This window comes from Mixta intestinalis (assembly GCF_009914055.1).
GTDB classification, from domain to species: domain Bacteria; phylum Pseudomonadota; class Gammaproteobacteria; order Enterobacterales; family Enterobacteriaceae; genus Mixta; species Mixta intestinalis.
This window is the reverse complement of sequence record NZ_CP028271.1, coordinates 4,302,499-4,360,169: the sequence shown is the minus strand read 5'-3', so window position 1 is coordinate 4,360,169 and position 57,671 is coordinate 4,302,499. Positions and strand designations below refer to the sequence as shown.

The 57,671-nt window shown below is 51.6% G+C and carries 53 protein-coding genes and 1 tRNA gene (2 of these 54 only partly in view); 25 read left to right on the top strand and 29 right to left on the bottom strand.

Going from position 1 to position 57,671, the window contains the following annotated elements; all coding sequences use genetic code 11:
- On the bottom strand, positions 1-1,186 hold the 5' portion of the coding sequence (locus C7M51_RS20285; protein WP_160623294.1) for a TonB-dependent receptor plug domain-containing protein. 755 nt of this gene lie to the left of the window's left edge; only the first 1,186 of its 1,941 coding nucleotides appear in the window; it begins with the start codon at positions 1,184-1,186; its stop codon lies beyond the left edge, outside the window.
- Positions 1,187-1,720: 534 nt separating this feature from the next.
- On the opposite strand from C7M51_RS20285, the gene C7M51_RS20280 reads away from it, so the two are divergent.
- Positions 1,721-3,073, top strand: a complete 1,353-nt coding sequence (locus C7M51_RS20280; protein WP_160623293.1) for an ABC transporter substrate-binding protein — start codon at positions 1,721-1,723, stop codon at positions 3,071-3,073.
- Positions 3,070-4,434 (top strand): di-heme oxidoreductase family protein, encoded by a 1,365-nt coding sequence (locus C7M51_RS20275; RefSeq protein WP_160623292.1) that lies wholly within the window; start codon positions 3,070-3,072, stop codon positions 4,432-4,434. Before C7M51_RS20280 ends, C7M51_RS20275 begins: the two co-directional genes overlap by 4 nt.
- A gap of 153 nt (positions 4,435-4,587) precedes the next feature.
- Here the strand turns inward: C7M51_RS20275 and C7M51_RS20270 are convergent, their stop codons facing one another.
- The 8 genes from C7M51_RS20270 to rlmE all read right to left on the bottom strand — a co-directional run bounded on the left by C7M51_RS20270 (position 4,588) and on the right by rlmE (position 12,227).
- Positions 4,588-4,842: a putative Se/S carrier-like protein gene (locus C7M51_RS20270; RefSeq protein WP_160623291.1), complete on the bottom strand. Its 255-nt coding sequence runs from the start codon at positions 4,840-4,842 to the stop codon at positions 4,588-4,590.
- Positions 4,839-5,921 carry a YedE family putative selenium transporter gene (yedE, locus tag C7M51_RS20265; protein WP_160623290.1) on the bottom strand — a complete coding sequence of 361 codons (1,083 nt, stop codon included), beginning with the start codon at positions 5,919-5,921 and terminating at the stop codon, positions 4,839-4,841. Before yedE ends, C7M51_RS20270 begins: the two co-directional genes overlap by 4 nt.
- A gap of 681 nt (positions 5,922-6,602) precedes the next feature.
- Positions 6,603-6,689: transfer RNA gene (locus C7M51_RS20260), tRNA-Leu, on the bottom strand.
- Between the two features lie 35 nt (positions 6,690-6,724).
- On the bottom strand, positions 6,725-7,057 hold the full coding sequence (gene secG / locus C7M51_RS20255) for a preprotein translocase subunit SecG (protein WP_160623289.1): 333 nt from the start codon (positions 7,055-7,057) through the stop codon (positions 6,725-6,727).
- A gap of 296 nt (positions 7,058-7,353) precedes the next feature.
- A complete protein-coding gene (glmM, locus tag C7M51_RS20250; RefSeq protein ID WP_160623288.1) occupies positions 7,354-8,688 on the bottom strand; it encodes a phosphoglucosamine mutase in 1,335 nt (444 codons plus the stop codon).
- Positions 8,685-9,527, bottom strand: a complete 843-nt coding sequence (gene folP / locus C7M51_RS20245; protein WP_160623287.1) for a dihydropteroate synthase — start codon at positions 9,525-9,527, stop codon at positions 8,685-8,687. The genes glmM and folP overlap by 4 nt, the downstream gene beginning before the upstream one ends.
- A gap of 83 nt (positions 9,528-9,610) precedes the next feature.
- Positions 9,611-11,542: an ATP-dependent zinc metalloprotease FtsH gene (gene ftsH / locus C7M51_RS20240; RefSeq protein WP_160623286.1), complete on the bottom strand. Its 1,932-nt coding sequence runs from the start codon at positions 11,540-11,542 to the stop codon at positions 9,611-9,613.
- 55 nt (positions 11,543-11,597) lie between these two features.
- Positions 11,598-12,227 (bottom strand): 23S rRNA (uridine(2552)-2'-O)-methyltransferase RlmE, encoded by a 630-nt coding sequence (gene rlmE, locus C7M51_RS20235; RefSeq protein WP_160623285.1) that lies wholly within the window; start codon positions 12,225-12,227, stop codon positions 11,598-11,600.
- 125 nt (positions 12,228-12,352) lie between these two features.
- Between rlmE and yhbY the strand changes: the two genes are divergently transcribed.
- On the top strand, positions 12,353-12,646 hold the full coding sequence (gene yhbY, locus C7M51_RS20230) for a ribosome assembly RNA-binding protein YhbY (protein WP_141174792.1): 294 nt from the start codon (positions 12,353-12,355) through the stop codon (positions 12,644-12,646).
- A 116-nt stretch (positions 12,647-12,762) separates the two neighbouring features.
- Here the strand turns inward: yhbY and greA are convergent, their stop codons facing one another.
- Entirely contained in the window at positions 12,763-13,239 is a 477-nt protein-coding gene (gene greA, locus C7M51_RS20225) for a transcription elongation factor GreA (RefSeq protein ID WP_160623284.1), read from the bottom strand.
- A 249-nt stretch (positions 13,240-13,488) separates the two neighbouring features.
- Here greA and dacB point away from each other — a divergent pair, with 249 nt between their 5' ends.
- From dacB to pmrB, 3 genes are read left to right on the top strand one after another with little or no spacing between them, the layout of a single operon-like run.
- Complete coding sequence (gene dacB, locus C7M51_RS20220) at positions 13,489-14,922, top strand: serine-type D-Ala-D-Ala carboxypeptidase (protein WP_160623717.1); 1,434 nt, start codon at positions 13,489-13,491, stop codon at positions 14,920-14,922.
- Between the two features lie 5 nt (positions 14,923-14,927).
- Entirely contained in the window at positions 14,928-15,590 is a 663-nt protein-coding gene (gene pmrA / locus C7M51_RS20215; RefSeq protein WP_160623283.1) for a two-component system response regulator PmrA, read from the top strand.
- A complete protein-coding gene (pmrB, locus tag C7M51_RS20210; protein WP_160623282.1) occupies positions 15,587-16,642 on the top strand; it encodes a two-component system sensor histidine kinase PmrB in 1,056 nt (351 codons plus the stop codon). Before pmrA ends, pmrB begins: the two co-directional genes overlap by 4 nt.
- 17 nt (positions 16,643-16,659) lie before the next feature.
- On the opposite strand, the gene C7M51_RS20205 is transcribed toward pmrB, so the two are convergent.
- Positions 16,660-18,846 carry a TonB-dependent siderophore receptor gene (locus C7M51_RS20205; RefSeq protein ID WP_244323855.1) on the bottom strand — a complete coding sequence of 729 codons (2,187 nt, stop codon included), beginning with the start codon at positions 18,844-18,846 and terminating at the stop codon, positions 16,660-16,662.
- Between the two features lie 187 nt (positions 18,847-19,033).
- Between C7M51_RS20205 and fes the strand changes: the two genes are divergently transcribed.
- Positions 19,034-20,254, top strand: coding sequence for an enterochelin esterase (fes, locus tag C7M51_RS20200; protein ID WP_160623280.1), 1,221 nt, complete (start codon positions 19,034-19,036; stop codon positions 20,252-20,254).
- Positions 20,255-20,306: 52 nt separating this feature from the next.
- On the opposite strand, the gene cgtA is transcribed toward fes, so the two are convergent.
- From cgtA to rplU, 3 genes are all read right to left on the bottom strand, one after another.
- Positions 20,307-21,479 (bottom strand): Obg family GTPase CgtA, encoded by a 1,173-nt coding sequence (gene cgtA, locus C7M51_RS20195; RefSeq protein ID WP_160623279.1) that lies wholly within the window; start codon positions 21,477-21,479, stop codon positions 20,307-20,309.
- A gap of 215 nt (positions 21,480-21,694) precedes the next feature.
- On the bottom strand, positions 21,695-21,952 hold the full coding sequence (gene rpmA / locus C7M51_RS20190) for a 50S ribosomal protein L27 (RefSeq protein WP_160623278.1): 258 nt from the start codon (positions 21,950-21,952) through the stop codon (positions 21,695-21,697).
- A gap of 15 nt (positions 21,953-21,967) precedes the next feature.
- A complete protein-coding gene (gene rplU / locus C7M51_RS20185) occupies positions 21,968-22,279 on the bottom strand; it encodes a 50S ribosomal protein L21 (protein WP_141174786.1) in 312 nt (103 codons plus the stop codon).
- Between the two features lie 258 nt (positions 22,280-22,537).
- On the opposite strand from rplU, the gene ispB reads away from it, so the two are divergent.
- Together ispB and C7M51_RS20175 are read left to right on the top strand one after the other, a co-directional pair.
- On the top strand, positions 22,538-23,509 hold the full coding sequence (gene ispB, locus C7M51_RS20180; protein ID WP_160623277.1) for an octaprenyl diphosphate synthase: 972 nt from the start codon (positions 22,538-22,540) through the stop codon (positions 23,507-23,509).
- Between the two features lie 343 nt (positions 23,510-23,852).
- Positions 23,853-24,128 carry a helix-turn-helix domain-containing protein gene (locus C7M51_RS20175; RefSeq protein WP_160623276.1) on the top strand — a complete coding sequence of 92 codons (276 nt, stop codon included), beginning with the start codon at positions 23,853-23,855 and terminating at the stop codon, positions 24,126-24,128.
- A gap of 83 nt (positions 24,129-24,211) precedes the next feature.
- On the opposite strand, the gene murA is transcribed toward C7M51_RS20175, so the two are convergent.
- The 7 genes from murA to mlaF all read right to left on the bottom strand — a co-directional run bounded on the left by murA (position 24,212) and on the right by mlaF (position 29,007).
- Positions 24,212-25,468, bottom strand: a complete 1,257-nt coding sequence (gene murA, locus C7M51_RS20170) for a UDP-N-acetylglucosamine 1-carboxyvinyltransferase (protein ID WP_160623275.1) — start codon at positions 25,466-25,468, stop codon at positions 24,212-24,214.
- A 68-nt stretch (positions 25,469-25,536) separates the two neighbouring features.
- Complete coding sequence (gene ibaG, locus C7M51_RS20165) at positions 25,537-25,791, bottom strand: BolA family iron metabolism protein IbaG (protein WP_160623274.1); 255 nt, start codon at positions 25,789-25,791, stop codon at positions 25,537-25,539.
- A 117-nt stretch (positions 25,792-25,908) separates the two neighbouring features.
- On the bottom strand, positions 25,909-26,214 hold the full coding sequence (mlaB, locus tag C7M51_RS20160; protein ID WP_160623273.1) for a lipid asymmetry maintenance protein MlaB: 306 nt from the start codon (positions 26,212-26,214) through the stop codon (positions 25,909-25,911).
- Positions 26,207-26,845, bottom strand: a complete 639-nt coding sequence (gene mlaC / locus C7M51_RS20155; RefSeq protein WP_160623272.1) for a phospholipid-binding protein MlaC — start codon at positions 26,843-26,845, stop codon at positions 26,207-26,209. The genes mlaB and mlaC overlap by 8 nt, the downstream gene beginning before the upstream one ends.
- A gap of 12 nt (positions 26,846-26,857) precedes the next feature.
- Positions 26,858-27,400 carry an outer membrane lipid asymmetry maintenance protein MlaD gene (gene mlaD, locus C7M51_RS20150; RefSeq protein WP_160623271.1) on the bottom strand — a complete coding sequence of 181 codons (543 nt, stop codon included), beginning with the start codon at positions 27,398-27,400 and terminating at the stop codon, positions 26,858-26,860.
- 4 nt (positions 27,401-27,404) lie between these two features.
- A complete protein-coding gene (gene mlaE, locus C7M51_RS20145) occupies positions 27,405-28,187 on the bottom strand; it encodes a lipid asymmetry maintenance ABC transporter permease subunit MlaE (protein ID WP_160623270.1) in 783 nt (260 codons plus the stop codon).
- Positions 28,188-28,194: 7 nt separating this feature from the next.
- Positions 28,195-29,007: a phospholipid ABC transporter ATP-binding protein MlaF gene (gene mlaF, locus C7M51_RS20140; protein ID WP_160623269.1), complete on the bottom strand. Its 813-nt coding sequence runs from the start codon at positions 29,005-29,007 to the stop codon at positions 28,195-28,197.
- 227 nt (positions 29,008-29,234) lie between these two features.
- Here mlaF and C7M51_RS20135 point away from each other — a divergent pair, with 227 nt between their 5' ends.
- The 11 genes from C7M51_RS20135 (at position 29,235) to npr (ending at position 37,275) form a co-directional block, all read left to right on the top strand.
- Positions 29,235-30,215, top strand: coding sequence for a calcium/sodium antiporter (locus C7M51_RS20135; RefSeq protein WP_160623268.1), 981 nt, complete (start codon positions 29,235-29,237; stop codon positions 30,213-30,215).
- A gap of 14 nt (positions 30,216-30,229) precedes the next feature.
- Entirely contained in the window at positions 30,230-31,216 is a 987-nt protein-coding gene (kdsD, locus tag C7M51_RS20130; protein WP_160623267.1) for an arabinose-5-phosphate isomerase KdsD, read from the top strand.
- A gap of 16 nt (positions 31,217-31,232) precedes the next feature.
- Positions 31,233-31,799, top strand: coding sequence for a 3-deoxy-manno-octulosonate-8-phosphatase KdsC (kdsC, locus tag C7M51_RS20125; protein ID WP_160623266.1), 567 nt, complete (start codon positions 31,233-31,235; stop codon positions 31,797-31,799).
- Positions 31,796-32,371, top strand: a complete 576-nt coding sequence (gene lptC, locus C7M51_RS20120; RefSeq protein ID WP_160623265.1) for an LPS export ABC transporter periplasmic protein LptC — start codon at positions 31,796-31,798, stop codon at positions 32,369-32,371. The genes kdsC and lptC overlap by 4 nt, the downstream gene beginning before the upstream one ends.
- Positions 32,352-32,891, top strand: coding sequence for a lipopolysaccharide ABC transporter substrate-binding protein LptA (lptA, locus tag C7M51_RS20115; protein WP_425281024.1), 540 nt, complete (start codon positions 32,352-32,354; stop codon positions 32,889-32,891). Before lptC ends, lptA begins: the two co-directional genes overlap by 20 nt.
- Positions 32,892-32,896: 5 nt before the next feature.
- The gene (lptB, locus tag C7M51_RS20110) at positions 32,897-33,622 is read left to right on the top strand and encodes an LPS export ABC transporter ATP-binding protein (RefSeq protein WP_160623263.1); all 726 of its coding nucleotides are present in this window, start codon (positions 32,897-32,899) and stop codon (positions 33,620-33,622) included.
- A 47-nt stretch (positions 33,623-33,669) separates the two neighbouring features.
- Positions 33,670-35,106 (top strand): RNA polymerase factor sigma-54, encoded by a 1,437-nt coding sequence (gene rpoN, locus C7M51_RS20105; protein WP_160623262.1) that lies wholly within the window; start codon positions 33,670-33,672, stop codon positions 35,104-35,106.
- Positions 35,107-35,129: 23 nt separating this feature from the next.
- Positions 35,130-35,417, top strand: coding sequence for a ribosome hibernation promoting factor (gene hpf, locus C7M51_RS20100; RefSeq protein WP_160623261.1), 288 nt, complete (start codon positions 35,130-35,132; stop codon positions 35,415-35,417).
- A gap of 178 nt (positions 35,418-35,595) precedes the next feature.
- Complete coding sequence (gene ptsN, locus C7M51_RS20095) at positions 35,596-36,078, top strand: PTS IIA-like nitrogen regulatory protein PtsN (RefSeq protein WP_208852154.1); 483 nt, start codon at positions 35,596-35,598, stop codon at positions 36,076-36,078.
- Between the two features lie 73 nt (positions 36,079-36,151).
- Positions 36,152-37,006: an RNase adapter RapZ gene (gene rapZ / locus C7M51_RS20090; RefSeq protein ID WP_141175195.1), complete on the top strand. Its 855-nt coding sequence runs from the start codon at positions 36,152-36,154 to the stop codon at positions 37,004-37,006.
- Positions 37,003-37,275, top strand: coding sequence for a PTS phosphocarrier protein NPr (npr, locus tag C7M51_RS20085; RefSeq protein ID WP_160623259.1), 273 nt, complete (start codon positions 37,003-37,005; stop codon positions 37,273-37,275). Before rapZ ends, npr begins: the two co-directional genes overlap by 4 nt.
- Positions 37,276-37,279: 4 nt before the next feature.
- Here the strand turns inward: npr and mtgA are convergent, their stop codons facing one another.
- Together mtgA and arcB are read right to left on the bottom strand one after the other, a co-directional pair.
- Complete coding sequence (mtgA, locus tag C7M51_RS20080) at positions 37,280-37,933, bottom strand: monofunctional biosynthetic peptidoglycan transglycosylase (protein WP_425280985.1); 654 nt, start codon at positions 37,931-37,933, stop codon at positions 37,280-37,282.
- A gap of 942 nt (positions 37,934-38,875) precedes the next feature.
- Positions 38,876-41,221, bottom strand: coding sequence for an aerobic respiration two-component sensor histidine kinase ArcB (gene arcB / locus C7M51_RS20075; protein WP_160623257.1), 2,346 nt, complete (start codon positions 41,219-41,221; stop codon positions 38,876-38,878).
- Positions 41,222-41,302: 81 nt separating this feature from the next.
- On the opposite strand from arcB, the gene C7M51_RS20070 reads away from it, so the two are divergent.
- The 3 genes from C7M51_RS20070 to C7M51_RS20060 all read left to right on the top strand — a co-directional run bounded on the left by C7M51_RS20070 (position 41,303) and on the right by C7M51_RS20060 (position 48,204).
- On the top strand, positions 41,303-41,515 hold the full coding sequence (locus tag C7M51_RS20070; RefSeq protein WP_160623256.1) for a hypothetical protein: 213 nt from the start codon (positions 41,303-41,305) through the stop codon (positions 41,513-41,515).
- A 794-nt stretch (positions 41,516-42,309) separates the two neighbouring features.
- Positions 42,310-46,776 (top strand): glutamate synthase large subunit, encoded by a 4,467-nt coding sequence (gene gltB, locus C7M51_RS20065; RefSeq protein ID WP_160623255.1) that lies wholly within the window; start codon positions 42,310-42,312, stop codon positions 46,774-46,776.
- A 9-nt stretch (positions 46,777-46,785) separates the two neighbouring features.
- A complete protein-coding gene (locus tag C7M51_RS20060; protein ID WP_160623254.1) occupies positions 46,786-48,204 on the top strand; it encodes a glutamate synthase small subunit in 1,419 nt (472 codons plus the stop codon).
- A gap of 103 nt (positions 48,205-48,307) precedes the next feature.
- Here the strand turns inward: C7M51_RS20060 and C7M51_RS20055 are convergent, their stop codons facing one another.
- The 6 genes from C7M51_RS20055 to zapE form a co-directional block, all read right to left on the bottom strand.
- Positions 48,308-51,601 carry an autotransporter outer membrane beta-barrel domain-containing protein gene (locus tag C7M51_RS20055; RefSeq protein WP_160623253.1) on the bottom strand — a complete coding sequence of 1,098 codons (3,294 nt, stop codon included), beginning with the start codon at positions 51,599-51,601 and terminating at the stop codon, positions 48,308-48,310.
- A 616-nt stretch (positions 51,602-52,217) separates the two neighbouring features.
- Positions 52,218-52,706 (bottom strand): ClpXP protease specificity-enhancing factor, encoded by a 489-nt coding sequence (gene sspB, locus C7M51_RS20050; RefSeq protein ID WP_160623252.1) that lies wholly within the window; start codon positions 52,704-52,706, stop codon positions 52,218-52,220.
- Between the two features lie 5 nt (positions 52,707-52,711).
- Positions 52,712-53,353, bottom strand: coding sequence for a stringent starvation protein SspA (gene sspA, locus C7M51_RS20045; protein ID WP_160623251.1), 642 nt, complete (start codon positions 53,351-53,353; stop codon positions 52,712-52,714).
- Positions 53,354-53,655: 302 nt separating this feature from the next.
- Positions 53,656-54,048, bottom strand: coding sequence for a 30S ribosomal protein S9 (rpsI, locus tag C7M51_RS20040; RefSeq protein ID WP_160623250.1), 393 nt, complete (start codon positions 54,046-54,048; stop codon positions 53,656-53,658).
- A 15-nt stretch (positions 54,049-54,063) separates the two neighbouring features.
- Entirely contained in the window at positions 54,064-54,492 is a 429-nt protein-coding gene (rplM, locus tag C7M51_RS20035; RefSeq protein WP_006121722.1) for a 50S ribosomal protein L13, read from the bottom strand.
- Between the two features lie 226 nt (positions 54,493-54,718).
- Entirely contained in the window at positions 54,719-55,834 is a 1,116-nt protein-coding gene (zapE, locus tag C7M51_RS20030) for a cell division protein ZapE (RefSeq protein WP_160623249.1), read from the bottom strand.
- A gap of 174 nt (positions 55,835-56,008) precedes the next feature.
- On the opposite strand from zapE, the gene zapG reads away from it, so the two are divergent.
- Both zapG and degQ read left to right on the top strand, forming a co-directional pair.
- A complete protein-coding gene (gene zapG / locus C7M51_RS20025) occupies positions 56,009-56,410 on the top strand; it encodes a Z-ring associated protein ZapG (RefSeq protein WP_141174759.1) in 402 nt (133 codons plus the stop codon).
- 98 nt (positions 56,411-56,508) lie between these two features.
- Positions 56,509-57,671, top strand: the 5' portion of a protein-coding gene (gene degQ / locus C7M51_RS20020; protein ID WP_160623248.1) for a serine endoprotease DegQ. The gene runs 214 nt beyond the window's last position; the window shows 1,163 of its 1,377 coding nt (coding positions 1-1,163); the start codon lies at positions 56,509-56,511; the stop codon falls past the right edge of the window.

Here is a 57,671-nt window from a genome sequence, read left to right as displayed (position 1 = left end):
TGGTAATCAGCGCTTCTTTTACCGTTTCCGCTTTTCTGGTTTCCCGACGATCGTAAGAGAGGCCAAACTGTAAATCCCATTGCGGCGTAATATGCCAGGTATCTTCCAGACCAAAAGAGAGATTTCTGTCTTCGTAGGTGTAATCGTTGTAGTGATGACTATCCGCCTTGCTTTTCATCATTTCACGATGATTATCCAGCTTGTAATGCACCACCCCTTTCAGACTGTTATCGGTAATCCGCTCCGTACCCAACTCAAGGCTGCCGCCCCAGGAGTAATCATCATAGCTGCTGGTATCACCGTTATAACGCGGCATCAAAAGGCTGTTATCAAATTTATCGTAGTAAACGCGGGGTTTGATATAAGAAGCGTCACCGATACGGGTGTTGGATACGGCGTAGATTGTTTTACGATTCCATTTTGGCCAGCGCCAGGCGGTACCCACATAGCCATCAGCATGAGGATCATAGCCTTTCTCCGCCTCCTGATGCTGATAGCCGATAGTGTATTCATCGGTTTCATTGGGGATGTAACCTATTTTTGCGCTGACCTTCCAGTCTTCCACCTGGTAATTACGACGTCGCGTTCCCTGATAGCGTTTAGCCATTTTATAGTAGTCCCGCTCCAGGCGTGAGGCACCAAGCTGGGTATACCAGTATTCCTGACGCGAGCCGAGGTTAAAGCTGGCCTCCTTACCTTTACCGGTAAAAGCGCCGAGCGTAACGTCTCCTTCAAAAGGGGCCACGGGCTTACGCGACAGAATATTAATGGCACCGCCAATGGCGTTAGGACCATACAGTACCGAGCTATAGCCTTTAGCGACATGAATACTGGCGATATCTGCCGTTGTAAAGCGTGACAGATCCAGATTCCCATCGTAGGGCACGTAAGCGGGTATACCGTCAATATAAACAGGCACTGAGACGCTGCCAAAGCCGCGCACCATAGCGAAAGACTCATTACGCCCGCCAGCTCCTTCTAAAAATGTTACACCGGGCGTCATCGAGAGCGCTTCAGCAACATTCTTTTTCTCCAACAGGTTGATGGTCGCTGAGTCTATCTGGCTTTCCAGCGCATCTGATGGCGAAAGCTGCTGCCCGTAAACAGTAATAGTACCGAGTTGGAAAACGGCATTCTCATCTTCCGCTTTTGCTTCAGAGGGTAACCATACAAGGCCTGAAGTCATAAAGAGGCCAGCCAGAAGAGAGTCTCTGGTGTGACGGAGATATAGTGTTTTGCATCCCTGATTAAATCTCATTATTACTCCATGTATTATGACTTAGTCATTTTATTTTTATTGGTACAAAGGATTTGCGTTGAATATCGGTACAATGAAATAACTGCCGTCCGTCAACCTCAGACAAACTCCCGCCAACCCGATATATATTAAAGTTTATAACGATTGCAGAATAATAATGTTACGGAATCATGTCAATGGATGGCAAAACAAAGCGGACAAGGAATCAAATAATAAATAACATCAATGAAGCGATTAAGCTCACATTTTCCTGATGACTTCACTCACAAATAAAAACCTGGTGAAAAATATTGATTGATAAAAAGGCACTGCGTTATATAAAAATTTATATTACGATAAAGGTAATTAATCCTCCCATTGGCAAAGCCAGGGTTTATTTTTCCTGGCGCTTTTTTTGTATTAAAGAACGGTTTCGTATCGCTAAAAAAACACAAACAGTAAGTTAATAACCAGGTGACCCTCATGAAATATAATAGAAAGCCAGGTACGGAAAATAGCGGTAATCACTGGCATACTATTGTTTATCTTTTCTTGTTGTCACTGAGCTTTTATTGTCAACCTGCGCAGGCCAGTGATAACCGCGTAATTGTGCTTACCAGCTATGCGGAAGAAGTCTCTACCCGTTTTCAGGCCGCCTTTGAACGCGCTTATCCCGGAAAACGGGTAGAGATTTTGTGGCGACACGGCGAAGATGCTTATTACCATCTGATGCAAACGGGCGGTAAAGGTATCGATGTTTACTGGTCACCCGCACCCGGCAACTTTGCCATGTTGCGACGAGATAATCGTTTGGCCCGGCTCAGTCTCGATCGAAAAGCGCTACCTGGCGATCTGGGTGGCGTGGAAATTTCCGATCCCGCAGGCTACTACGCCGCCTTTGAGCTGGCGGGTTATGGTATCGCTTATAACGCCAGAGCGGTCAAAGCGTTAGGCCTGCCGCCGCCAAAAGAGTGGAGCGATCTGGCTGCAATCCCTTACGCAGGCAAAGTTCAGATGCCGATTCCCGGCAGCGTGGGCTTCGCATCGGTATTATATGAAGCAATTTTACAGGGCTATGGATGGGAAAAAGGCTGGGCGTTGTTATCAGAGATTGCCGGAAACGTAACCTTTAATCGCGCGGCTTTTCCTGATGAAAAAGATGCCGTCGCCACGGGTGAAATGGCAGCCAGAATGACGATGGATTTTTTTATATCCATCGCCACCGGAACCGACGGCAGCAATAAGATTAGCTTCTCCTATCCTTCCCGAACGGTTTATAACCCGGCCCATATTGCTATTTTCGCACAGGCTCCGCATCCTGAAACCGCACGCGAGTTTGTTGATTTTGCCCTCTCCACCGAAGGACAAAAGCTGCTACTGCATCCCGATATTCACCGGCTTCCGGTGCGTCCTGCTCTTTATCAGGAAATCTCAGGAATCGCGGTAAACCCTTTCCAGCAGCAGAGTTTTGGCTATAACGCCAGCTTTGGACGGGAGCGTCATGGGCTGATGGTAGCGATATTCGACATTATGTTGGTGCGTTTTCACGATCGGCAGGTGACGCTATGGAAAACATTGCATGCAGCCGAAAGCGCCGGGCTGAGCGCCAGACCTGAAGTACAGCGCGCACGCCAGCTACTCACGACGCCTTTGGTGAGTGATGCAGAACAAAAAGATGCCGCTTTACGTCGGACTTTTGCATTTACTGAGAAAGCGGAGAAATCCTCTTCGCCACAGCGTACAAAGATTGAGAATCAATGGATTAACGCTTTAAAGCAGCGCATGGACGAAGCCAGTCAGCTATTAGCGCCTCATCAGAGGGCCGTGCAGCCATGAATAAATTAATCTCTTTGTTGCTTGCTACGCTGGGCGGCACTCAGCTCTGCCACGCCGCCGAGAAAGCCGGTGGCGACTTTACCACTTCCCGTACGGATCGGGCGGCCTATGAAGAAATCGTCTGGGATAAGCTGGATAAAATCCAGCAGCGTGCAGCCAGCGCCGGACGAGGCTTTGTTCGTCAAACCTGGGTGATTTCTCCTTCGCTAACGCCTGATGTCGCGGGTCTTGGCCCGACTTATAACCGCCCTTCCTGCATATCCTGTCATCCTCACAACGGACGTGGACGGCCACCTGAAATATATGGAGAGCCGATGCGGAGTATGCTGGTTCGCCTCTCCATACCGGGGCAGGATAGCGTCGGCGGCCCGCGTCATGAGCCGCACTATGGCGATCAGCTTAATGAGTTTGGCGCGCCAGGCGTTCCGGGAGAAGGCGAAGCGCGTATTGAATGGGTAAACCTGAGCAAGACATTGCCAGATGGTGAAAAGGTTAATCTGCGTCAGCCCAAAGTAACCTTCCACAATCTTGCATACGGCCCGCTGGACGGCACCGCCTTGTATTCCCTGCGCGTTGCCAGCGTAATGTATGGTCTGGGTTTACTGGAGGCGGTACCTGAAGCGGATATACTCGCTATCGCAGATGAGCAGCGCCGGGAAGGTCGTGGCGTAGCCGGTACCGCAAACCGCGTATGGGATGTGACGAAACAGCGAACTGCACCAGGGCGATTTGGCTGGAAAGCCAATCAGCCAACGGTTCGTCAGCAGATCGCCTCCGCGTTATTAGGGGATATGGGTATTACGACACCTCTGTTTCCGCACCCCAACTGCCCGGCAGTCCAAACCGCCTGCCTTGCGCAAAAAGAGGATAGCCATCCTGAACTCACCAGTGAAACGCTGGATAAAATGACGCTGTATCATTACGTGCTTGCCGTCCCCGCACGCCGCAACGTTGAGGCATCAGACGTGAAGAACGGCGAGAGATTATTTAGCGAGATCGGCTGCGCAAGCTGCCATCGAACTTCACTGAAGACCGGTGATTTCCCGGCATTTCCTGCGCTGGCGGGCCAGTTAATTCATCCTTATACCGATCTGCTGGTACACGATATGGGCGAAGGGCTGGCTGATGGGCGTCCCGATGGTGTTGCCAACGGACGCCAGTGGCGTACGCCTCCGCTGTGGGGAATGGGGCTGCTGGAAAAAATCAATGAACACACCACGCTATTGCATGACGGACGTGCCAGAAATCCTCTGGAAGCGATTTTATGGCATGACGGTGAAGCACAGGACGCTCGCATTCGTTTTGAAAATCTCAGCAAATCAGAGCGTGAGTCTGTGATTCACTTTCTGAACTCCCTGTAGCCAGAATGTAAGAACGTCTGCCTGTAAGCAAAACAATAAAATCGTTAAGCAACAGCACCTGCTTTTCTGCGGGCAGACAGACATTGACGATCCGCGCTACTGCGATGATAAATTGCTATATTGCCAATAACATTAATTTACTATCAGGCACCATTACTGTTCATCTCGCCACATTAAGACCGGGAAACTCTCATTGTCCAGACGATATACTGCGCTGACATCCTGATTCAAAAATGGCTGAAAACAGTCATCATGAGGCAGATTAAAAGATACGGCTACCCCGCACTCGGCGGTAAGCTGGCGCGGCGCATCGAATACGCGAAACATAATTTGCCGCTGGGCCAGCGCTTTCTTTAATAAAACAGCCCCCAGCGGCGTGTGAAACAAAAAAAGGTAGCGGATATTCATTGGCCCTCATTGCCTGCGCTTTGCAGTATCTTGCGCGCCTTAAGGGTATATATTCCTCCAATACACAGCGCAAGTAAGATACCAACGATAACAATGGTTTTACCACCTGCGGTTGGACCCGCAGGGCTTGAGGCTAACGAAAAGTTATGTGCCGCCGCCGCGCCCAATAACATGCCCAGTACGCTTATCGCTGCATCAGAACTTCCCTGACCGGCACTCACCAGCTGACGTAGAGGACAACCGGTAATAAACACGCCACACAGCCCGACTAATGCCATGGATAAAAAGTTCCAGACACCATCTGAATGGGCGATCGGTTGATGTTCAAAGCCCAGTGTAAATTTTCCCAGATAAAGATTGCCGATGGCTACCAGCAGGGTCAGGGCCAGCACACCCAGCGCCATGGAGAAATTACGCGTCAGGAAGACGCTTTTAGCCATACCGATAAAACAGAAGCGGGTACGCTGGACAATAATGCCGATCAGCAATCCGCCAGCTAAAGAGATCCAGACCGGCGCGTGACTGGCTCCCGGACCTTTTACGCTGGATTTAAACAGTTCGCTGTTCAGTAAAAAGAGCAATAGCAGCACAAAACAAGCTGCCGGGAAGATAATACCTTCCAGCGAACTCTGGCGGAAATTACGCGGCAGCGTAAACCCTTTTTTGATAAACAGGCACCCAATGCCGATCCCCGTTACCAAACCAGCTAAACCGATAAGTGCATTCAGATCGCCAGCGCCCAGACGCAGCATCATACGCAGCGGGCAACCTAAAAATACCAGGCATCCCAGCATCATAAAAAAGCCCAGAGTGAAGCGAATAACGGGTGCCGAACCACCTTTCGCGCTAAATTCCCGAAATAATAAGGCTGATGCAAAAGCCCCAATAACGAATCCCACAACTTCTGGTCTGAAGTATTGTACGGTAGCGGCACCGTGTAAATTAAGGCTGCCTGCGCTGTCACGTAAAAAACAGGCAACGCAAACCCCCATATTTGGCGGATTCCCGGCTTCGCCCAGCATTAAAGCAATTGCGCCAATAATACAGCCGCAAATAATCAACACCCATGTTTTAGACATAATCTCTTCCTGAAAATGGGTTAATAATTTTATTGATAAACAAGCTTTGTAATTATGTACTTTAGAACTTTTCGTTTGGCAAAAATGGGGGGTAGTTCAACTTTTTACCGCCAGCAGAGGCTGGATTACGAGGCTTGCTTAGACGTGGCTACCGTTGCTGAACCAAAGAAAAAATGACTGCCGCAGCTAAAAGGTCTTTTCTTGTTAACTACAGACACCATAAATTAATTAAATTTGTGAATTTTATATTAATTTAAATATTATTGCTGCGACAGATAAACTGTTACCTGAATGCTATGGTGCCCGCTTATGCGCCATTTTTCTGATAAAGTGAAAATGCGTTATAAAAGAAAAATACACGGCAGAAAACAGTAGTTACAGGAGCCTCAGACACAACAAAAAAGTTATTAACACCAGTAATTAATTTTATTACAGAGACGAAGGCCAATTTGATTATTATCAGGCCAACAAACTGTAATGAAACAAACGCGTAGTACTGTTATACCAACAAATGTAGCCATAACCGACAAGCGCCCGTTTTCAGGTTATATTTCGCCAGCAGAGGGAATTAATATCAATTGCGTCAGGTTGACGTTGAGAAGGTTTAAACGGGGAGAAAGCCAGTATTTACGCGAACTACAGATACAAAAACAGACGCCGTTAGCGTCTGTAATCGAATATTGGTACCGAGGACGGGACTTGAACCCGTAAGCCCAATCGGGCACTACCACCTCAAGGTAGCGTGTCTACCAATTCCACCACCTCGGCACTTAAGACAACAGCGTTCGCTGCGTCAGAACAACTTACTGCGGGATATCACTGCCCGGCGCTGCCGGTTGAGCTGGAGCAGTCTGCTGAGACTGGGCCGGCTGAGACAGATTTTCCCACTCGCTACCTTTGGTCGTCTTGTTGCTGTTCAGGTTACCCAGAATCAGGCTGATAACGAAGAACAGGGTTGCCAGCACTGCGGTCATACGGGTCATGAAGTTACCAGAACCTGCAGAACCAAACAGCGTCGCGGAAGCGCCTGCACCAAAAGAGGCTCCCATATCAGCGCCTTTACCCTGCTGCAGCATGATCAGACCCACAAGGCCAATTGCCACTAACAGAAAAACGACTAACAGAGCTTCGTACATAATTAACCTGTTTCCTTGCGCGGTTACCGCACATCAAAAGCTTCAAACCAATAACGGGGATAATGCTCATCACCCATCAGAAGCGGGTGTGAATACTAACCAAAGGTTTCGACATCTGCAAGCGCAATTTGTTGCACGCGCGCTGTTTGCAGAAAAAAACGTCATGTCGCTGTTTTTTACGTCGAAATCCAGCGGCCATCCAGCGATAAAAATACCCGTTAACCAGCCGGGCGCACCTGCACAGCTGCGCCCGGAACTACTCAGAATAACGCCGACTAACCCAACGTCGACGCCTTTTAAGCCGTTTTTACCGCATCGGCAATGCGATGCGCCAGCGCGGTGACCTGCGCCTCGTCTTCGCCTTCTACCATGACGCGAATTAGCGGCTCAGTGCCCGATTTGCGCAGCAGCACGCGTCCACGTCCGGCCAGCGCTTTTTCCACCTCGGCGGTCACCGTTTTAACTTCGGCGCTTTCCAGCGGATCGCTGGTGCCGCTAAAGCGAACGTTAACCAGAATCTGTGGCAGCAGCTTCATGCCGCTGCAAAGATCGTGCAATGTCATATGATTACGTGCCATAGCAGTAAGCACTTGCAAACCTGCAACGATGCCGTCGCCGGTAGTGGTTTTATCCAACAGGATAACGTGACCGGAGTTTTCCGCCCCAAGACGCCAGTTTTTCTCCTGCAGTTTTTCCAGCACGTAGCGGTCGCCGACTTTAGCGCGAGCAAAAGGAATGCCCAGCTGTTTTAACGCCAGTTCCAGCCCCATATTGCTCATCAGCGTACCCACCACACCGCCGCGCAGCTGACCCTGACGCAGGCCTTCACGTGCGATGATGTAGAGGATCTGGTCGCCATCAACTTTATTTCCCAGGTGATCGACCATGATGACGCGATCGCCATCGCCATCAAAGGCCAGCCCAACATCTGCCTTCTCTTCCACCACGCGTTTTTGTAGCGCACGCACGTCAGTAGCACCACATTCTTTATTGATGTTCACGCCATCGGGCTGTACGCCAAAAGAGATAACCGTTGCGCCCAGTTCGCGCAGCACGTTAGGCGCAATATGGTAGGTAGCGCCGTTGGCGCAATCGACCACGATTTTCAGGCCGTTCAGGCTCAGCTCGCTGGGGAAAGTTCCTTTGCAAAACTCAATATAGCGTCCGGCGGCATCAACGATGCGGCTGGCACGTCCCAGCGCTGCGGAATCAACGCAGGTAAGCGGCTTTTCCATCTCCAGCTCGATCGCTTCTTCCACTTCATCCGGCAGCTTGGTGCCTTCGGAAGAGAAAAATTTAATGCCGTTATCTTCAAACGGATTATGCGAGGCGGAAATAACGATACCGGCTTCCGCACGGAAAGTGCGCGTCAGGTAGGCCACGGCCGGCGTCGGCATCGGGCCGGTAAACGAAGCGGAAAGCCCTGCCGCTGCCAGGCCCGCTTCCAGCGCCGACTCCAGCATATAGCCGGAGATACGAGTATCTTTGCCGATAATAATTTTTTTCGAACCGTGGCGCGCCAGCACTTTCCCCGCAGCCCAGCCCAGCTTAAGCACAAAATCAGGCGTGATAGGCATTTCGCCTACTTTTCCGCGAATACCGTCGGTGCCAAAATATTTACGATTACTCATGCATTTTCTTCCTTCGCTGAACGTGTCGCTTCGACGACGCGCATGGCTTCTACCGTCTCTTTAACGTCGTGGGCGCGTATAATTTGCGCGCCCTGCATCGCCGCGATAACCGCGCAGGCCAGGCTACCGGTCAGACGCTGAGACGGGCCTACATTCAGCAGTTGTCCAATCATCGATTTACGTGACATTCCAACCAACAGCGGCAGGCCAAAGTGGTGGAAATCTGCCAGGTGCGCCAACAGTTGATAGTTGTGGCTGAGATTCTTACCGAATCCAAAGCCGGGGTCGAGTAGCAGCTGCGATTTTTTAATCCCTGCATTCTCACAGCGAGCAATATGGTAAGCGAAAAAATCATCAATTTCTTGCAGCAGATTCGTATAGTGCGGCGCGGTCTGCATGTTGTTCGGCTCTCCCTGCATATGCATCAGGCAAACCGGCAGACCCGTTTCCGCCGCCGCTTCCAGCGCACCCGGCAGCTGTAGCGAACGAATGTCGTTAATAATGTGAGCGCCCACTCTCGCTGATTCTCTTATCACTTCAGGTTTTGAGGTATCAACCGAGATCCAGACTTCAAAGCGTTGCGCGATCGCTTCCACTACCGGAATAACACGTTCCAGCTCTTCGTCAGTGCTAACCTCAGCAGCGCCGGGACGGGTCGATTCTCCGCCGACATCAATAATTGTCGCACCAGCATTAATCATTTCGTTGGCATGGGTCAGCGCTGCGATCAGAGTGGCGTGCTGCCCGCCATCGGAAAAAGAGTCAGGTGTAACGTTAAGAATGCCCATGACATGGGGATGAGACAGATCCAGCAGGGAATCCCGTGCGTACAGCTTCATCTTAAACTGCTCCTTTCTGCTTTCGTCAATTTTTGAATGTAAAAAACCCCGGACCAGCCGGGGTTTTTAGAGGCCTTGCACGATTATTTATTAAACTGCTCGGACATCGTGTTGCCTGGGTTCGGCGTACGCGGTTCATCAACCGGACGCGGTGCCTTTGGCGAGCCGTTGTTATCTGAACCGGAACCTGCACTCGGATCTTCCCAGCCTGCTGGCGGACGTACTTCACGACGTGCCATCAGATCATCGATTTGCGGCGCGTCGATGGTTTCATACTTCATCAACGCGTCTTTCATCGCATGCAGGATATCCATATTTTCGTTCAGGATACGGCGAGCGCGCTGATAGTTAGTATCAATCAACTGCTTCACTTCCTGGTCGATAATACGCGCCGTTTCATCAGACATATGCTTGGCTTTCGCTACGGAGCGACCGAGGAAAACTTCTCCTTCTTCTTCCGCATACAGCAACGGCCCCAGCTTCTCAGAGAAGCCCCACTGCGTCACCATGTTACGCGCCAGGTTAGTCGCTACCTTAATGTCGTTAGAAGCACCGGTAGAAACGTGTTCCGCACCGTAAATGATCTCTTCGGCCAGACGACCGCCGTACAGCGTTGAAATCTGGCTTTCCAGCTTCTGCCGACTGGCGCTAATCGCATCGCCTTCAGGCAGGAAGAACGTAACGCCCAATGCACGACCGCGCGGAATAATGGTGACCTTGTGTACCGGATCGTGTTCCGGCACCAGGCGACCGATAATCGCATGGCCCGCTTCGTGATAAGCAGTTGACTCTTTCTGCGCTTCCGTCATCACCATGGAGCGACGTTCCGCACCCATCATGATTTTGTCTTTCGCTTTCTCAAACTCAACCATTGAAACTACACGCTTATTGCCACGGGCAGCAAACAGTGCCGCTTCATTCACCAGGTTAGCCAGATCGGCACCGGAGAAGCCCGGCGTACCACGCGCAATGATCGCGGCATCAATATCGGTAGCCAGCGGTACGCGACGCATATGCACTTTCAGAATTTGCTCACGACCACGCACGTCCGGCAGACCAACCACAACCTGACGGTCAAAACGGCCTGGACGCAGCAGCGCCGGGTCAAGTACGTCAGGACGGTTAGTCGCAGCGATGACGATAATACCTTCGTTGCCTTCAAAGCCATCCATCTCAACCAGCATCTGGTTCAGCGTTTGCTCACGCTCATCGTGACCACCGCCTAAGCCTGCGCCACGCTGACGCCCTACCGCATCGATTTCATCGATAAAGATGATGCAGGGTGCCGCTTTCTTCGCCTGCTCAAACATATCACGCACGCGTGAAGCACCGACGCCGACGAACATTTCAACAAAGTCAGAACCGGAAATAGTAAAGAACGGCACTTTCGCTTCGCCAGCAATGGCTTTCGCCAGCAGCGTTTTACCGGTACCCGGCGGGCCCACCATTAGCACGCCTTTCGGAATTTTACCGCCCAGCTTCTGGAAGCGGCTTGGCTCACGCAGGTATTCCACCAGCTCGCCCACTTCCTCTTTCGCTTCGTCACAGCCTGCAACATCAGCAAAAGTGGTTTTAATCTGGTCTTCCGTCAGCATGCGGGCTTTGCTCTTACCAAAGGACATCGCGCCCTTGCCACCGCCACCCTGCATTTGACGCATAAAGAAAATCCAGACACCGATCAGCAACAGCATTGGGAACCAGGAGATGAAGATAGAAGCCAGCAGGCTCGGTTCTTCCGGCGGTTCACCGACAACTTTCACATTTTTAGTCAACAGGTTATCGAGCAACTTGGGATCGTTGACGGGAATGTAGGTCGTGTATTTATTACTGTCTTTCTTAATAACGTTGATTTCACGCCCGTTAATACGTGCCTCGCGGACCTGATCCTGATTCACTTCCGACAGGAAGGTTGAATAATCAACCCTACGGCCACTCGACTCGCTGGGCCCAAAGCTCTGGAAGACAGACATCAGCACGACCGCGATGACTAACCAGAGAATCAGGTTTTTCGCCATGTCACTCAAGGGATTAACCTCATATTACAACTGTGTTAACAGACAGCGTAGGGTACTATAGTTTGCGCCCTGTCGCTACAATGTACACTTCGCGTGAACGTGATCGCGAAGCGTCCGGCTTACGAATTTTCACTTTCGTAAACAGGGAGCGAATTTCCCGCAGGTATTCATCGAAGCCATCTCCCTGAAATACTTTCACTACAAAACTGCCGCCGGGTGCCAGTACATCGCGACACATATCCAACGCCAGTTCAACCAAATACATCGACCGGGGAATATCCACGGCGGGCGTACCGCTCATGTTAGGTGCCATATCGGACATGACTACCTGCACTTTCTCTTCACCGACACGTTCCATCAACGCTTTGATTACCGATTCTTCACGAAAATCGCCCTGAAGGAAATCGACCCCAACGATAGGATCCATCGGCAAAATGTCACAGGCAATAATACGGCCCTTTGAGCCTATCTGGGTAGCAACATATTGCGACCAGCCGCCAGGGGCTGCGCCAAGGTCTACGACGGTCATACCGGGTCTGAACAGCTTATCGCCCTGCTGTATCTCATCAAGTTTAAACCAGGCGCGTGAACGCAACCCTTTTTTCTGTGCCTGCTGCACATATTTATCGCTAAAGTGTTCCTGAAGCCAGCGGCTGGAACTGGCCGAACGCTTTTTACCTGTCATACTTTTTCCAACTATTCTTCATCGTAGCGATAAATAACCAAACAGACTGACGTCGTATTTGGTGATATACCAGAGATGGCGGTAGAATGTACCGTTTTCAATCCCAATGTAAGTAAAAATATACGATGAATCTGAGTACCAAACAAAAACAGCACCTGAAAGGTCTGGCGCACCCGCTGAAACCTGTTGTTATGCTGGGCAACAGCGGCCTGACTGAAGGCGTGCTGGCCGAAATCGAGCAGGCGCTTGCGCATCACGAACTGATTAAGGTGAAAATCGCTACCGAAGACCGGGAAACCAAAAACCTGGTGGTGGAAGCTATTGTTCGTGAAACGGGAGCCTGTAACGTACAGGTTATCGGCAAGACGCTGGTGCTGTATCGCCCGTCAGAAGAACGCAAAATCTCTTTACCGCGTTAATCACACTAGCTGTTTCTTAGCCGGGAGAAATTGCCATGCTCCTGCACTGGATAAAAGGCCGCAACGCGGCCTTTTTCCTTTCTTTACATTTAGGCGGCGTTTAGTGCAGCAGAGATTTAAAGATATTCTACCTTCAGAATTTCATACTCTACATCACCACCGGGGGTTTTAATCACCACCACGTCGTCCACCTCTTTGCCGATCAGCCCGCGCGCCATCGGCGAGTTCACCGAAATAAGATTCTGTTTATAATCCGCTTCGTCATCGCCAACGATACGCCAGGTCGACTCTTCGTCAGTATCAAGGTTCAGTACGGAGACTGTTGCACCAAAGATCACACGGCCATTGTTCGGCATTTTGGTGACGTCAATCACCTGCGCATTAGAGAGCTTGGCCTCGATCTCCTGAATACGTCCTTCACAAAAGCCCTGCTCTTCGCGTGCCGCGTGATACTCGGCATTCTCTTTCAGATCGCCATGCTCACGCGCTTCCGCTATCGAGGCAATAATACGGGGGCGTCTGACGGTCTTCAGCTCTTCGAGTTCTTCACGCAGCTTTTCCGCGCCCCTTAACGTCATCGGAATCTGATTCATTTCAATACCTCGTCATCGGTCCTGTTTGCTTGTTGTCGTCCTGACCTGTAGTGGTCGGCCTGACGCGTTGTGCAACGCTACCGGCTGATTCGCAAACAAAAGAAACCTGACCCGGAGCAAGCTCCAGGTCAGGATTCAGGTTTGCATTTTGATACGTATTTTAACCCAGAGTTCCCTGTGGGTCATCGTTTACTTTCTACCGTAATGCACCGTAGTATGACGGCTTCACCCGTCAGTTACCGCGAGATTATGCGATTTTCACGACTTGTTACCGGATTAACCTGTGCGTTTATGCTGCAGGCTCATGCAGCATCTGTGGAAGAATACACACAATACTTACCGGATGGCGCAAACCTGGCGCTGATGGCACAGAAAGTGGGTTCATCAACGCCGCTGGTCGATTATCACAGTAAACAAATGGCTTTGCCAGCCAGCACGATGAAAGTAGTGACTGCGCTCGCAGCCCTGCTGGAGCTGGGGCCCGATTTTCGTTTCCGCACCACGCTGGAGACCGAAGGTAAGATCGATAACGGTACGCTGAAAGGCGATCTTATTGCTCGTTTCGGCGGCGATCCGACGCTTTCCCGTCAGGATCTTCGCAATATGGTGGCAGCGTTAACCAAACAGGGTATCACTCATATCCAGGGAAACCTGGTGGTGGATACGTCGGTCTTCTCCAGCCATGATAAGGCACCGGGCTGGCCGTGGAATGACAATACGCAGTGTTTTAGCGCCCCGCCTGCCGCAGCGATTGTCGATAAAAACTGCTTTTCTGTTTCGCTCTACAGCGCTGAGCGCCCCAACGATAATGCCTTTATCCGCGTGGCCTCTTATTATCCGGTAACCATGTTCAGCCAGGTACGTACCTTAGCAAAGGGCTCGCCGGATGCGCCCTACTGTGAGCTGGACGTCGTGCCGGGAGAACTTAACCGCTACACGCTTACCGGCTGCATGACGCAGCGTAGCGAGCCGCTGCCGCTGGCTTTCGCCATTCAGGATGGTGCGGCCTGGGCGGGCGCTATTCTGAAAGCGATGCTGCAAGATGCCGGCATCGATTACAGCGGGCATCTGGTACGCCAGACGCGCGTTACCGAACCCGGTACGCTGCTGGCGGAAACGCAATCTGCACCGTTACACGATCTGCTGAAAATTATGCTGAAAAAATCGGACAATATGATTGCCGATACGGTTTTCCGCACTATCGGGCGTCACTATTTTAATGTTCCCGGCACCTGGCGGGCAGGCTCTGACGCCGTGCGCCGCTTGCTGCGTCAGAAAGCCAATATCGATTTAGGCAACAGCATTCAGGTGGATGGCTCCGGTTTGTCACGCCACGATCTGATTGCGCCAGCAACCATGATGCAGGTGTTGCAATATATCGCGCAAAACGATCAGCAGCTAAACTTCATCTCAATGCTGCCGCTGGCGGGCTATGACGGCACGCTGCGCTATCGTGGCGGGCTACATGAGGCAGGCGTTGACGGCAAGGTCTCTGCAAAAACCGGATCGCTTTCTGGCGTCTATAATCTGGCGGGCTTTATCACCACCGCCAGCGGGCAGCGCGTCGCCTTTGTACAGTTCCTTTCCGGCTATGCGGTACCGCCTGAAGATAAACGTATACGGCGCGTGCCGCTGGTGCGCTTTGAAAGTCGGTTATACAAGGATATCTACCAGAACAACTGAGCCTGATGAAGATACTGATTGTTGAAGACGATCTGCTGCTACAGGAAGGCGTAGCGCTTGCCTTAGGCGGCGAGGGCTACGCCACCGACTGCGCAGCAAAAGGCGTGGAGGCGGAGGCGCTATTGCAAAGCGGACAATATAGCCTGATCGTGCTCGATCTCGGCCTGCCGGACGCAGACGGCACGGATCTGCTGCGCCGCTGGCGACGGCAGGGAATCGATCTGCCGGTTCTGATCCTGACGGCGCGTGATGCGCTGGAAGATCGCGTCGGCGGGCTGGACGCCGGAGCCGATGATTATCTGGTGAAACCTTTTGCACTGGCGGAGCTTAAGGCTCGCGTGCGGGCGCTAATCCGCCGTTACCAGGGGCGCAGCGATAATTTGCTTCAGCATGGCGATCTGGCGCTGAATCTCTCTTCGCTTCAGGTGGCGGTAGAAAATCAACCGGTAGAGGTAACGCCAAAAGAGTTTGCCCTGCTGACCCGCCTGCTGATGCGCATCGGGCAAACGGTGCATCGCGAAACTTTACAGCAGGATCTCTACAGCTGGCAGGATGATAACGGCTCCAATACACTCGAAGTACATATTCATAATCTGCGACGTAAGCTGGGCAAGGATCGCATTAAAACGGTACGCGGCGTTGGCTATCGGCTGGAAGAACGCTCGTGAACAGTATGCGGCGTCGCTTGTTATTGATGCTGGCGCTGATTCTGCTTACCTGCCAGCTGATGAGTGCCATCTGGCTCTGGCACGAAAGCCGTGAGCAGATTAGCTTTCTGGTTAACGAAACGCTGACGGCGAAAGCACGTAATCAGCACGTCGAAAATGAGATACGCGAGGCGATCGCTTCGCTGCTGTTGCCTTCGCTGGTGATGGTGGGCTTTACGCTGGTGCTCTCCTTCTGGGCTATCAGCTGGATCATTCGTCCGCTTAATGCGTTACAGGCAAGCCTGGCGGAACGCTCTGCCGATAACCTCTCACCTCTTCCTACCTTTTCAGAAATGGACGAGATCGTAGCGGTAACGCGTGCTCTGAATCAGCTGCTGGCAAGGCTGAATCAGACGCTACAGCAGGAACGGCTGTTTACTGCGGATGCGGCGCATGAGCTGCGCACTCCGCTGGCGGGCCTGCGGCTGCATCTTGAGCTGATGGCACAGCAGGAGATCAGGCAGGCACCGATGCTGGTAACGCGCGTCGATCAGCTGATGCACGTGATTGAGCAGCTATTGATGCTGTCGCGTGCCGGCCAGGCATTAGCAAGTGGTCACTATCAAACGCTACACTGGCAGCAGGACATTTTCGCTCCGCTACAGGCAGAAACAGGAGAGATGCTGAAACAGCGGCGTCAGCGCCTCACCTGGCCGTTGGCGAACGGAAAAGTAGAGGGCGATGCGGTCCTACTGCGGCTGATGCTGCGTAACCTGCTGGAAAACGCCTCACGCTACAGCCCGGAAGATTCACTGATCCAGCTGGAGTTAGTAACCGACATTAACGGCAGCCTGCTGCGCGTGGTGGATGAGGGGCCAGGTATTGAGGAGGAGAGCGCCAGCGAATTAACTCAGGCGTTTCATCGTCGCGATCGGCGTTACGGCGGTAGCGGGCTGGGCTTAAATATTGTACTGCGTATTTTGCAGCTGCATGGCGGCAAACTACAGCTAACGAACCGCCAGGATCGCTCTGGCCTGGAGGCGCAATGCTGGCTGCCCGTCAGCCTTAATTAAGACTAACGGGCACAGGATCAGAAATGCGTATTCAAACCAAGATACCAGGTTCGCCCCGATTCGTTATAGGTATTCGCGCCCGCGCCATACATATAAGAATTGGTCACGGCATTACCGGTTGTTTGCGCATTGCCGGCGCGGAAATGGCGCTTATCCAGTAAATTATCCACTCCCAGCGTAACGCTGACATACTTATTCACTTCCAGCGTGCCGCTTAACCCTACAACGGAGTAAGGACTAACTTCATCTCTCTCGCTGCCCGTAATGGCCTCTCCCTTGTAGTTGTACTTTTTCGGCGTCTGGCGTCCATACCAGGTAAACGTGGTTTGCAATGACAGATCCTGTGTCGCCTGCCAGCTCAGCATCGAGTTTAAGGTGTACTGCGGAATAATCGATAGCCGATCGCCGGTCTCTTTGTTCTTACTTTGCAGCATCCAGGTCAGGTTATTGCTCCAGATAATCGTCTCTCCGAGCGGAAAATTAACCGTTCCTTCCAGACCTTCAACTACCGCCTTTGGCACATTTTCCCAGCGATAGAGATCGGTCTTGCCGTTAGTCGAAACCCCGCTGGGAAGATAGCCCGCCTCGATTTTGTCTCGGTAGTCATTACGGAACCAGGTAACGCCCACCTGATAATCCTCATGTTTCCACTCCAGACCTGCTTCTTTATTGATGCTGGTTTCCGCCTGTAGCTCGTCGTTGCCCATCAGATAACAGGCACCGCTGCTGGCAGCACAGCCCTGGCCACGGCTGTAAAGAATATAGTTAGGATTGGTCTGGTAAAGGCTGGGAGCTTTGTAAGCTCTGGCGATGCCGAGCTTCAACGTCACCTCATCGCCCAATGCCTGAGAAAGGTTCAGTGACGGGCTCCAGTTATCGCCAACGATAGTGTGATGATCGAAACGTAGCGCCGGAACCAGCATCGTACTGTCGGTCAGTTCCAGGTTATCCTCCGCAAACAGCGAAAATATCTCCGCCTGGCTGTAGGGGCTACGGCTACCGGTAGCAATACCGGCAATATTGCCACCCGTTAGCGGTTGCGTGGTCGAGCTGGGATCTTTCATCCGCTGCTGGTTCCATTCCGTCCCCAGCGTTGCGGTCTGGTTTACCAGCCAGTTAAAAGGTACGCTGATTTCGCTATGCAGCAGCACGTTGTTCAGTTCGATTGTGGAAAAACCTTCGTTAGCGAAAATACCTTCGGTACCGCCCGCCAGCCCCTCATTCAACCTGTTGTTGCGGGTATTTTCATACTGTGCAAAGCTATTAGTGCTGATTCCATTATCCCAGCCGCCGGTCCAGGTCACGGCGAAATTTTGCCGATAAAGCCGGTTAGTTTCCTTACCGTAGAACTTATTTACCAGCGCGTTAGTATTCGTGTTTTGCGTGTCGCCCGCGTAGCGGTTACCCTGACGACTGTAGCCTGCTTCAAATTCCAGCGCCTGCATTGGGGCGAAAGCCCAGCGCAGTAAGGCGTTGATATCTTTATTTTCTGAACCTTCACGTCCTGCAGGCACCGTATCACTATAGCTGCCGGTACGCAGGGATTGATGTCCTTCATTAATAAACTGAGCATCCGCCTGAGTTTTGCTTAATCCACCATAAAGTCGGAAGCTCAGCGCTTCACCCAGCGGGCCACTCAGGCTAAAGCTGGTGCGTTTTGTCGAACCCTCTTCATCATGCTGTGGAATGTTGTAATAGCTGTTCCATGAGCCGTGCCAGTCGTCGAGCTGTTTTTTAGTAATGATATTTACCACACCGCCTGCCGCACCGTTGCCATAGCGCGCTGCCGCCGGGCCACGGATAACATCAATACGTTCAACCAGCTCCGCAGGCACCCAGTTGCTGTCGCCGCGCGTATCCCGTTCGCCGCGCCAGCCCAGACGCACAGCATTACGGCTGGTGACCGGACGTCCATCGATCAGGATTAACGTGTTTTCCGGCCCCATACCGCGAATGTCGATTTGCCGGTTATTGCCGCGCTGGCCACTGGTAGAATTGCCGGTAAGGTTAACGCCCGGCATGGTGCGAATAATTTCCGAAACATCACGAGCAGGTGGATGTCTTTCTATCTGCTGCGCAGAGATGGTGGAGACGCCTGGTGCCTGTAACGTCTGCTGCTGAGCCGTCACGACCAACGTCCCTTCTTCCGCCTCATCCGTTTCTCTGGCCGTCGATTCCCCTGTCGCTGCCGCTGCTGCGCCCATGACGCCTGCCAGCGTCAGCGGCATTAAAAAGCGATAAACTTTCTCAGATGTCGTTGTCATTTTTTTTCCGTTAGTGATACAGCTTACTTACCTGTTAATAACCGGAAACAGATTATTGAAAATGATAATAGTTATCAATATTGTTATTATTTACAGGTAGTCATTCTGTTTTGTCCTGAGGAGCGTCATGACTTGTTCATTGCAGACAGGCAGCGAGGCCTGGTGGCAGTCCCGCATTCAGCAGGGTATTCCCGCTATTGTGGAAACCTCCGCCAGTAGCTGCCTTACACGTTTTTACTGGCGCGATCCGCAGGGCGACGAGCGCCACTCCACGACACAGCGCGTCTGGTTAAATATTAATGGCGTAACCGATCACCATCGTCAGCAACGTCCGTTTTCACTGGAGCGGATCGCTGGCACCGATGTCTGGCAGGGAGAAGTGAGGCTCAATTCACGCTGGCGCGGCAGCTACTGTTTAATTCCTGTCAGCGATACAGACGATTTTCCTGCTTCGCCGCCGGATGTAAATACGCTGCGCCAGTGGTGGAAGGCACATCTGCCCAACGCGATAGCCGATCCGCTCAATCCACTACGCAGCTGGCAAAATGGGCGCGGTCATCCGGTTTCGCCACTGCATATGCCTGACGCGCCGCCACAGGCGGGATGGCAGCAGTTGGATCGATCTCCCTTACGGGAGAACAATCGCCAGCCCGTCGCATACCGCTGGCACAGCGCTCGTCTGGCAAACCGACGTTCGGTGTGGCTGCTGCAAACCGGTGACGGGGATGCGCAGCGTCCGCTCGCTATTTTGCTGGATGGGCAGTTCTGGCTAAAGAGTATGCCCGCTGCGGCCGTGCTGGAATGGCTTACGCAACAGGGTCTGTTGCCTCCGGCCTGCTATCTTTTTATCGATTCAATGGGAACGACCCAGCGCGGGCAGGAACTGACCTGTAACGCTGATTTCTGGCTGGCGGTGCAGCATGAGCTACTACCGCAGGTAGGTGAATGGTTGCCCGTCTGGGACAGCCAGCTGCCAACGCTGGTAGCCGGGCAGAGCTATGGTGGCCTGGCGGCATTGTACGCAACACTTAACTGGCCCAACGTCTTTAACGGTGCGATATCGCTGTCCGGATCGTTTTGGTGGCCGGATCGTCATACTCCCGAAAGCGGAGGACGGCTGACGGAACAGCTGAAGCAGCAAATGGAAACAACGCAGCCACAGCGCCTCTGGCTGGAAGCCGGGCTGCATGAAAAGATTATATTGCAGTCGAACCGGATCCTGCTGCCGGTGTTACAGGCGCAGGGCCATCAGGTTTACTACCGCGAATTCGAAGGTGGGCACGATGCGCTCTGCTGGCGCGGTGGCCTGACGGATGGATTGCAGCGGCTATGGGGCGAACTGCGTTAAACCGCAATAAAAAAGCCCGGACGCGTCCGGGCCTTTAACAGGGAAAATGGTATCAACGCTGATAGATAATTTCGACGCCTTCGTCGTCATCTTCATCCCAGTCGTCATCCCACTCCTCATCCACTTCTTCTTCTGCCTGCTCCAGCGCTTCACGATGGTAATCATCCCACATGAATTCCGCTTTTTCAGGTTTCTTCTCTTCCTCTTCCGCCTCTTTCGGATGGTCGTTAAGGAAGGACATCACATCCCAGCACAGCGCATTCACACCGGTCTGGCTGGCAGCAGAAATGAGGTAATATTTATCATCCCAGCCCAGCGCCTCGGCGATCGCTTTAGCGCGCGCTTCCGCCTCTTCACGATCCAGCAGATCGATCTTGTTAAATACCAGCCAGCGCGACTTGTGGAAGAGTTTTTCACTGTATTTTTCCAGCTCACCGAGAATGATCCGGGCATTTTCTACCGGATCGGATTCATCAATCGGTGCCAGATCGATCAGATGCAACAGCACGCGGCAGCGTTCCAGATGTTTCAGGAAGCGGATGCCAAGCCCTGCACCTTCTGCTGCCCCTTCGATCAGGCCAGGAATATCAGCCACCACGAAGCTCTGCTCGCTATCCATACGCACTACGCCCAGGCTCGGTACCAGCGTCGTAAAGGGATAGTCGGCTACTTTGGGTTTCGCGGCGGAAACGGCGCGGATAAAGGTTGATTTACCGGCGTTCGGCAGCCCAAGCATCCCGACATCCGCCAGCAGCATCAGCTCCAGCTGCAAATCGCGTTTCTCGCCCGGTGTTCCCATCGTTTTCTGACGCGGCGTACGGTTAACCGACGATTTAAAGCGGGTGTTGCCCAGCCCGTGCCAGCCGCCCTTCGCTACCATTAACTTCTGCTCGTGGCGCGTCAGGTCACCCAGCGTTTCGCCGGTACCCTGATCGATAACGCGTGTCCCTACCGGCACTTTAATCACAACATCTTTACCGCGCTTACCGGTACAGTCACGGCTTTGGCCATTCTGACCGCGCTCGGCACGAAACGATTTTTCAAAGCGATAATCGATCAGCGTGTTAAGATTTTCATCTGCCAGCAGATACACGTCGCCACCGTCGCCACCGTCGCCGCCATCAGGGCCGCCTTTCGGAATATATTTTTCACGACGGAAGCTGACACAACCGTTGCCGCCATCGCCTGCGACAACCAGAATTGTCGCTTCATCAACAAACTTCATTTACCTTCTCCGTAAATCATCCACCTGGCAACCGGCGGCATAGCCGGTGCGGCTTGTTCCGCCGAGGCCATAAGCGATGACCCGTTGCGGAAAGACTGTACATAAAGTGTACAGCAAATCAGGCAGGCTCAAAATGTAAAAAGCCCCGCAATGCTCTGCGGGGCTTTCAAACTCTGGCAGGCCGATCGAATCAATCAACCCGCAGCACGATAACCTTACTCAGCAACGATGCTGACGTATTTACGGTTTTTCGGGCCTTTAACTTCGAATTTCACTTTACCGTCTGCGGTAGCAAACAGCGTGTGGTCACGGCCAAGACCAACATTGGTACCGGCGTGGAATTTGGTGCCACGCTGACGAACGATGATGTTGCCGGCCAGAACAGATTCACCGCCGAAACGTTTTACGCCCAGGCGCTGTGCATTAGAGTCGCGACCGTTACGTGTTGAGCCGCCAGCCTTTTTGTGTGCCATTTGTCAGATCTCCTCTCAGGCGCTGATGCCAGTGATTTTCACATCAGTGAACCACTGACGGTGGCCTTGCTGCTTACGGTAGTGTTTACGACGACGAAACTTAACGATTTTAATTTTCTCGCCACGACCATGAGCAACAACTTCTGCTTTGATCACGCCACCTGAAACCAGTGGTGCGCCGATAGTCACGTCGTCACCATTAGCAATCATCAGAACCTGATCGAACTCAATTGTTTCGCCGGTTGCGATGTCCAGCTTTTCCAGGCGAACGGTTTGACCTTCGCTTACTCGGTGTTGTTTACCACCACTTTGGAAAACCGCGTACATATAAAACTCCGCTTCTGCGCATGCCCTCTTCAATTGTCAGGCGGCGCGATAAAATATTCACAATAGGGCGCGAATTCTACGCAAAATTCCCTGCGTTGACAAGAGGACATAGCAAAGGATTGCAGAAAAAAAACGCAGCGCCATACTCGGGATTCCAGAGTCTCGTTTTTCAAGTACAATCTGTAATACATTACATCCCACAGACATGGGCAAAGTCGCTTAACATGGCGCTGAACAGAGCAATAGCTGAACAGACTGATGAATTTAGAACAAATTAATGAATTAACCGCGCAGGATATGGCGGCCGTCAACGAGACCATTCTCTCACAGCTGAATTCAGATGTTTCGCTCATCAATCAGTTGGGTTACTACATCATCAGCGGCGGCGGCAAACGTATTCGCCCGATGATCGCTATCCTTGCGGCACGTGCGCTGGGCTACGAAGGCAGCCAGCATGTCACTATCGCCGCGCTGATTGAATTTATTCATACGGCGACGCTGCTGCATGACGACGTGGTGGATGAATCGGATATGCGCCGTGGTAAAGCGACGGCCAATGCTGCCTTTGGTAACGCAGCCAGCGTACTGGTTGGTGATTTTATCTATACGCGCGCCTTTCAGATGATGACCAGCCTCGGTTCACTGCGTGTACTGGAACTGATGTCAGAAGCGGTGAATGTTATCGCCGAAGGCGAAGTACTACAGCTGATGAACTGTAACGATCCGGATATCACCGAAGAGAGTTACATGCATGTTATCTACAGCAAAACCGCGCGTCTGTTCGAGGCGGCGGCGCAATCCTCCGGTATTCTTGCTGGTGCGACAGCAGCTGAAGAACAGGCGTTGCAGGCATATGGCCGCTATATCGGCACCGCTTTCCAGCTGATTGACGATCTTCTCGATTACAGCGCGGATGGTCAGACGCTGGGTAAAAACGTAGGCGACGATCTGAGCGAAGGTAAACCGACGTTGCCACTGCTGCATGCGATGCGCCACGGCAATACCCAGCAGGCAGCGATGATTCGCGAGGCGATCGAGCAAGGTAATGGGCGTCATTTGCTGGAGCCGGTACTGGAAACCATGCGTCAATGCGGCTCGCTGGAGTGGACGCGCAATCGCGCCGAAGAGGAAGCAGATAAGGCTATCGCCGCTTTGCAGGCGTTGCCTGAATCTCCCTGGCGCAGCGCGCTTGAAGCGCTTGCCCATATGGCCGTACAGCGCGACTCCTGATAACTGGCTTAACGGGAGCGCTGCCGCATGCAGTCTCCCGCTTTTCTCTTTTCCTTTCCCCAACGCCTTTCCGATACTTTCCCAATTTTATGGGATAGCCCGATGACGGCCCTGCGCTGTTGCAGCGGTTATTAGATATTTTGCGAAGAAAGGCACAATTTACCAGCATTAATCAAAAATTACTGGAAACATATGGAACCAGTTTGCTATAAAAAACCAACCATAACTCAATAGGTAAGTCGACTTTTTGAAATTATCTAATTTTTCTTAAATAAGAATATCTTGATGACTCTTAAAACATCCATGGTTCCATAAAGAAATTGTGCATAGGGAGAGATGCGCTATGAATAAAAGCAAGTATCACAAACACGACTGGCATCCCGCCGATATCATTGCTGCTCTGCATAAAAAGGGAACGTCCCTGGCGGCGGTCTCACGCCAGGCTGGCCTTAGCTCATCTACGCTGGCAAACGCACTTAATCGTCCCTGGCCCAAAGGAGAATGGCTTATAGCGGACGCCATCGCCGTGCACCCGGCGGAGATCTGGCCCAGCCGCTATTACGATCCTAAAACGAACCGGCTGATCGATCGTAAAAAATTGATCCGTTCTCGCTCCTGATAACACCGGGGCAAAAAAAAGCTCCCGCTTACGGGAGCTGTTTTCATTCATCTTTTCCGATCCGATCGATCTGGCAGAGCAACCTATTCGCTTACGCGCTCAATGTTGGCACCCATCGCAATCAGTTTATCTTCGATATGCTCATAGCCACGATCGATATGATAGATACGATCCACTAAGGTTGTGCCTTCAGCGATACAACCCGCAAGCACCAGACAGGCGGAAGCACGCAGATCGGTTGCCATCACCTGTGCGCCAGAAAGCCTTTCCACGCCGTGACAAATAGCCGTATTGCTCTCGATCTCCGCATGCGCTCCCATACGGATCAGCTCCGGGATGTGCATAAAACGATTTTCGAAGATGGTTTCAGTAATGACGCCCGTACCTTCTGCTACCAGGTTCAGCAGCGTGAACTGCGCCTGCATGTCCGTAGGGAAACCCGGATGCGGCGCAGTGCGTACATTTACCGCTTTCGGACGCTTGCCATGCATATCAAGGCTAATCCAGTCTTCACCTGTCTCGATCTCGGCACCCGCTTCGCGCAGCTTCGCCAGCACCGCATCCAGCGTATCCGGCTGGGTTTTATGGCAGACAACTTTACCGCCGGAGATCGCGGCAGCCACCAGAAACGTCCCGGTTTCAATACGATCCGGCAACACGCGATAAACGCCGCCGCCCAGACGCTCAACCCCTTCGATGGTGATGCGATCGCCGCCTGCGCCGCTGATCTTCGCCCCAAGCGCGTTTAAAAAGTTTGCGGTATCGACAATTTCCGGTTCACGCGCGGCATTTTCAATAACCGTGGTGCCCGTAGCCAGCGTAGCCGCTGACATAATGGTTACCGTCGCGCCTACGCTCACCTTATCCATTACGATGTGCGCGCCTTTCAGCCGCCCGTTGACGGAAGCTTTGACATAGCCTTCTTCCAGTTTGATTTCAGCACCCAGCTGCTCCAGACCGGTAATATGCAGATCGACCGGGCGCGCGCCGATAGCACAGCCGCCGGGTAGCGAAACCTGGCCCTGTCCAAAACGAGCAACCAGCGGCCCCAGCGCCCAGATGGAGGCGCGCATGGTTTTCACCAGCTCATAAGGCGCGCAGTAAACGTCAACCTTACTGGCATCAAGATGCACTGAGCCATTGCGCTCTGTTTTTACCCCCAGCTGGCTCAGCAGCTTCATCGTGGTATCAATGTCCTTTAGCTTAGGGACATTTTGAATCTCTACCGGCTCTTCAGCCAGTAAAGCGGCGAACAGGATCGGTAGCGCGGCATTTTTAGCGCCGGAGATGGTAACTTCACCACTCAACCGGGTCGGACCCTGTACACGAAATTTATCCATTGCAACTGCTCTCTGTTGTCAGAACTCAAAGGGCCGTTGAGTCGCGGACAGTATGCCGCGCCAACAGCTTAAAAACCGTTCAGCTTACGATCCCTTTCCCACTCTTCAGGAGTGTAGGTTTTGATCGAAACCGCATGGATACGGTTATCGGCGATATATTCCATTAACGGTGCAAAAACCGTCTGCTGTTTCTTCACGCGGCTCAGCTCACTAAAGAGTTCACCGACGGCAATAACCTGAAAATGGCTGCCGTCACCGCTAACGTGGACTTCTTTCAACGGCAGGGCGTTCATCAGCACTGCCTGGATTTCACTATTTTCCATGATTTTTCTGGATTCGGTTGATGATAAACAGGCTGACATAGTAGTTGAAAGCGCATTTATCTTAAATAAGCAAAAAGCCCCTGAAAATCCAGGGGCTTAATAAAGACGCGCTGCCGATCAGGCAGTATCATCAGCAGAAACAATGATCTGCTGTAAATTGTACAGCGTGATCAACGAATGCAATTTATCCGTAACGCCGCGAAAAACCGGCGCGGCTCCCTGCTGTTGCGCAATCTGGCGCAGATGTACCAGCAGCGCCAGACCTGCGGAATCAACACGTTGCAGAGCGGAGACATCGATAGCAGCGATATTTTGCATAGCGGTTTCCCGCTGTTGCCACAGGCCGAGCAGCGTTTCCCGATCGAGCTCTCCCTGAAGAAAAAGCGTCCCGGCCTCAATACGCCAGCTCAGGTGATCAGCCATTGTTTTTCTGATCCAGCGTAATAGGCTGCGCCGCGTAGTTTTTCAGCAGCTGCGTCAGGCCATCAATACCTTTTGTACGCAGCGTATCGCTCCATTCGTTCTGCTTGGTGGTAATCATGCTGATCCCTTCAGCAATCATGTCATAGGCCTGCCAGTTACCGGTACGGCTGTTTTTACGCCACTGAAAATCGAGGCGAACCGGCGGACGACCGTTAGGATCGATAATGGTCACACGGATGGCGATAATGCTGGCATCACCCAGCGGCTGCTCCGGCGCAATTTGATAAGTCTGCCCGTGATAGAGCGCCAGCGCCTGACCATAGGCCTGCGCCAGATAATCGCCGAAGGCTTTAAAGTAAGCGTCGCGCTGTTCCGGCGTTGCTTCTCGATAGTAACGGCCCAGCACCAGCGCGCCAGCATATTTCACCTGCACATAGGGTAAAAGTTCCTGACGTACAATATCACGCAGGTAGTTAGGGTCCTGCTTAATTTTAGGCTGTTCATTCTTCAGGCGGGTAAAGGTCTTTTGCGCCGCCTCGTTCATGAGCTTATAAGGGTTGCTTTGGTCTGCCGCATTCGCCGCCAGCGGCGCGATAACCAGCATCGCGACCATCAGTAAACGTTTAAACATACGTATAGCCTCTTAAGGTTGTTCCGGTGTGGCCGGAGCGGATTGTGCCGCAGGTGCGCCCTGCTCCTGCTGATTGCTCTGGTTACCATCGCCGCTCTTATACAAGAACTGACCGATCAGATCTTCCAGCACCAGCGCTGATTTCGTGTCCTGTAGCGTATCGCCATCTTTCAGGATCGCCGTCCCCATTTCAGGATCGTCGAACCCGACGTTTAGCGACAGGTATTGCTCCCCAAGCAGCCCCTGGGTACGAATTGCCAGTGAGCTGGTATCGGGTAAATGGTTATATCTGTCTTCAATCGCCATCGTAACGCGCGGCGACAGGGTTTTCTCATCCAGCGAGATATCGGTCACGCGCCCGATCACCACCCCGCCAATTTTTACCGGCGAACTGGTTTTCAGTCCGCCAATATTGTCGAACGTCGCATACAGTTTCCATGTCGGCTCGGTGCCCAGCGATTTCACGTCCGCTACGCGCAGGCAGAGAAACAGGATGGCAACCAGCGCCAGCAGCATAAACGCACCGACCCAAATTTCACTTTTTTTGGTTTGCATTGCTTTAGTTCCCAAACATCAGTGCTGTTAGCACGAAATCTAAACCGAGTACCGCCAGCGACGCATGTACTACCGTACGCGTCGTAGCCCGACTGATCCCTTCAGAAGTTGGGATCGCATCATAGCCATTAAATAAGGCGATCCAGGTAACGGTGATGGCAAATACCGCACTCTTAATCAGGCAGTTAACAACATCGACGCGAAAATCGACCGCATTCTGCATCGCAGACCAGAAAAAGCCAGCGTCAATGCCCTTCCAGCTTACGCCTACCAGCGCCCCGCCCCAGATGCCTACCGCGGTAAAAATCATCGTCAGCAGCGGCATACTGATAAAGCCCGCCCAGAAGCGCGGCGATATCACCCGGCGCAGCGGATCGACCGCCATCATTTCCATACTGGAAAGTTGTTCTGTTGCTTTCATCAGGCCGATTTCCGCTGTTAACGCCGAGCCTGCCCGCCCGGCAAACAGCAGCGCGGTGACCACCGGTCCCAGTTCACGCAGCAGCGACAGTGCCACCAGCATCCCGAGGCTGGTTTCAGCGCTATAGGTTGTCAGTACCAGATAACCTTGCAGGCCCAGCACCATGCCGATAAACAAGCCGGAAACCAGGATAATCAGCAGTGACATAACCCCAACGCTGTAAAGCTGTTTAACCAGCAACGGCGCATGTTTGCGAAACTCCGGCTTGCCGACCAGCGCATGAAACAGCATCAGTCCTGCGCGCCCAAAAGAGGCACAGGTACGAATCCCTTGGCGACCCAGCGACGCCAGAGCTTGTAAAAACATCAGCTTATTAACTCCCTGAACCGATCAGATCGGTAAAATAGTCGCCAGCCGGATAGCGAAAAGGCACCGGCCCATCAGCAATACCGTCGATGAACTGGCGTACACGCGCATCCGGGTTTTCCTGTAGCGCCTGTGTCGTTCCCTGAGCGATAACTTTTTGTCCGGCCACAATATAGGCGTAATCCGCAATGCTCAAGACCTCTGGCACATCATGCGATACCACAATGCAGGTCATGCCCAGAGCATGATTCAGCTCATCGATCAGTTTAACCAGTACGCCCATAGTAATGGGATCCTGACCGACAAAAGGCTCATCGAACATAATCAGATCCGGCTCCAGCGCAATCGCTCGCGCCAGCGCCGCTCGGCGTGCCATACCGCCCGACAGTTCAGAGGGCATGAGATCTGCCGCCCCACGCAGACCGACCGCCTCCAGCTTCATCATGACGGTGCTATGCAACAGCGCGGGCGGCAAACGGGTGTGCTCACGTAGCGGCCAGGCGACATTCTCATAGACATTGAGATCGGTAAACAGCGCCCCGGACTGGAATAACATGCTCATGCGCTTACGTATCTCATACAGCCGGGAGCGTGAAAGCGTTGGAATATTTTCTCCATCAAACCAGATCTCACCGGCATCTGGCTGTAGCTGCCCTCCGATCAGACGCAGCAGCGTAGTTTTACCGATGCCGGAAGGCCCCATGATGGCGGTGACTTTTCCTTTCGGCACCGTTAACGAGATATTGTCGAAAATGGTGCGATCGCCACGTGTAAAACTTACGCCGTGAACCTCAACCAAATTCGTGGATGGCTGGTGCATTGCTACCTCTGTTATCCATTTCAGGCGATTCAGATCGAATATGTTAAGCGTACTTTAAATGCAATAGCCGCGAGTTTTACAGAAACTTACCGCCTCGTCGTGGCGAAAACAGGCATACGTTTTACTTTTTGCTCGCAGGCGGTCAAAATCATCGCCATTCTTTTTGCAACGCCCGCAAAATGACGAGCCAGGCAAACCGACAAGTATAACCGATCCAAGGATTTTTCATGCTTTTAGCCACTGCACTGTTAGTTATCGGTTTAGTTTTACTGGTTTACGGTGCCGATCGTTTAGTGTTTAGTGCCGCCATACTTTGCCGCTCGTTAGGCGTCCCACCCATTATTATCGGCATGACAATTGTCGGTATCGGCACTTCGCTGCCGGAACTGATTGTTTCTTTTACGGCTGCCACACACGGGCAGATGGATATGGCTGTCGGTACGGCGATGGGTTCGAACATCACCAACATCCTGCTGATCCTCGGCGGCGCGGCGTTGCTGCACCCCCTGACGGTGCATTCCCGCCTGGTGCGACGCGAATTGCCGTTGATGCTGTTGGTGACGCTATTGTGCGGCGTCATGCTGGTCGATAACCAGTTAAGCCGCGGCGACGGCGTTGCGCTGGTAGTGATTGCGCTTCTTTATCTGCTGTATATTATTCGCATCGCACGCCGCGCCGAGCAGAATAACAACGATACGCTGACGCGGGAACAGGTAGCGGAACTGCCGCGCGATGACGCGGGCAATACCGTTGCGTTTTTATGGCTGGCGGTCGCGCTGATCATTCTGCCAATGTCGACCCGCATGGTAATTGATAATGCCTCGGTCATTGCCGATTACCTTGGGGTTAGCGAGCTGGTGATTGGTCTGACCATCATCTCTGTTGGCACCAGTCTACCGGAGCTGGCTACGGTCATTGCAGGCGCATTAAAAGGAGAAGATGATATTGCCATCGGCAATCTTATCGGTTCCAACATTTATAATATTGCCATTGTGCTTGGCCTGCCGGCACTGTTCCAGCCCGGCTCGCTCGACAGCGCCGCTTTCGCGCGTGACTACTGGATTATGCTGGGCGTCAGCGCTCTGTTTATGCTTATTTGCCTGCAGCGTAGCCGCCGTATTGGGCGCATTAAAGGCGCTATTTTGCTGGTCGGCTTCGTTGTCTGGATAGCGGTACTCTACCTGGAACCACTCTATCTCATTGGATAAAGGACTGAATATCAATGTCTCACCTCATACTCGAACCAGGCTTTGATTTCCAACAGGCTGGTAAAGAAGTGCTCCATATTGAACGCCAGGGGCTGGAACAGCTCGATCAGTATATTAATGATGATTTCACTCGCGCCTGTGAAATGATGTTTCACTGCCAGGGAAAAGTAGTAGTGATGGGCATGGGCAAGTCAGGGCATATCGGTAAAAAGATGGCGGCCACTTTCGCCAGTACCGGTACGCCAGCCTTTTTTGTGCACCCGGGCGAAGCCAGCCACGGCGATCTGGGGATGGTCACTGCGAATGATGTGGTTATCGCTATCTCCAATTCGGGTGAATCGAACGAAATTATGGCGCTGATTCCGGTACTAAAAAGGTTAAAGGTAGCGCTGATCTGTCTGACAAGCCGTCCGGAAAGTAATATGGCGCGCGCTGCAGATATCCATCTCTGTGTTAAAGTACCTCAGGAAGCTTGCCCGCTGGGACTGGCACCGACCTCCAGCACCACCGCGACGCTGGTGATGGGCGATGCGCTGGCCGTTGCGTTGCTGAAGGCGCGTGGTTTTACCGCCGAAGATTTCGCCCTGTCCCATCCCGGCGGCGCGCTGGGACGCAAACTGCTGCTGCGCGTCAGTGATATCATGCACAGCGGCGACGAGATCCCTCACGTAACTAAAGATGCATCATTACGTGATGCGCTACTGGAAATTACGCGCAAGAATCTGGGCATGACGGCTATCGTGGACGATCTGATGCAGATTCAGGGCGTGTTCACCGATGGTGATCTACGCCGCGTATTTGATATGGGAATTGATTTCCAGCAGGCTTCTATCGCCAGCGTTATGACTCCTGGCGGCATACGCGTTCGTCCCGGAATGTTGGCCGTGGACGCCCTGAACCTGATGCAAAGTAAACATATTACTGCCGTAATGGTTGCCGATGGCGATCAGTTGATTGGCGTAGTACACATGCATGACATGCTACGCGCGGGCGTAGTGTAATCTGATGGAAATAAGTATGACGCAACAACCGGACGCCGTAGAGACCTGCTACGGCGCAGTAAGCCAGGATGTTATCACGCGCGCCGGGGCGATCCGCCTGCTGATCTGCGACGTAGACGGCGTCATGTCTGATGGCCTGATTTATATGGGCAACAGCGGTGAAGAGCTTAAGGCATTTAACGTACGTGACGGTTATGGCATTCGTTGCCTGCTGACTTCCGATATCGAGGTAGCCATTATCACTGGCCGCCAGGCTAAGCTACTGGAAGATCGCTGTCAGACGCTGGGCATTACACATCTTTACCAGGGGCAATCTGATAAGCTTTTGGCCTTCCGGGAACTTCTGGATACACTGTCGTTAAGTCCTGAGCAGGTTGCCTATATTGGCGATGACCTCATTGACTGGCCGGTAATGGCACAGGTTGGGTTGAGCGTGGCGGTGGCCGATGCACACCCGCTGTTGCTGGAACGTGCGAATTACGTCACCCGAATTGCTGGCGGGCGCGGCGCGGTACGTGAAGTCTGCGATCTGATCTTGATCGCCCAGGAGAAGTTTGATGATGCCAAAGGGTTGTCAATATGAGTAAAACCAGGCGTTGGCTAACGTTACTGCTGGGGTTAATCGCCATCATCTTGATCGGCTGGAACCTTGCTGGCAATGATAACGATCGGACGCCGGTAGAGACAAATAATCAGGAACCTACCTATACCAGCGCGAATTCCAGCACCGTGGTGTATAACCCGACGGGAGCGCTCAGCTATAAGCTGGTTTCGGATAAAGTGACCTGGTTCGCGGCGGAAGAAATCAGCTGGTTTGATAATCCGTTGATGACCACCTATGACGAAAACAAAATACCTGCCTGGTCAGTTCGTGCGGATAAAGCCAAACTGACTAAAGACCGTATGCTGTATCTTTATGGTCACGTTGAGGTTAATAGCCTGACGAAAGATGCTCAGATTGATCGCATCAAAACCGACAATGCGCAGGTCAATCTGGTAACGCAGGACGTGCAATCTGACGACCAGGTAACGCTTTATGGCCGCAGCTTTAACTCCACAGGTATGAAGATGCGCGGTAATTTACGGACAAAAACGGCCGAGCTGATTGAAAAGGTCAAAACCAATTATGAAATCAATGCACAATCGCAGCCTTAACCTGCTGCTTCTAAGTACACTGCTGGCTACCAGCGTTCCGGCGCTGGCGCTAACGGGTGATTCTGACAAACCCGTTAACATTGATTCTGCTAACCAGGCACTGGATCTCCAGGGTAACGTAGCCACCTTTACCGGCAACGTTATCGTTACCCAGGGTTCGATCAAAATTACTGCCGATAAAGTGGTGGTTACACGCCCTGATGGCGATAGCAAAAAAACTATCGTTGACGCTTATGGTAATCCCGCCACTTTTTATCAGTTGCAGGATAACGGCAAACCGGTTAAAGGCCATGCGCAGAAAATGCGCTACGAGCTGGCAAAGGATTTCGTTGAGTTAACGGGCAACGCTTATATCGAACAACTGGACAGTAATGTCAAAGGCGATCGCATCACCTATCTGGTAAAAGAGCAGAAAATGCAGGCGTTCAGCCAGGGCGAAAACAAACGCGTCACGACAGTTCTTGTACCTTCGCAGCTGCAGGACAAAAACGCATCCAACAGCCAAAAAAAGAGTAACTGATTCGTATGGCAACACTACTCGCTGAAAATCTGGCAAAGGCCTATAAGGGCCGCCGCGTGGTGGAGGATGTCAGCCTTCAGGTAAAATCTGGCGAAATTGTTGGCCTGCTGGGGCCAAATGGTGCAGGCAAAACCACGACGTTCTATATGGTAGTGGGTATTGTGCCACGTGATGCCGGACGTATCGTCATTGACGATGAAGACATCAGTATTTTGCCGCTTCACGCGCGCGCGCGTCGTGGTATTGGCTATCTGCCGCAGGAAGCCTCCATATTTCGTCGCCTGAGTGTTTATGACAACCTGATGGCCGTTCTGCAGGTTCGTGACGACCTGACAACGGAGCAGCGTCAGGATCGCGCTAAAGAGCTGATGGAAGAATTCCATATCGAACATCTGCGCGATAGCCTGGGTCAATCGCTTTCCGGCGGGGAACGCCGACGCGTGGAAATTGCTCGCGCACTGGCGGCGAATCCAAAGTTTATCCTGCTGGATGAACCCTTTGCCGGGGTCGACCCCATTTCCGTTATCGATATCAAAAAAATTATTGAACACCTGCGCGATAGCGGGCTGGGCGTATTAATCACCGATCATAACGTGCGTGAAACGCTGGCCGTTTGCGAACGCGCCTACATCGTCAGCCAGGGGCGTCTGATTGCCCACGGCACGCCGGAAGCCATTCTGGAAGATGAGCAGGTGAAACGGGTCTATTTGGGTGAAGAGTTCAGACTCTGATATGGTGTGGTTATAACAGTGTTTTACCGGGAATCGTTATTCTGAATATGAAGCAAGGTTTGCAACTCAGGCTCAGCCAACAGCTCGCCATGACACCGCAGCTGCAACAGGCAATTCGTTTGCTGCAGCTTTCGACGCTGGAACTTCAACAGGAGATTCAGCTGGCGCTGGAGAGCAACCCGTTGCTTGAGCAGACCGATAATATCCACGAAGAGGTTGAGTCTCGCGAGGCGCCGGAGAGCGAAATGCTCGATACGCGAGAAGCGCTTGAGCAAAAGGATATGCCGGAAGAGTTGCCGCTTGATGCCACATGGGATGAAATTTATACCGCAGGTACGCCATCAGGTACCGGCACCGACTACCGTGACGATGAGCTTCCGGTCTATCAGGGAGAAACCACGCAGTCGCTGCAGGACTATCTGATGTGGCAGGTAGAGCTAACGCCGTTTACCGACACCGATCGCGCTATTGCCACCTCTATTGTCGATGCTATCGACGATACCGGTTATCTTACCGTTACGCTGGAAGATATTCGCGACAGCATGGGCGATGAAGAGATTGCGCTGGATGAAGTCGAGGCGGTGTTAAAACGAATCCAGCGTTTCGATCCCGTCGGCGTAGGCGCTCGTGACCTGCGCGACTGCCTGCTGGTGCAGCTTTCCCAGTTCGCCGCCGATACACCGTGGCTCGCGGAGGCGCAGCTAATCGTCAGCGAGCATCTTGATCTGCTGGCTAATCACGATTTCCGCAGCCTGATGCGCATAACCCGGTTGAAAGAAGAAGTATTAAAAGAGGCGATGGCGCTGATTCAGTCACTCGATCCACGCCCGGGTCAGTCGGTCAATACCGGTGAGCCGGAGTATGTGATCCCGGATGTGCTGGTACGTAAAACGGGTAACCGCTGGACGGTGGAGTTAAACAGCGATAGCGTGCCGCGTCTGAAAATTAATCAGCAATATGCCGCGCTGGGCAGTTCAGCACGCAACGACAGCGACAGCCAGTTTATTCGTACTAATCTGCAAGAAGCTAAGTGGCTGATTAAAAGCCTTGAAAGCCGCAACGATACGTTACTTAAGGTCACGCGCTGTATTGTTGAACAGCAGCAGGCTTTCTTTGAGCAGGGCGAAGAATTTATGCGCCCGATGGTGCTGGCAGATATTGCCCAGGCCGTAGATATGCATGAATCAACCATTTCTCGCGTGACTACGCAAAAATATTTGCACAGTCCACGCGGAATCTTTGAGCTGAAATATTTTTTCTCCAGCCACGTCAATACCGAAGGCGGTGGCGAAGCCTCGTCAACGGCGATTCGCGCGCTGGTAAAAAAACTCATCTCGGCGGAAAACCCCGCCAAACCGCTGAGCGACAGCAAGCTCACTGCCATGCTGTCCGATCAGGGCATTATGGTAGCGCGCCGCACCGTCGCGAAGTATCGAGAGTCTTTATCTATCCCGCCATCAAATCAGCGTAAACAGCTGGTTTGATACTCACTGAGAAGGAAGACGCTATGCAACTCAATATTACCGGGCAACACATTGAAATCACACCAGCTTTACGCGAATTTGTGAACAATAAGTTTGCCAAACTGGAACAATATTCAGACCGGATAACTCAGGTCCATGTTGTGCTAAAGGTAGAAAGAGTGCAGCAGATAGCCGAAGCTACGCTGCATATCAGCGGTGGCGAGTTGCATGCAACTTCTGAGGCTGAGGATATGTATGCGGCGATCGACAGCTTGATTGATAAACTGTCTCGTCAGCTAACCAGACATAAAGACAAATTAAAACAACACTAACCTTCACATGGCTGAGGGAAAGACGAGCCGATTGGCCAGTAAACGATGTCGGGGGGCGAATCTTTTCGCCCCGTTTTTCCATTCACGCCTCACTGGCAAATTTTACTGCTTTTCTCGCCGCAAGACGCGTAAAGTAGCGCGATGCGCCAGTTAATGTGAACACGCAAGTGAAACTATGATGAACAACGAACTCTCACTGGAACTCAGCACTGTACTCAACCTCGACTGTACCCGCAGCGGAGTACATTGCCAGAGCAAAAAGCGGGCACTGGAAATCATCAGTGAACTAGCTGCCAAACAGCTTAATCTGCCGCATCAAACGGTTTTTGAAGCTATTTTGACGCGCGAACGCATGGGCAGTACCGGTATTGGCAACGGTATTGCTATTCCGCACGGCAAGCTGGAGGAAGATACGCTGCGTGCGGTGGGCGTTTTTATCCGTCTCGATCAGCCGATCGCCTTCGATGCGATTGATAATCAACCGGTTGATCTGCTATTCGCCTTGCTGGTACCGGCGGATCAATGTAAAACACATCTACATACCCTTTCACTGGTCGCGAAACGGCTGGCTGATAAAACGGTTTGCCGCCGCCTGCGGGCAGCGCAGAGTGATGAAGATCTGTACGAAATCATCACCGCAACGCCAGAAGAGACTCACTGATTAATAGGCTTGCATTTTTGCCTGTACGGCTGGCGCAATCGTCGGCGTACAGGATAAATGGGGAGAGAATTTAATGGTGCTGATGATCGTCAGTGGACGTTCAGGCTCAGGGAAATCCGTCGCGTTACGCGCGCTGGAAGATATGGGATTTTACTGTGTAGATAATCTGCCGGTAACGCTGCTACCCGAACTGGCGAACTCGCTATCCGAGCGTAATATCTCTGCCGCCGTCAGTATTGATGTGCGTAATATGCCGGAAACACCGGACGTACTGGAAAAAGCATTAACCAGCCTGCCCGGCAGCTTTTCCCCACAGCTGCTGTTTCTGGATGCCGATCGTAATACTTTAATTCGCCGTTACAGCGATACCCGCCGCCTGCATCCGCTCTCCAGTAAAAATCTTTCGCTGGAAAGCGCCATTGATGAAGAGAACGATCTGCTGGAGCCACTGCGATCGCGTGCCGATCTGATTGTTGATACCTCAGAAATGTCCGTGCACGAACTGGCCGAGATGCTGCGCACCCGCCTGCTTGGCAAACGTGAACGCGAACTGACGATGGTCTTTGAATCCTTTGGCTATAAGCATGGTATCCCTATTGATGCCGATTATGTTTTTGACGTGCGTTTTCTGCCGAACCCGCACTGGGATCCTAAGCTGCGTCCTATGACCGGCCTCGATCGGCCAGTTGCGGCGTTTCTCGATCGCCATACTGAAGTCCATAATTTCATTTACCAGACGCGCAGCTATCTGGAGTTGTGGCTGCCTATGCTGGAAACCAACAACCGTAGCTATTTAACGGTGGCTATTGGCTGTACCGGCGGTAAACATCGCTCCGTTTATATTGCTGAACAGCTGGCGGACTATTTCCGATCACGCGGTAAGAATGTACAGTCCCGCCATCGTACGCTGGAAAAACGCAAATCATGACAGTCAGGCAAACCGTTGAAATTAAGAACAAGCTGGGCATGCATGCACGCCCGGCGATGAAGCTGTTTGAGCTGGTGCAAAGCTTTGATGCTGAAGTGCTGCTGCGCAACGAAGCGGGTACCGAAGCAGAGGCCAGCAGCGTTATTGCCCTGTTGATGCTCGATTCGGCCAAAGGCGGCCATATCGAGATTGAAGTTACCGGCCCGCAGGAGCAACAGGCGCTGGCGGCGGTCATTGAGCTTTTCGATGCGGGCTTCGACGAAGAGTAAAGCGTTATAGATGGTGTCGCTGAATATAGCCTGTCCCACCTAACTGATGCATCTGTCGCATTATCCACTGTTGCCGCTGACGAACATAGGCTGATGGCGCATCAGCACGAAAACGCAGCGGATTAGGTAGCACAGCGGCCAGCATTGCCGCTTCAGACATCGTCAGGCGGCTGGCGGGCTTATGGAAATAGCGCTGCGCCGCTGCTTCGACGCCAAAGATCCCATCGCCAAATTCGGCAATATTCAGATAGACCGTCAGAATACGCTTTTTACTCCATACGCCTTCCAGCGTCAGCGTCAACCCAGCCTCCAGGCCTTTGCGCAACCAGCTGCGCCCATCCCAAAGAAATAAGTTTTTCGCCGTTTGCTGTGAAATCGTGGAAGCCCCACGCAGACGCTTATCCTGATTATTCAGCACTGACTCAATTGCTGCGACATCAAATCCCCAATGCTGAGGAAACTTTTGGTCCTCGGCGGCGATGACAGCCAGCGAAACCCAGGGTGAAATCTTATCGCTGGCAACCCAATCGGAATGTGCAACCCATAAAAATTCTCCGCGTAGCCAGGCAACAATCTGCCGCTCTGCCATCACCGCCGAGAAGGGAACGGGTAAAAAAGAAAATAATAAAATTCCAGCCAGCCAAATGCCAACCAGCAAAAAGAGCAGCCTTAACAGCCAACGCTTGCAAAGAGACAGCACTCCTCTTGTGCCTTTTCCGAAACGATTCGGCTTCTTACCTGTTTTTCTCACTTATCAATTACTCTCATTTTTGCTTTGCCCAACACGGCGAATAAAGTAAGAAACGCCTCCTGGCAAGCCTGTTTATTGCACTAACTTTTATGATTCAGAACTTTAGATTTTGTTAATTTCTTCTTGCATCAATAGCTTCCGTCTCAAAGGGAACGGTTCCAAAGTTTAGTGACGTTGGTGAGTACCTTAAAATGTCTCTCATTGCATAACTGATGCTTACCATGCAATACATTCAATAATCTTATAAAACAGCAAAAAAAGCACCAACCAATCGAAAGAAAAGACAAAATTAGTTCAGGTAAACTGCTCTTTCATTGCTCACTTCTCTTCTCTTTTTATCTTCGTAATGATCACTTTTGGTTTCTCACTAAGTTACGATAACTTTACAGCCAGAATGTCTCTCTCAGGGACTTTTACAGGGTTGTTAGTGAGACGAACAAAATTCTGCCATGCCGAGTAATTACATTTAATTACAAGACATTAAGTAAAAGTGATGTTCCCTGATGTTAACAGTGAATAACTAAAAATTTCGCGTAAGTAGCACTCTTATGATGAGGAAATTTTTTTGCAATGAAATCCTTTACAAAAGCTCAAATTGACGCCAATATAGGGCCTCAGTTGATTACTTCACTGACTGTATCAACAAATTAATGTTTTCTGAGTGCAAACGCTGTTCAACATCACAAATTTTAATGAATGATTTAACAGATTCTGTGAGATTTGCTAAGGTGTGTCCAGACGTTACCCAATACCATGCTTATGCCGCTTGTTAACTCTTCTAAGAATGGCCTGAGCAACCTTTTTCCCTGGTGTTGGCGCAGTATTCGCGCACCCCGGCACAAGCCGGGGTCATTTTTTTCCAGCGTCTGGCTGCTGCTCTATCCACTCCCTTAAAACCGCTACATCATGACGCCACTCCTGCTTCAGCTCATCGATCCATTCCTGTACGTTATCCCACCAGGCAGGCAATTCCGGGCTCTGAATCTGTTTCGCCAGCTGTTGCAGATGCTGTAATCCTACCGAACCTGCCGCGCCTTTAATTTTATGACCTTCTTCAGCGATGCCCTTTTGATCGCGAGCCATCATATTTGAATCCAGCACCGCCAGATAACCCGGCATCATCTGCTCAAACATATCAAGGCTGCGAACGATCAACGAAGGGCCAACCAGCTCGGTATACTGTTCAAGCATCGGCAGATCGAGTAACGCCAGCTTTTTATCGTCCAGCCGCTCATGCGTTACTGCTACTGGCGTCACTTCCTGGTAATCCCAGAATTTTTTAATCATGGCAGTTAACGCGGGCACCGCCAGCGGCTTGCTCAATACGTCATCCATACCGGCATCGAGATACTCTTTTTTATCCTTTAATACGTTAGCGGTCAGCGCCACCAGCGGCGGTAACACGTGCCCTTTAAATCGCTGGTGAATCACTCTTGCCACGTCCAGCCCGGTCATGTCCGGTAGCTGGATATCCAGCAGCACCAAATCAAACTCGTCAGGATCGAACATATCGAGCGCTTCCTGGCCCGTCATGGCAACGTCTACGCTGTTGCCCAGTTTTTCCAGCACCGAGCGCGCGACCACCACGTTGAGTTCAATATCTTCAACCAGCAGCACGTGAAGCGCAGGCAGCGGCATTTCATCTGCTGGCATTTCATCCTCGACTTCTTCCGCAACGCGCGGTGCCTTGAGCGTAACCGTAAAGCAGGAGCCTTCTCCCGGAGCGCTGCGTACCGTAATATCGCCCCCCATCGCCTGTGCCAGCCGACGTGAAACCGCCAGACCGATACCGGTGCCGGTTGCTGGCTTGCCGCCATGCTGATCTTTTACCTGATAGTACATGGCAAAGATTTTGTCCTGTTCATCAAACGGGATGCCCATCCCCGAATCTTCAACTTCGAAGCGAAGCTGCTCTGCATCGTAGCTAACCCGTACAACAATCTCGCCCTGCTGGGTAAATTTCACCGCATTGCCAATCAGATTCCACAGTATCTGGCGCAGCCGGGTTCCATCAGCGATGATTTTATGTGGCAGCGGCAGATAAGGATGAAGCACGAACCGAAGCCCCTTCGGCTGCGCCAGCAGGCCAGAAAGGTTTTCCAGATCGGCAAGGAAGCTGGTGAAATCAAGCGGCTGGTTATCAAGCTGCACTTTACGACGCTCAATTTTGTCCATCTCAATGACGTCATTAAAGATATTACCCAGCGTTATCGCCGACACATGGATAGTTTTGAGATACTTCAGCTGTTCCTGATTTAAGTCAGTATCAAGCAGAATACGGCTTAGCCCAACGATACCGTTAAGCGGCGTACGGAGTTCATGGCTGATAGTAGAGATAAAGGTTGTTTTCTCACGGCTGGCGTTTTCCAGCGCATCCTGATAGCGCTTGCGCTCAGTAATATCACGCCCAAACCCCATCAGGCCGCTACGCTTACCGACGCGATCGTAATAAGGGACCTTACGAATTTCAAAACAGGCTTTGCGCCCATCGGGGTATTGCAGCCATTGTTCATAGGTCAGTGAAACGTTATGCCGAAATACCTTTTCATCCGTTTCCAGCACTTTGGTTGCGGTTTCATCATCGTAAACTTCTTTCGGCGTCAGGCCGATTAGCTGCCTTTCGCTTTTTCCTATCAGCAGCTCCATCGCCCGATTGCAGCCAGAAAACTGCTGATCAATATTGCGGTAAAATACCAAATCAGGAGAGGCATCCAGGAATGAGCGCAGAAATGAAGATTGCTGTTCAAGTTCAATCTGCGCCTGCTCACGCCGCGCCATCTCTTCTTTTAACTTATCGACAACCAGTAAGCGTGCTTCCTCTGCTTTAACGCGGTCGGCGATTTCCTGATTAAGCTGGCTGATGGTCTCTTTCATCTGCTGGTTTAGCTCAAGATCACGCTTACGCATCTCTTCCAGCTTATCAACCAGCTTTGAGAGGCGCTGACGTGATTCCTCCAACTGCTCAACCACCACGGAGAGGAAGTAAACCGCCCAGGGCGTAATCAGCAGGCCAAAAAAGACGGAGCGCACCATATCGATGCTTTCTACATGGCCGCGTAACAGCATAGTAACCGCCATCTGCACAACCATAGCCAACACAACTAACGCGGAGGCCAGCAGCAGGGAAAAACGAATTAACCCCAGCTTAACCATCAAATCGACATAATATTGCGCTAACAGACGAATTTGTTTCATATCAGCTTCCTTCCCGGTCTCTTTCTCCATCATACCCCACTTTGTCGTTATCCGGTTGAGACAAGCGTAAACCAGGCGTTTATGGCGGTACGCTCGGCTTCAGAAGAACAAACAGGCAGGACAGGCAATCAGGGTCTGTACAGGCAGGAAGGATTTTCAGAATTTTTCATTGAAATTCAACAAATTAAACATAAAATCCACTTATTTAACCAACCCCATCGCGCCTCTTTTCTACAACAGGCAGTACAGGCTTTTCGGGATAGCGTTTTATTTATAAACAAAGAGAGGTTTTGATGATGAGAGTAGCCCATTTTCATGGCCTCTATTCCAGCTTATTGCATAAGGCATCACGTTAAGGCAGAAAGATAAAAAAACGCCTCTGGCAGGTTAAAGATGTTGACTATTTTATGAGGTTGCATACATTGGAGATGCATCTGTTTAATCAAAACCTGCTATTTTACCTGCATTATTTTAAAGTATGCTTCCATTGCGTCTCTCCTTTCGCTCACCTAAAGAATAATCATTCAAATTAAACGCGTTTTTAATCACTCAATGCCCGATTAGATTTGCTAATAATCATTCTGTGTTTAGCGAAAAAGTAATGCTTTAAGAAAAATAGTGATATTCAATAATTCATCCGCAATTCTTAGCATATAATGCTGCAATACGCGCCAGCACTAGCATGGTGCAGAGATTTGACCGCTGCCCTATAGTGAGTCAGCTCACACTATGCTGGCGGAGCTGACAATGCCATCACGATAAATACTTCAATAAAAAATATAATAATCAATAGATTACGGTATTAAAGCGTCGAATAGCATAAACAGATAGCCTTGTTGACCTCTTTACGCTTTCCCGATAAGTTGGAAATCCGCTGGAAGCTTTTCGGATGAGTGTTCCACTCATCATATTTATGCAGTAATTGAGATTCCCTCGAAACAAGTCCGCAATACTTGTGTCACCGATGCCTGAGGCAATGAATGGGAGCAATGCGACCGATGAGCGTATGATGCGCTAACCAGCCGCCTGCCCTTTCTACGCCTGCCGTTGACGCCGGGAATCCGCAGAGCCTGGGGAGGTTCACTGAAATGTTGTACGATAAATCCCTTGAAAAGGATAACTGTGGTTTCGGCCTGATCGCTCATATTGAAGGCGAACCCAGCCATAAAGTAGTGCGCACTGCGATTCACGCCCTGGCTCGTATGCAGCACCGCGGCGCAATTCTCGCCGACGGCAAAACCGGTGACGGCTGTGGCCTGCTGTTACAAAAACCCGATCGTTTTTTTCGCATCGTCGCAGAAGAGCATGGCTGGCGTCTGGCGAAAAACTATGCCGTCGGTATGCTGTTTCTCAGTCAGGATGAAGAAAGGGCCCGTATCAGCCGCCGCATTGTGGAAGAAGAGGTATTACGCGAAACGTTATCTATTGTAGGCTGGCGTGAAGTGCCAACCAATCAGGACGTGCTGGGTGCTATTGCCCTCTCCTCTCTGCCTCGCATTGAACAGATTTTTATCAACGCGCCTGCGGGCTGGCGTCCGCGTGATATGGAACGCCGCCTTTATATGGCGCGCCGTCGTATTGAAAAGCGCATTGACGCGCTGGAAGACAAAGAATTTTATATTTGCAGCTTCTCTAACCAGGTCAATATCTATAAAGGTCTGTGTATGCCGGCCGATCTGCCGCGCTTTTACCTTGACCTCGCCGATCTGCGTCTGGAATCGGCTATTTGCCTGTTCCACCAGCGTTTCTCAACCAATACCGTACCACGCTGGCCGCTGGCACAGCCGTTCCGCTATATGGCGCACAACGGCGAGATTAATACGATTGCCGGTAACCGCCAGTGGGCGCGCGCGCGCGCCTATAAATTCCAGACGCCGCTGATTCCCGATTTGCAGGATGCTGCTCCGTTCGTCAATGAAACCGGCTCAGACTCCAGCTCAATGGATAATATGCTGGAGCTATTCCTCAACGGCGGTATGGATCTGATCCGCGCCATGCGCCTGCTGGTCCCGCCTGCCTGGCAGAACAACCCGGATATGGGGCCTGAACTACGCGCCTTCTTTGACTTCAACTCTATGCACATGGAGCCGTGGGATGGTCCGGCGGGTATCGTGATGTCTGATGGGCGCTACGCCGCCTGTAACCTCGATCGCAACGGCTTGCGCCCGGCACGCTATGTTATTACTAAAGACAAGCTGATCACCTGCGCTTCAGAAGTCGGCATCTGGGATTACCAGCCCGACGAAGTTCTGGAAAAAGGGCGCGTCGGCCCCGGCGAGCTGATGGTTATCGATACCCGTGCGGGCCGCATTCTGCATTCTGCCGAGACCGATGACGATCTGAAAAGCCGCCATCCCTATCAATCCTGGATGGAAAAAAACGTTAAGCGCCTGGTGCCGTTTGAGGATCTGCCTGACGATCAGGTGGGAAGCCGCGAGCTGGACGACGTTGCTCTACTCACCTATCAGAAGCAGTTCGGCTACAGCAGTGAAGAACTGGATCAGATTATCCGCGTACTGGGCGAAAACGGTCAGGAAGCGGTCGGCTCAATGGGCGACGATACGCCATTTGCTGTGCTCTCCAGCCGTCCGCGCATCATTTATGACTATTTTCGCCAGCAGTTCGCGCAGGTCACCAACCCGCCGATCGATCCGCTGCGTGAAAATCATGTGATGTCGCTGGCCACCAGCATTGGCCGTGAAATGAACGTGTTTTGCGAGGCAGAAGGCCAGGCGCATCGCGTCTCTTTTAAGTCGCCGATCCTGCTCTTTTCTGATTTCCGCCAGCTCACCACGATGGAAGGCGAATATTATCGCGCTGATACCCTCGACTGTACGTTTAATCCGGCAGAGCAAACGCTGGAAGCGACGATTCATGAACTTTGCGCTAAAGCGGAAAGCATGGTTCGTAACGGTACGGTACTGCTGGTGCTTTCCGATCGCGCTATCAGCGAACAGCGCCTGCCGGTTCCGGCACCCATGATCGTGGGGGCAATCCAAACGTGCCTGGTAGAGAAAAACCTGCGCTGTGACGCAAATATCATCGTTGAAACCGCCAGCGCCCGCGATCCACACCATTTCGCCGTATTGCTCGGCTTCGGTGCAACGGCTATCTACCCTTACCTCGCCTATGAATCCCTAGCGAAAATGGCCGATAGCGGCGTGATTGAAAAAGATTACCGTACGCTGATGCTGAACTACCGTAACGGCATCAACAAAGGGCTGTACAAGATTATGTCGAAAATGGGCATTTCGACTATCGCCTCCTACCGCTGTTCTAAGCTGTTTGAGGCTGTGGGCCTGCATCGCGACGTCTCCAGCCTGTGCTTCCGGGGCGTCGTTAGCCGGATTGGTGGTTCAAACTTTGCTGACTTCCAACAGGATCTGGTCAACCTGGCGAAGCGTGCCTGGCTACAACGAAAACCGCTCGATCAGGGCGGCCTGCTGAAGTATGTCCACGGCGGGGAATATCATGCCTATAACCCGGACGTGGTGCGCACCTTGCAGGCAGCGGTGCAGAGCGGCGAATACAGCGATTATCAACTGTATGCCCGTCAGGTTAATGAACGTCCGGTAGCGACGCTGCGCGACCTGCTGGCGATAAAGCCCGGCACGCAGCCTGTCAGCCTGGATGAGGTAGAGCCCGCCAGCGAGCTGTTTAAGCGCTTCGATACCGCCGCTATGTCTATCGGCGCACTTAGCCCGGAAGCGCATGAGTCACTGGCGCAGGCGATGAACAGCCTGGGTGGTTACTCGAACTCTGGCGAAGGTGGTGAAGATCCGGCACGTTACGGCACCAATAAAGTTTCACGTATTAAGCAGGTCGCTTCGGGACGCTTTGGCGTAACGCCAGCCTATCTGGTTAACGCCGACGTTATTCAGATAAAAGTTGCCCAGGGCGCAAAACCAGGCGAAGGCGGACAGCTGCCGGGCGATAAGGTAACACCTTACATCGCCAGGCTGCGTTATTCGGTACCGGGCGTGACGTTGATCTCGCCGCCGCCGCATCACGATATCTATTCAATTGAGGACCTGGCACAGCTGATTTTCGATCTGAAACAGGTTAACCCGAAAGCGATGATTTCGGTAAAACTGGTGTCAGAACCGGGCGTTGGCACGATTGCTACCGGGGTAGCGAAGGCCTATGCCGATCTGATTACTATCGCCGGTTATGACGGCGGCACCGGTGCCAGCCCGCTTAGCTCGGTAAAATATGCTGGCTGTCCGTGGGAGCTGGGCCTGGTGGAAACCCAGCAGGCGTTAGTTGCTAACGGTCTGCGTCATAAGATCCGTTTACAGGTAGATGGCGGGCTAAAATCGGGACGCGATATTATTAAGGCGGCGATTTTAGGAGCGGAAAGTTTTGGGTTTGGTACTGGCCCGATGGTGGCGCTGGGCTGTAAATACCTGCGTATCTGCCATCTGAATAACTGTGCTACCGGTGTGGCTACGCAGGATGAGAAGCTGCGTAAAAACCATTATCACGGCCTGCCATATCGCGTGACCAATTACTTCCAGTTTATCGCGCAGGAAACCCGCGAGCTGATGGCCGAACTGGGAGTGAAACGGCTGGTAGATCTGATCGGGCGTACCGATCTGTTAACGGTACTGGATGGCTTCACCGCTAAGCAGCAAAACCTGGATCTCTCTTCGCTGCTGGTAACGGCCACGCCGATGCCGGGCAAAGCGGTTTACTGTACCGAAGGCAACCCGCCGTTTGATAACGGTGATTTGAACAAAGCGTTGCTACAGCAAGCGATGCCTTACGTAGAAGCGAAGCAAAGCAAGACTTTCTGGTTTGATATTCGCAATACCGACCGCTCCGTTGGTGCCACACTTTCCGGCGCGATCGCTATGATCCATGGCGATCAGGGTCTGGCATCCGATCCGATCAAAATTCACTACAGCGGTACCGCAGGCCAAAGCTTTGGTGTCTGGAATGCAGGCGGCGTTGAGCAAACGCTAACCGGTGATGCCAACGACTACGTGGGTAAAGGGATGGCCGGTGGCCTGCTGGCGATTCGCCCACCGGTAGGTTCGGCGTTCCGTAGCCACGAGGCGACCATCGCCGGTAATACCTGTCTGTATGGTGCCACCGGCGGCAAGTTGTTTGCCGCAGGGCGCGCGGGCGAACGTTTCGCCGTCCGTAACTCCGGTGCCATTACCGTGGTTGAAGGTATTGGTGATAACGGCTGCGAATATATGACTGGCGGTATCGTTTGTGTGCTAGGTAAAACCGGCGTCAATTTTGGCGCAGGCATGACCGGCGGCTTTGCCTATGTGCTGGATGAAGATGGTGAATTCCGCAAACGTGTCAATCAGGAGCTGGTTGAAGTGCTGAGCGTGGATGATTTAGCTATCCATGAAGAGCACCTGCGCGGCCTGATTACCGAGCACGTACAGCATACCGGATCGACGCGCGGCGAAGAGATTCTGGCTAACTGGCCGGACTGGTCGTCAAAATTTGCGCTGGTCAAACCAAAATCCAGTGACGTTAAAGCGTTACTGGGGCACCGTAGTCGTTCCGCAGCTGAACTGCGGGTGCAGGCGCAGTAAGAGGTCATTATGAGTCAAAACGTTTATCAGTTTATCGACTTGCAGCGCGTTGATCCGCCGAAAAAGCCGCTCAAGATCCGTAAGATTGAGTTTGTAGAAATTTACGAACCCTTTTCCGAGAGCCAGGCCAAAGCACAGGCGGACCGCTGTCTGTCGTGCGGCAACCCCTACTGCGAATGGAAATGTCCGGTTCATAACTATATTCCCAACTGGCTGAAACTGGCTAACGAAGGGCGAATTATCGAGGCCGCCGAGCTCTCGCATCAAACTAACAGCCTGCCGGAAGTATGCGGGCGCGTTTGCCCGCAGGATCGTCTGTGTGAAGGCTCCTGCACGCTTAACGATGAATTCGGCGCGGTCACCATCGGCAATATCGAACGCTATATCAATGATAAGGCAATTGAAATGGGCTGGCGTCCCGATATGTCACACGTAAAGCCTACCGGCAAACGTGTTGCCATTATCGGCGCAGGCCCAGCCGGACTTGCCTGTGCTGATGTATTAACCCGCAACGGCGTTAAAGCGGTGGTTTACGATCGTCATCCAGAAATTGGCGGGCTGCTGACCTTTGGTATTCCAGCCTTTAAACTGGAAAAAGACGTTATGACACGTCGCCGTACAATGTTCACTGAGATGGGCATTGAATTTCAGCTGAATACTGAGGTTGGACGTGATATTCAGTTGAGCGACATGATTAATGACTTCGACGCGGTATTCCTTGGCGTTGGCACCTATCAATCAATGCGTGGCGGACTGGAAAATGAAGATGCGCCAGGTGTGTACGATGCCCTTCCCTACCTGATCGCTAATACACATCAGACGATGGGGTTCGAAGCGCTGGCCGATCGGCCCTATATTAACTTGCAGGGTAAACGTGTTGTTGTGCTGGGCGGTGGTGATACGGCGATGGACTGTGTACGCACGGCTATCCGCCAGGGTGCCACGCATGTTACCTGCGCCTACCGTCGTGATGAAGAAAACATGCCGGGATCACGTCGGGAAGTCAAAAACGCGCGGGAAGAAGGCGTTGAATTTCAGTTTAACCTGCAGCCGCTGGGCATCGAGGTTAACAGCGCAGGACGCGTCTGTGGCGTCAGGGTTGCCCGGACTGAGATGGGCCAGCCAGATGCGCATGGGCGTCGACGGGCAGAAATTGTTGCCGGCTCCGAGCATATTCTGTCGGCGGATGCGGTAATTATCGCTTTTGGTTTCCGTCCCCATAAAATGGAATGGCTGGAGCCGTTTAGCGTTGAGCTGGATGCTCAGGGGCGCATTATCGCGCCTGAAGGCCATGACAATGCTTTCCAGACCAGTAATCCAAAAATCTTTGCTGGTGGCGATGCTGTACGCGGTTCCGATCTGGTCGTGACGGCTATTGCAGAAGGACGTAAAGCTGCGGATGGCATTATGAACTATCTGGAAGTTTGACCGCTGTTTTCCATCCATTAAAAAACCGTCAGCGTATACTGACGGTTTTTTTATACGCCTGAGAAAACCTCAGGGGGCGAGCTACTGCCCGCCCTAAAACTCTTTAGAACTGATATTTAACGCCCAGCATACCTGAAGTATAGCTGTAGTTATTATCATCAAAGCGGTGAGCAACATTTCCCCAAACGGAGAAATTGTCCATCAGCTTACCTTCAAGACCTACCTTAAATTCACCCACATCCTTCGCCGTTGAACTGGTGTAACGGCGGCTGCCAGTAGCAAAGCGGTAATCGGCTTCATAAGCTTCGGCATTGTGTAACCAGTTAAGCTCAACAAACGGCTGGAAGATCTGCTGGCGATTCACCGGTGAGGTACCACGCAGCCAGGTACGCACGCCAAGGCGGGTCTGCCAGTAATCCTGATCGCCACTGTTGATGGTACTGCCGCGTTTATCGTTAACATCGTCAGCGTGAACGCCGGACCAGATCAACTGCGCCTGCGGCTGGATAAACCATGAAGCGGTAGGGAAATCTGCCAGTCGCAAACTATAGCCCGTTTCTAACGATGCGCTAAAGCCTTTAGACTTATAGCTTATGGTGGAATAGCTATCACCGGTAACATCATTATCAAACCAGCCATGCTGCAACCAGCCATCAACATACATGCCGTCCTGTTCCAGATCCTGACTGGAATACCAGGTTGCATATAAGCCTGCGCTGTAACCTTTAACACGGCTTTTTGCTTTATAGCCCGTATAAACAGAATGTGAGTTCAGATGAGCGTCACCGTAGCCGGCCAGCACACCAATACGCAACAGGTCTTCTCCATTATCGTACTGAACGATATCCCCCCCCAGCTGCGTGACAACTGCATTCGTTCTGACTTTTAACTGCCTTCCAGCGGCCCGACTTCTGGTTTGACCACCCTCAGTACGTAACCACATCGTTGAGGCAAAATCCCCAACGGCTTTTGGCTGAGTGAACAGTGATTCACCCGCGCGATCGCGTAACCGCAGGTTAAACATCTGATTGGCAATAGCCTGGTTACCGATGTAAGCACCAACCTCTGGTTCAACAAGATGGACTCGATCCGGTGTAGGATTCGGCGATGGGGCCGGATCGGGCGTTGGATTAGGTGTTGGGTTAGGGTTAGGTTCTGGATCTTCTGGTTCCGGATCGGGAATTTCCGGATCTTCGTATGTAGAACGCAGATACCAATTGCCGTCGTTATCGGATACGCCCCCTTTATAGAGGAAATATTCATAACCGCCGTAACCAACACGATTTTCCAGTCTAAAAGATCCGTTAGATTCGCCTCCTACCATAACCACTTTAATACCGTCATTGGTTTCAGCGCCCAGCCCACCATCGTTATAAATCTTCAGATTAGTAGTTCCGGCTGTACTACCTTCCACTATCAAGCGATCCGTTAACGAATTATCATCGCCTAAACGCGTCAACAACGTCAGATTACCGTTATCGCTAATATAGTCGCCCTTAACGGTCAGAGTACGTCCCGCAGAGCCTGTTTGATCGAAAATGATCTCACCTGCGTTATGTAATGTTTTCACATCAGAGTCGCCGGTTATGGTCCAACTCTTGCCCTGATGATCAAAGCTATTTACCCCATTTACCGCCCCAGTCAGGCTGGAACCGCTAAGGAGTTTTATATTGACGTTAGTATCTTCAGCTGCGGTAATAGCTCCGGTCAGACTGGAAGCATTAATGAGGTTCATATTGATCCCGGCATCTCCAGCAGCAGTAACATCGCCTTTAGCCGTAACATTATCTAAATCAAGTTTTACATCAGAACCGGTAAAAGCCTTCAGCAGCTTCTCTTTAACCGTGATAGTTGAATCTTTTAGCAGGATATCACTGAAGCCATGACCATAAATGCCGTTTCCCTGGCTATTATTGAGCGTGCTATTTTCAACGGTTAACTGGTTGCGCAACGCTGCACTACCATCACGCATATAAAAAATATCACTGTTCGGGCCACTGTTATTAACAGTTAAATTTGTGGCCTTTACTGAAGCCCCTTCCCAGACGCCCAGCGCAGCCGAATATTCACCCGACGTATTAATTGTGACATCTGTCAGATCGGCCGTATTAATTTTGGTATCACGTCCGTTACGTACCACTACACCATGGGCATCATCGCCACTGGTAGTGATTGCACTATTTTTCAACGTCAACGTAGAAGCTATCTTGCTGGTATTCGAACCAGAAAGGTTAATACCTATTGCTTTATCACCACTGGTGTTAACAGTCAGCTCTTCCGCCTTTGCATGAGCGCCAGCACTTATTGATATACCATAGGCATCATCACCTTTAGTTTCAATCTTAGTGCGGGTGATAACAGCTGTACCACACTCTCCGGTACAGTTCTGTACGTTTTGCACCCACAGACCCCAGCCGTATGAAATAGGCGTCGGCGAAGCTTCCAGGTCAATATTAACATCGGTGAGTTTTACCTCAGAAGAATTAGCAAATATACCAATATTACCCTTAATATCAGAATCAGTTAGTGAAATTTTACTTAGCTGGGAAGCCTCAATGGCCCTGTTCTTACTAGAAGTAATATTTAAGTTTTTACCGGTAAATTCACTGGAAATAATTTCCAACGCTTTACCTGCACTTTTTATATGTCCATCCTGAAATTTAACCTTGCTGTTATTAGTCAGGCTCAGGCCCGTACCGCTGTCGGCATGGTTATTATTAATCTTAGTTCCGGTTATCGCTAAATTAGAGTTATTCACCGCCACAGCATTAAAAATGGAAGAGTGGTTAACTGTGCTATTATTAAGTGAGCCTTTCGCATCGGCAATATATAACGCGCCGTTAGTGGTCAGATTGTTGATACCCAGCGTAGCGCCATTACTGGTGGTCAACGCATAGCCAAACTGATTATTTACGAAATTAATAGTGCTGTTATTAATATTCAGGGTGCTATTACTATTTACGCTTAAAACATTGCTGCCGAGCGTCGCATTTATGCTTGTATCGTTTAGCTCAATGGTAGCACCCGTACTACGCAGGTAGCCGCCATTGATGGTGGAATTATTTAATATAACTACAGCACCGTTTTCTACCGAAACGGCTTTATTATCAAGTGCCGCGTCGCTGGTATTGATTGTTATATCGTTTGCTTCGATTTTTCTTCCTGGCCCGCTGGCAAAAATGGTGGCGTTTTCCCAGTCCGAAAATTTAGCCTCATACTCCCCACCGCTTAACTTAAGATCCTGCTCGTGCTCATCATCCACCACAAATATCGGTGCGGCAGAGGAAGAGAGAGAGTACCCGGTAACCAGTAGCGTACTCACTAAACCAGCCAGATAACGTTTTCTGAATCTAACGCCACCCGCTTTAATTCTTACATGATTTTTTAACTTAGACATGTAACAACTCCATTTGCTAATGTTCTTTGCGGAATTAAAATATTAAAAATCACCAAAGCCACATCATAACTCTTTGGCGGTAATAGATAAAAAAATTTAACACAATAACTAATGTCAATAAAATTAACGTACCGGTCAAGTTACTTTTCCACTTTCATGTTTAACAATAATGTACTAACCCGGCAGACACTTTAAAATGTTAATGAGCATAAATAAATAATTAAATTACCCTGTAGAATTTTTCAAATCGCTCCTGATTTTCATATCGAATTGATTTCATAGATAATAACTCCCATGCCATTACTTGACTAACTTAAAGATAACGATATTTTTGGATAAAGATTTTTATAGCGAGGAAATAAAAACATGATTAACAATCAAAATACTTTAGATAATTAATTAGTATTTATTCTATAAATGACATTTTTTTTAGCTAAAAAATGTCGTCGCGAAAGAAAAGCTCAAGTAGTGGAATACGTAATAAATTTAAAGTAAATATTTAAAAATGCTATTTAAGAGGCTTGATAATAATTTCAAATACTGAAGAAGCTGTAGTTTCCACACTGGTGCTACGCTAAACATCAGGCCTAAAAAAACGGGCCTGTAGGCCCGTTTTTCATTTTACAACACGTAAAGCGGGACGCCCACCACGTGGCGGCGGATCGTCCTCTGGGCTTTCATCTTCCGCGTCAGTGTTATCAGGACGATCGCCATCAATCACTGACATAACCGTCTCTTCCGTACCCTGGGTAAGCTCTTCGCCTTCCATCAGTTCATAGGCGGGTTCAGGTTCAAACATGGTACCCGCGCCATTTTCACGCGCGTAAATAGCCAATACGGCAGCGATCGGCACCGTTACCTGCCGTGGCACGCCGCCAAAGCGCGCATTGAAACGCACTTCATCGTTCCCCAACTCCAGATTACCTACCGCGCGCGGCGCAATATTCAATACAATCTGTCCGTCACGGGCATATTCCAGCGGCACCATTACACCTGGCAAATTAATGTCTACAACCAGATGCGGCGTAAGTTGGTTATCCAGCAGCCACTCATAGAAGGCGCGTAGCAGGTAAGGACGACGTGCGGTTAGTTGAGACATTTCCATAGCCGTTAGCCTCGGGCTTGCAGGCGCATTTCGCGTTCTGCTTCGGTCAGCGAAGCAAGGAAAGAATCACGTTCAAAGACGCGTGTCATATAGCCTTTCAGTTCTTTCGTACCGCTTCCGACCAGCTCAACGCCAAGCAGCGGCAAACGCCACAGCAACGGGGCCAGATAGCAATCCACCAGACTAAACTCTTCGCTCAGAAAGAACGGCGTACGGGTAAAGAGCGGAGCAATAGCCAACAGTTCTTCACGCAGCTGTTTACGCGCATTCTCTACCTGCTGGCCGGAACCCGTTTCGATGGTACGCATCAGACTGTACCAGTCCTGCTCAATACGGTGCATCATCAGACGGCTTTCACCACGCGCAACCGGATAAACTGGCATCAACGGCGGGTGTGGGAAACGCTCGTCGAGATATTCCATAATGATGCGTGATTCATATAGCGTCAGCTCACGATCCACCAGCGTTGGAACGGTGCGATACGGGTTGAGGTCAATCAGATCCTGCGGCAGATTATCCATTTCAACCTGCTCGATCTCTACGCTGACACCTTTCTCGGCCAGTACGATACGTACCTGATGGCTGAAAATGTCAGTGGGACCAGAAAACAGCGTCATTACCGAACGTTTGTTGGCAGCGACAGCCATGAAAACCTCCAAGTTTATCCAGAATACAGTGCGAATAGCCAACCGCGCGGCGACTAACCTGCTTAACGACATCACCCGCCAGCCGGAATCCTGTGAATCCCCTTCCTGTCGGGATTCTCTCCGTTTAACGGGCGCAAAGTGACAGTCAGTTTACCAGATTTTAGGCAGTTTGTGGGGGAAGGAAGAAAAGAATTGCCGGTAAAAAAGCGTAATAGTCCGATATTACGGTGAATCAGAGGCATAAAAAAACCCGACGCAAAGCGTCGGGCTTTCTGTAACTGCGTCTGCCGAAGCAGCAGCAATTAACGTTTGGAGAACTGCGGACGACGGCGTGCTTTACGCAGACCGACTTTCTTACGTTCAACCTCACGAGCATCACGGGTAACGAAACCTGCTTTACGCAGTTCGCCACGCAGTGACTCGTCATACTCCATCAGCGCACGGGTGATACCATGACGGATCGCACCAGCCTGACCAGAGATACCACCACCTTTAACGGTGATGTACAGATCGAATTTACCAACCATATCCAGCAGTTCCAGCGGCTGACGAACTACCATGCGGGCAGTTTCGCGACCGAAGTACTGTTCCAGAGAACGCTGATTGATAACGATGTTACCGCTACCCGGCTTAATGAAGACGCGAGCGGAAGAGCTTTTGCGGCGACCAGTGCCGTAGTTTTGAGTTTCAGCCATTGCCTGTAATCCCGATTAAATGTCAAGAACTTGCGGTTGCTGTGCCGCATGGTTGTGCTCGTTGCCCGCGTAAACTTTCAGTTTACGGTACATAGCACGACCCAGCGGGCCCTTTGGCAGCATGCCTTTAACCGCGATTTCAATCACACGCTCAGGACGGCGAGCAATCATCTCTTCGAAGGTCGCTTGCTTGATACCACCGATGTGACCGGTGTGATGGTAATAGATCTTGTCGCTACGTTTGTTGCCGGTAACAGCAACTTTTTCTGCGTTCAGCACGATGATGTAATCACCGGTATCGACGTGCGGTGTATATTCCGCTTTATGCTTGCCACGCAGACGGCGCGCCAGTTCAGTCGCTAAACGACCTAAAGTTTTGCCTGTCGCATCAACTACATACCAGTCACGTTGGACGGTTTCTGGCTTAGCTGTAAAAGTTTTCATCTAAAAGCTTACCCAAATTAAGTTACACGTTGGTGAAATCCCAAACGCTTGAATAAACGGTTGAGGCTCACACGACCTTATCGACCAGCAAGCCCACCCCCTCGGACAGTTTTGCCGGTGCTACAAAGTTTCTGGGAAAAAAAACCTTGTCGTAACGTGGGGTCGCAAGATTATAGAGAAGTCATTACCAAAGATCGATCACTTTTCATTAAAAAACGCACCCGGTTCAGGAGAGATGTTTCAGCCGCAGATACTCTTCGCTCTGCATCTCCTGCAGACGCGACAGGCAGCGTTGATATTCAAATTTCAACCGTTCCCCCTGATAGATATCGAACAGCGATGCCTCTGCCGATACCACCAGCTTCACGTGCCGCTCATAAAACTCATCTACCAGCGCCAGGAAGCGGCGGGCGCGATCTTCACTACGGGCGTGCATTACCGGCACATCCAGCAGCAGCACGCTATGAAAACGGTGCGAAAGCTCAATGTAATCATGCTGGCTACGCCCTTCCCCGCACAGCGTGGCGAAATCGATAGCCAGCACGCCATGCGCCACGCCCTGCGTTGCCAGCTGACGGTGATTAATTTCCAGTACCGGCTTTTCCTCTGCTTCCTGCCCTGCCAGCGCCGTAAACATGCGGGTCATCGCCTGCTGTGTCTCCGCGTTGAGCGGATACATCCAGAGGTGCGCCGAAGTTAACGTACGCAGGCGGTAATCGACGCCAGCATCAACGTTCATAATCTCGCAATGCTGTTTAATTTGTTCGATGGCGGGTAAAAAGCGCGCGCGCTGCAAACCGTTACGATAAAGCTCGTCAGGCGGAATATTTGATGTCGCTACCAGCGTAATACCGCGGGCAAATAGCGCCTCCATCAGGGTGCCTAACAGCATTGCATCGGTAATATCCGAAACGAAGAATTCATCAAAGCAGAGCACATCCGTCTGCGCCTTAAAGCGATCTGCGACGATTTCCAGAGGGTCACTTTCGCCCTGCAGCGCGGTTAACTCTTCGTGTACGCGCAACATAAAACGGTGAAAATGGAGCCGCAGCTTACGCTCGCCAGGAATAGACTGAAAAAACAGGTCCATTACCCAGGTCTTTCCACGCCCTACGCCGCCCCACATATAAAGGCCACGTACCGGCGTTCGGGCGTCATTTTTTTTCTTGCCGAGCAGTTTGCCGAACCAGCCACCGCCCGGCTGGGTTGAAGGCGTTTCGGCGCTCAACGCCTGCTGGATAGCGTCTAACCGACTGATAGCGGCGCGCTGTACTTCATCAGGCTGATACTCGCCTTGCGCGAGCGCCTGCTCATAGCGCGCCAAAGGTGACATCGTTTGCATACTTCGTCTTACTTCCCTAAAAATCACAGGTCGCTGCCTGTTTGCTGAAAAAAAGTCCGTTCTACACTAAGCGAAGCTGCCGCAGGATTCCACTTCCGCAAGATTAACGGTTATAGTGGCTATTATTATGTGTGTTACGCCCTACGGAACAACGAGGACAATACGGGAGTCATTATGACCTGGGAATACGGGCTAATTGGGTTAGTCGTTGGCATTATTATCGGCGCCGTCGCCATGCGGTTTGGCAATAAAAAACTGCGTGAACAGCGCAGCATGCAGTACGAGCTGGAAAAATCTAAGGCAGAGCTGGCGGATTACCGCGAAGAGCTGACCAACCATTTCGCGCAGAGCGCTGAACTGCTGGATAATATGGCTCGCGATTATCGCCAGCTTTACCAGCATATGGCGAAAGGCTCTAATGATCTGCTGCCGAATCTGCCCGGTGAGAAGAATCCGTTCGCTTACCAGCTGACTGAAGCGGAAGCGGATAACGATCAGGCACCGGTGCAAATGCCGCGTGATTATTCAGAAGGCGCATCCGGCCTTCTGCGTGGTGAACGTTCGCCGCGTAGCTGATAAACAGGGCGCACCCGCGCCCTTTTTCTTTAACGTCACCAGATCGATATCAAACCATCCACCCTTTTCCCCAGTTGAGCAGCGAGAGCGTCGTAACGATGAAGAAAAAATCATTATTGTTGAGCGCAGTAGCCCTGGCCGTTGGTATGCATCTGACTATGGCGCCGTCAGCCATGGCATCACTACCGACTCAGGTGCAGGATCAGACGCTACCCAGCCTCGCCCCGATGCTGGAAAAAGTGCTACCTGCCGTGGTCAGCGTACACGTTGAAGGCACCGCGACAGAGGATCAGGCTCAGGATCTGCCTGAACCGTTAAAACGCTTTTTTGGTCAGGGACAGGAGGATGCGCAACCACAGCCGTTTGAGGGGCTGGGTTCCGGGGTGATTATTGACGCACAAAAAGGCTATGTGCTGACCAATAATCACGTGGTGAACGGCGCGGATAAAATCAGCGTACAGCTCAGCGACGGGCGCGAATATGACGCCAAACTCATCGGGCGCGACGAACAAACCGATATTGCGCTGATTCAGCTGGAGAACGCACAGAATCTGACGCAAATTAAGGTGGCCGATTCCGATCGGCTACGCGTAGGCGATTTTGCTATTGCTATCGGTAACCCTTTTGGTCTGGGGCAAACCGCCACTTCCGGCATTATTTCGGCGCTGGGACGCAGCGGCCTGAACCTCGAAGGGCTGGAAAACTTTATTCAAACCGATGCCGCCATCAACCGTGGCAACTCCGGCGGCGCGCTGGTTAACCTGAACGGCGAGCTGATCGGCATTAATACGGCGATACTCGCTTCAAGCGGCGGCAATATCGGCATTGGTTTTGCCATTCCGGGCAATATGGCTATTGAACTGGCTAAGCAACTAATTGAAACCGGCGAAGTAAAACGCGGGCAGTTGGGCATTAAAGGAACGGAAATGACGGCCGAAATGGCGCGTGCTTTTAACGTCGATGCCCAGCGCGGCGCTTTTGTTTCGGAAGTGCTGCCTCACTCGGCGGCGGCAACCGCCGGAATCAAAGCGGGCGATATTATTACCACGGTAGATGATAAACCGATTACCAGCTTTGCCGAACTACGAGTAAAAATCGGCACCACCCAGCCGGGCAAAGCGGTAAAAATTGGCCTGCTGCGCGACGGAAAACCAGTATCGGTTACGGTGAAACTGGACGCCAGCGCCCGGACGATGAGCAGCGCCGAACTGCTAACGATGACGCCTGCACTACAGGGTGCCTCACTGAGCGACGGTCAGCT

Coding starts and splice junctions, on each gene's coding strand:
- rpsI (WP_160623250.1), bottom strand. CDS start 54,048: ATGGCTGAAACTCAAAACTACGGCACTGGTCGCCGCAAAAGCTCTTCC.
- kdsD (WP_160623267.1), top strand. CDS start 30,230: ATGTCTCACCTCATACTCGAACCAGGCTTTGATTTCCAACAGGCTGGT.
- rlmE (WP_160623285.1), bottom strand. CDS start 12,227: ATGACAGGTAAAAAGCGTTCGGCCAGTTCCAGCCGCTGGCTTCAGGAA.
- C7M51_RS20175 (WP_160623276.1), top strand. CDS start 23,853: ATGAATAAAAGCAAGTATCACAAACACGACTGGCATCCCGCCGATATC.
- yhbY (WP_141174792.1), top strand. CDS start 12,353: ATGAATCTGAGTACCAAACAAAAACAGCACCTGAAAGGTCTGGCGCAC.
- rplM (WP_006121722.1), bottom strand. CDS start 54,492: ATGAAAACTTTTACAGCTAAGCCAGAAACCGTCCAACGTGACTGGTAT.
- C7M51_RS20205 (WP_244323855.1), bottom strand. CDS start 18,846: ATGGGCGCAGCAGCGGCAGCGACAGGGGAATCGACGGCCAGAGAAACG.
- C7M51_RS20060 (WP_160623254.1), top strand. CDS start 46,786: ATGAGTCAAAACGTTTATCAGTTTATCGACTTGCAGCGCGTTGATCCG.
- cgtA (WP_160623279.1), bottom strand. CDS start 21,479: ATGAAGTTTGTTGATGAAGCGACAATTCTGGTTGTCGCAGGCGATGGC.
- murA (WP_160623275.1), bottom strand. CDS start 25,468: ATGGATAAATTTCGTGTACAGGGTCCGACCCGGTTGAGTGGTGAAGTT.
- dacB (WP_160623717.1), top strand. CDS start 13,489: ATGCGATTTTCACGACTTGTTACCGGATTAACCTGTGCGTTTATGCTG.
- glmM (WP_160623288.1), bottom strand. CDS start 8,688: ATGAGTAATCGTAAATATTTTGGCACCGACGGTATTCGCGGAAAAGTA.
- mlaB (WP_160623273.1), bottom strand. CDS start 26,214: ATGGCTGATCACCTGAGCTGGCGTATTGAGGCCGGGACGCTTTTTCTT.
- lptC (WP_160623265.1), top strand. CDS start 31,796: ATGAGTAAAACCAGGCGTTGGCTAACGTTACTGCTGGGGTTAATCGCC.
- ispB (WP_160623277.1), top strand. CDS start 22,538: ATGAATTTAGAACAAATTAATGAATTAACCGCGCAGGATATGGCGGCC.
- npr (WP_160623259.1), top strand. CDS start 37,003: ATGACAGTCAGGCAAACCGTTGAAATTAAGAACAAGCTGGGCATGCAT.
- C7M51_RS20055 (WP_160623253.1), bottom strand. CDS start 51,601: ATGTCTAAGTTAAAAAATCATGTAAGAATTAAAGCGGGTGGCGTTAGA.
- mlaC (WP_160623272.1), bottom strand. CDS start 26,845: ATGTTTAAACGTTTACTGATGGTCGCGATGCTGGTTATCGCGCCGCTG.
- C7M51_RS20070 (WP_160623256.1), top strand. CDS start 41,303: ATGGCGGTACGCTCGGCTTCAGAAGAACAAACAGGCAGGACAGGCAAT.
- hpf (WP_160623261.1), top strand. CDS start 35,130: ATGCAACTCAATATTACCGGGCAACACATTGAAATCACACCAGCTTTA.
- ibaG (WP_160623274.1), bottom strand. CDS start 25,791: ATGGAAAATAGTGAAATCCAGGCAGTGCTGATGAACGCCCTGCCGTTG.
- sspB (WP_160623252.1), bottom strand. CDS start 52,706: ATGGAAATGTCTCAACTAACCGCACGTCGTCCTTACCTGCTACGCGCC.
- mlaE (WP_160623270.1), bottom strand. CDS start 28,187: ATGTTTTTACAAGCTCTGGCGTCGCTGGGTCGCCAAGGGATTCGTACC.
- zapG (WP_141174759.1), top strand. CDS start 56,009: ATGACCTGGGAATACGGGCTAATTGGGTTAGTCGTTGGCATTATTATC.
- sspA (WP_160623251.1), bottom strand. CDS start 53,353: ATGGCTGTCGCTGCCAACAAACGTTCGGTAATGACGCTGTTTTCTGGT.
- kdsC (WP_160623266.1), top strand. CDS start 31,233: ATGACGCAACAACCGGACGCCGTAGAGACCTGCTACGGCGCAGTAAGC.
- gltB (WP_160623255.1), top strand. CDS start 42,310: ATGTTGTACGATAAATCCCTTGAAAAGGATAACTGTGGTTTCGGCCTG.
- C7M51_RS20280 (WP_160623293.1), top strand. CDS start 1,721: ATGAAATATAATAGAAAGCCAGGTACGGAAAATAGCGGTAATCACTGG.
- lptA (WP_425281024.1), top strand. CDS start 32,352: ATGCACAATCGCAGCCTTAACCTGCTGCTTCTAAGTACACTGCTGGCT.
- arcB (WP_160623257.1), bottom strand. CDS start 41,221: ATGAAACAAATTCGTCTGTTAGCGCAATATTATGTCGATTTGATGGTT.
- zapE (WP_160623249.1), bottom strand. CDS start 55,834: ATGCAAACGATGTCACCTTTGGCGCGCTATGAGCAGGCGCTCGCGCAA.
- lptB (WP_160623263.1), top strand. CDS start 32,897: ATGGCAACACTACTCGCTGAAAATCTGGCAAAGGCCTATAAGGGCCGC.
- C7M51_RS20270 (WP_160623291.1), bottom strand. CDS start 4,842: ATGAATATCCGCTACCTTTTTTTGTTTCACACGCCGCTGGGGGCTGTT.
- folP (WP_160623287.1), bottom strand. CDS start 9,527: ATGAAGCTGTACGCACGGGATTCCCTGCTGGATCTGTCTCATCCCCAT.
- mlaF (WP_160623269.1), bottom strand. CDS start 29,007: ATGCACCAGCCATCCACGAATTTGGTTGAGGTTCACGGCGTAAGTTTT.
- ftsH (WP_160623286.1), bottom strand. CDS start 11,542: ATGGCGAAAAACCTGATTCTCTGGTTAGTCATCGCGGTCGTGCTGATG.
- greA (WP_160623284.1), bottom strand. CDS start 13,239: ATGAATCAGATTCCGATGACGTTAAGGGGCGCGGAAAAGCTGCGTGAA.
- C7M51_RS20135 (WP_160623268.1), top strand. CDS start 29,235: ATGCTTTTAGCCACTGCACTGTTAGTTATCGGTTTAGTTTTACTGGTT.
- pmrA (WP_160623283.1), top strand. CDS start 14,928: ATGAAGATACTGATTGTTGAAGACGATCTGCTGCTACAGGAAGGCGTA.
- mlaD (WP_160623271.1), bottom strand. CDS start 27,400: ATGCAAACCAAAAAAAGTGAAATTTGGGTCGGTGCGTTTATGCTGCTG.
- rplU (WP_141174786.1), bottom strand. CDS start 22,279: ATGTACGCGGTTTTCCAAAGTGGTGGTAAACAACACCGAGTAAGCGAA.
- ptsN (WP_208852154.1), top strand. CDS start 35,596: ATGAACAACGAACTCTCACTGGAACTCAGCACTGTACTCAACCTCGAC.
- rpoN (WP_160623262.1), top strand. CDS start 33,670: ATGAAGCAAGGTTTGCAACTCAGGCTCAGCCAACAGCTCGCCATGACA.
- fes (WP_160623280.1), top strand. CDS start 19,034: ATGACTTGTTCATTGCAGACAGGCAGCGAGGCCTGGTGGCAGTCCCGC.
- secG (WP_160623289.1), bottom strand. CDS start 7,057: ATGTACGAAGCTCTGTTAGTCGTTTTTCTGTTAGTGGCAATTGGCCTT.
- rapZ (WP_141175195.1), top strand. CDS start 36,152: ATGGTGCTGATGATCGTCAGTGGACGTTCAGGCTCAGGGAAATCCGTC.
- yedE (WP_160623290.1), bottom strand. CDS start 5,921: ATGTCTAAAACATGGGTGTTGATTATTTGCGGCTGTATTATTGGCGCA.
- rpmA (WP_160623278.1), bottom strand. CDS start 21,952: ATGGCACACAAAAAGGCTGGCGGCTCAACACGTAACGGTCGCGACTCT.
- C7M51_RS20275 (WP_160623292.1), top strand. CDS start 3,070: ATGAATAAATTAATCTCTTTGTTGCTTGCTACGCTGGGCGGCACTCAG.